Origin of the sequence: Streptomyces sp. NBC_00236 (genome assembly GCF_036195045.1) — a bacterium.
Classification (GTDB): Bacteria; Actinomycetota; Actinomycetes; order Streptomycetales; family Streptomycetaceae; genus Streptomyces.
Genome location: NZ_CP108100.1, coordinates 6054001 through 6110900, shown reverse-complemented (window position 1 = coordinate 6110900; position 56900 = coordinate 6054001). Strand labels below are relative to the sequence as shown.

Here is a 56900-nt window from a genome sequence, read left to right as displayed (position 1 = left end):
TCCTTCCTACCGTCACTGCCATGACGACGACACGCACGGCCCGCTCCTTCCAGCTGACCGCCCGCCCCACGGGATTCCCCACACCCGGCCTCTTCTCCCTGGCCGAGGCCCCGGCCCCTGCCCCCGGCCCGGGCGAGGCCCTGGTGGAGAACCTCTACCTCTCCGTGGACCCGTACCACCGCGAGGAGATGGACGGCGGCTGGGAGCTGAACACCCCGCTGGAGGGCCGCGCGATCGGCCGGGTCATCGACTCCCGCGACCCCGCTCTCGCCGAGGGCGACCTGGTCTTCCACCGGTACGGCTGGCGCACCCACGCCCTGGTCACGGCCGGCGTCCACGGCACCCGCAAGCTCCCCTCGTACGACGGGGTGCCGCTGACCGCCCATCTCTCGATCCTCGGCGGCACGGGCCTGACGGCCTATGTGTCGCTCACCCGCACGCTGGAGTTGAGGGCGGGCGAGGACCTGTTCGTCTCCGCCGCCGCGGGCGGCGTCGGCACGGCGGTGGGCCGGATCGCCCGGCTCCTCGGCGCCGGACGGATCGTCGGCAGCGCGGGCTCGGCCGCGAAGGTCGCCCGGCTGACCGGTGCACTCGGTTTCGACGCGGCCTTCGACTACCACGACGGGCCCGTCGGTGAACTCCTGGCGAAGGCCGCCCCGGACGGCATCGACGTGGCCGTCGACAACGTGGGCGGGGACCACCTGGAAGCCGCGATCTCGGCGCTCCGCGACCACGGCCGGATCGCCTGGGTCGGCGCCATCGCCCAGTACCACTCCGCGGGCCGGCCGCCCGCGGCCCCGCGCAACCTCTTCGACGTGGTGGAGAAGAGTCTGCGACTCGAAGGTGTCCTGGTCCGCAACCACACGGACGCACAGGGCGAGTTGGAGGACCTGCTCGTCCCGCATCTGCAGAGCGGTCTGATCACCCCCGACGTCACGGTCGTCGACGGCTTCGAGCGGACCGTCGACGGCTTCCTGGGAATGCTGCGGGGCGAGAACACCGGCAAGATGCTGATCCGCACCGGCGCGGAGAACCGGTCCGACGGCTGAGGACGCGGAACCTCACAACACGTCCCCGTCCCGCCAGTCGAAGACCAGTACCTCAGCGGCGGGCGCCCCGCTCGACGGAACCGCGGCGCCAGCGACCCCCCGGACGTACGTGCTGCCCTCCTCCTCCGCCAGCCGCTCCACCCCGTGCGGCCCCTGCACCGCGATCCGCCCCGGCCACACCGTCCAGCCGCGTCCGGCGTACAGGGCGGCTCCGGCGGCCGACGCGGACAGCGCCCCGAAGGCGTAGGCCCCGTCGACGACCTCCTCCAGTGCCGCCATGACCTGCCCGCCGAGCCCCTCCCGCCGCCGGTCGGCACGGACGGCGACGCCCTCCACGTAACCGACCCGGCGGGAGCGGCCCGCGTGGACCACCCGCCGCTGCACGACGCTGCCGTGCGCGAGCAGCCCGCTCGCATCGCGTACGCGGACGTGGATGCCGCCGAGTGTGTGGTCCCAGTCGTCCTCGCTGAACGTGCCCGCGAACGCGGTGTCCAGGAAGGCGTGGATCTCGTCGAGGGCGGCCGGGGCCAGCCGGCAGGTGTGCGCGGTGTGCAGGGTCGGATCGGTCATGCTCCCCAGCCTCCCAGGCACCTCCTCCACCAGGTACTCAGCCGCCATTTGAGTACCCGGGCCGTGTCGAAAGACTGTGCGGCGGACAAGAGTTGGCCCCATGAACGGCCTCTACGCTCTCAAGCCCTGGTACGCGGACCGGCTCTCCGGTCTCCGCGCCTCGTTGGTCCGCCGTGAGGTGTCGCCCGACACCCTCACCGCCGCCGGCGTCGTCGCCGCGGCCGGCGGCGCAGCCGCACTCGCCTGGCTGCCCACCGGAATCGCCGCGCTTCCGGTCGCCGTACTGCTCGCGGCCCGGCTCGCCTTCGCCAACCTGGACGGCGCACTGGCCCGCGACACGGGCCGCACGACGCGGCGCGGCGCGGTGCTCAACGAGCTCGGCGACCGCGTCGCGGACCTGGTCGTCCTGGCGGGCTTCCTGGCGCTCGCCCCGCTGTGGCTGGTGGCCGTCACCGCGCTCGCGGCGACGCTGCCCTCCTGGGTGTCACTGGCCGGGGCCGCGGCCGGGGCGCCCCGGCGCAACGGCGGACCGGTCGGCAAGACCGAGCGCTGTCTGCTGGTCGTGGTCGCCGCGGCGAGCGGCTGGAACGTACCGGTACTGATCGTGATCGCCGTCGGCTCGCTGCTCACGGCGGCGCTCCGGCTGGCCGGGCTGTGGAGGGAACTGGCATGAGCGCCGTACTGATCGCCGAGGAGGCCGCCGTGCGGGCGGTTCCACTGGTCGCGGGTGTGCTGGGGGCGGGCGGGGTCGCGGTCGCGGTCCTTCCTTCGAAGGTACGGATGCGAGCCGAACTGCGCAGGCGGTGGCGGACCTGGGCGCTGGTCGCGCCGGTGTTCCTGGGGGCGTACTTCCTGGGCGGCGGCGGTACGTACGCGCTCGCAGCGGGGCTCGGGGTGATCGCGGCGAGCGAGTTCGTCCGGATGGCGGGGCTGAAGCGCGGCGACCATGTGGTGCTGGCGGCCGCCGCAGTCGTCCTCCCGGCGGTGGCCTGGCTGGCTCCGGACCTTCTGGACCTGCGGATGGCGGCGCTGCTGCTGGTCGCGTCCGCGCTGCCGTCCGTGCTGGCCGGGGACGACCGCTCGGGCTTCACCCGCACCGCCAGGACCGCGTTCGGGCTGCTGTGGATCCCCGTCGCGCTGACCGGTCTGGTGACGCTCGGCGAGACGGCTGTGGCGGTGGGCCTCGCGGTGGCGCTGGGCGATGTCGGCGCCTGGTGCGGCGGCACGGCGCTGGGCCGGCGCGGCCCGCTCGCCCGGCCGCTGTCACCGCTCTCCCCCAACAAGACCTGGGCGGGCGTGCTCGGCGCGGCCGTCGCGACGGCCGGACTCCTGCTCGCGCTCGGCGAGTTCAGCCTCCCGCTGTGGGCGGCGGTGATCGGCGGCTGTGTGCTCGGCGATCTGATCGAGTCCATGGTCAAGCGCGAGTCGGGGGTCAAGGACGCGGGCAGCTGGCTGCCCGGCTTCGGCGGCCTGCTCGACCGGATCGACTCCCTGCTGGTGGCCCTTCTCCTGGCGACGGTGATGACGCGATGAGTACGCTCCTGAACATCCCTGCCCGAGCCGTGCTCCCGCGCCGCTCCCGTCTCGGCGCCGTGCTCCGGCGCGGACTGTGGTGGGGCGTGCTCAGCCTCACCGGCGGGGTCGAACGGCGTGGCCGGCTGCCGCGCGGCGGCTGTGTGGTGGTCGCCAACCACTCCTCGCACGCGGACACCGCGGCCCTCCTCGCGGCGCTCGACGCCCGGCACAGCCCGGCGATCGGGGCAGCGGCCGACTACTGGTTCGCCTCCCCCTGGCGCCGGCGGATCTGCCGCAGGCTGGCGTCCGGCTTCCCCGTGCGGCGGGGCGGCGGCGGTATGGAGGACCTGCTCACGATGGCCGGTGAACTGCGGGCGGGCCGCGCGGTCGTGCTGTTCCCCGAGGGCACCCGGGCGGAGGACGGCACGCTGGGGTCCTTCCACCGGGGCGCGCTGGTCCTGGCCGAGGAGGCGGGGGTGCCGGTGGTGCCGGTGGGGATCGCGGGCACGGACCGGCTGCTGCCGAAGCACGGGCGGCTGCGTTCGGCGCTGGTCCGGGTGACGATCGGTGAACCGCTGCCGTCCGCCGTGTCCCCGGAGGAGGCGCGCGACGCGGTGGTGGCGCTGCACGCGCGTACGGTCGCCGAGCCGCTCAGGGACTCCGCGACGCGGCGCCGGGTGGCGGCGGTCGTCACCTCGCGCTGGGGTGTGCCGCTGGCGTTCTGCTGGGCGTTCGCGGAGGCGCTGAGCTGGCCGCTGATGCCGGAGCTGCTGCTGGGCGCGGTGTGTGTGGCGGTGCCGCGCGCCGCCCTCAGGATGTCCCTGGGCGCACTGGCCGGCAGCCTGGCGGGCGGCCTGCTGGCACTGCACCTGGCGTCGGCGGGCGTTCACCTGCCCGCGCCGCTGACGACGGACCGGATGCGGGCGGAGGTCCGGCACGAACTGGCCCTGGAGGGCGCGTCCGCGGTGCGCCACCAGCCGTGGAACGGCATCCCGTTCAAGGTGTACGGCGCCGAAGCGGGCCGCGCCGACGTCCCCGCGCTCGACTGGCTCACCGCGTCGGCGGCGGCCCGCGGCTCACGCACCCTGACGGTGGGCCTCGCCTTCGCGGGCTTCGGCCTCCTCATGCGCCGCCACCGCCGCCAGTACGGCCGTTACCTGGCGCTGCTGGGCGGCGGGTTCGCGGCGGGGCTGTCGCTGATCGTGCACGGGTGGGGCTGAACCGGCGGCAGGGGAAATGGAAACCGCCTCCCGACCGGCAGGGGAACCGGGCGGGAGGCGGAGTACGTGGCGGGGCGCCGGGAGGGCGGCGCCCCGCAGGAAGGAGGGTGGCGGGTGTCCGAGGCCCACCCGCCACCTCTCAGCCCTGGTGGGGGTAGGTGTACTCGGTCGGCGGGACCAGCGTCTCCTTGATGGCCCGGGTCAGGGTCCAGCGCTGGAGGTTCTGCGGGGCGCCCGCCTTGTCGTTCGTACCCGAGGCACGGCCGCCGCCGAAGGGCTGCTGGCCGACGACGGCGCCGGTCGACTTGTCGTTGATGTAGAAGTTGCCCGCGGCGTACCGCAGCTTCTCCATCGTGTACGCGGCCGCGGCACGGTCGTTGGCGATGACGGAACCGGTCAGGGCGTAGTCGGAGACCGACTCCATCTGCTCCAGCATCTCGTCGAACTTGTCGTCCTCGTAGACGTGGACGGCGAGGATGGGGCCGAAGTACTCGGTCGTGAAGACCTCGTTCTCGGGGTCGCTGCACTCGATGACGGTCGGGCGGACGAAGTAGCCCACCGAGTCGTCGTACGTGCCGCCCGCGATGATCGTGCACGCCGGGTCGGCCGCGGCGCGGTCGATGGCGGCCTTGTTCTTCGCGAACGAGCGGTCGTCGATGACGGCACCCATGAAGTGCGACAGGTCGGTGACGTCGCCCATGGTGATGGAGTCGACCTCGGCCGCGAACTTCTCCTTGAAACCGGAGTTCCAGATGGAGGCCGGGACGTAGGCGCGCGAGGACGCCGAGCACTTCTGGCCCTGGTACTCGAAGGAGCCGCGGGTCAGCGCGGTCTTCAGGACCGCGTGGTCGGCCGACGGGTGGGCGACGACGAAGTCCTTGCCGCCGGTCTCGCCGACGAGCCGCGGGTAGGTGCGGTAGTTGGCGATGTTGTTGCCGACCGTCTTCCACAGGTGCTGGAAGGTGGGGGTCGAGCCGGTGAAGTGGATACCGGCCAGGTCGCGGTGGTTCAGGGCCACCTCGGAGACGGCGATGCCGTCGCCGGTCACCAGGTTGATGACGCCCTTGGGCAGACCGGCCTCCTCCAGGAGCTGCATCAGCAGCACGGCGGCGTGGGTCTGCGTCGGGGACGGCTTCCAGACCACCACGTTGCCCATGAGGGCGGGGGCGGTGGGCAGGTTGGCCGCGATGGCCGAGAAGTTGAACGGCGTGATCGCGTAGACGAAGCCCTCCAGCGGGCGGTGGTCCATGCGGTTCCACACGCCGGCGGAGTTCGCCGGAGGCTGCTCGGCCAGGATCTGGCGCGCGTAGTGCACGTTGAAGCGCCAGAAGTCGACGAGCTCACAGGGGCAGTCGATCTCGGCCTGCTGGGCGGTCTTGCCCTGGCCGAGCATCGTGGAGGCGGCCAGCGTCTCGCGCCAGGGGCCGGAGAGCAGCTCGGCGGCGCGCAGGATGATGGCGGCACGGTCGTCGAAGGCCATCGCGCGCCAGGCGGGGGCGGCGGCGAGGGCGGCGTCGATCGCGTCCTGCGCGTCCTGCTCGGTGGCGCCGGCGAAGGTGCCGATGACGGCCTTGTGGTTGTGGGGCTGGACGACGTCGAAGCGCTCGCCGCCACCCATCCGCTTCTCGCCGCCGATGGTCATCGGCAGGTCGATCGGGTTCTGGCTGAGCTCCTTGAGCTTCGCCTCCAGGCGGGCGCGCTCCGGGGAGCCCGGGGCGTAGGAGTGGACCGGCTCGTTGACCGGCGCGGGGACCTGGGTGACAGCGTCCATGGTTTCCGTGGCTCCTTGAGTAGAGAGGTGGAGGGGCTCAGCCCTTGGTGAGGATGGAGCGGCCGAAGAACAGCAGGTTGGCCGGCTTCTCCGCGAGGCGGCGCATGAAGTAGCCGTACCAGTCGGTGCCGTACGCGGTGTAGACACGCATGCGGTGGCCCTCGGCCGCGAGCCGGATGTGCTCGTCGCTGCGGATGCCGTACAGCATCTGGAACTCGTACTCGTCGAGCTTGCGGCCTGCCTTGCGGCCCAGCTCCTGGGCGATGGCGATCAGGCGGGGGTCGTGGGACCCGATCATCGGGTAGCCCTCGCCCTCCATCAGGGTCTTCAGGATGCGGACGTACGCCTTGTCGATCTCGGCCTTGTCCTGGTACGCGACCGAGGCGGGCTCCTTGTAGGCGCCCTTGACGATGCGCACCCGACTGCCTGCGGCGGCCAGGCGGCGGGCGTCGTCCTCGGTGCGGAAGAGGTAGGCCTGGATGACGCACCCGGTCTGCGGGTGGTCCTTCCGCAGCTCCTCGTGGATGGCGAACATCGAGTCGAGGGTGGTGTGGTCCTCTGCGTCCAGGGTGACCGTGGTGCCGATCGCGGCGGCGGCCTCGACGACCGGCCGGACGTTGGCGAGGGCCAGCTCGTGGCCTCCGTCCAGTGCCTGGCCGAACATGGAGAGCTTGACGGACATCTCCGCCTTCGTGCCCAGGCCGAGCTTCTCCAGGCGGCCGATGAGCTCCAGGTAGGCGTCGCGCGCGGCGGCGGCCTGCTCGGGGGTGGTGATGTCCTCGCCGACCACGTCGAGGGTGACTTCGAGGCCCTTGTCGGCGGCGTCCTCGATGATCGGGACGACCTGCTCGACCGTCTCACCGGCGATGAACCGGTCGACGACCTGCTTCGTGCCCGGCGCTGCCGAGATGAAACGACGCATCTTGTCGCTGCGTGACGCGGCGAGAATCACGGGACCCAGCACGGGGCACCTCCACGGAAAGTACGAACGAAGGCCGAACCGCCGGTAAGTGCCCGAAAGGGAACAGAAGCGGTACAGCACGGAGAACCACCGTGAAATCTAAGGATCCCTCCGATCCTGTGCCATCGACAGCTGTCACGCATCCGTGCCCTGGATCTCAGACATATGTCTGAAGGGGTGCGAGAATGGCCGGGTGAAGGGCGATTACCAGGAGCTGGTCGACGAGATCTCCGCGCTGCTCGGCGTCCCCGCGACGCTGGAGAACCGCGATTTCGGCCTGGTCGCCTTCGGGGCCCACGACAGCGACGACGACACGGCGATGGACCCGGTCCGTACCCGTTCGATCCTGACCCGCCGCTCGACCCCGGCGGTCCGTGCCTGGTTCGAGAACTTCGGCATCACCCGCGCCACCGGCCCCGTCCGCATCCCTGCCGCCCCGGAGGCCGGTGTCTACCGGGGCCGGATCTGTCTTCCCGTACGCCATCGGGGTGTCGTGCTCGGGTACGTATGGCTGCTGGACGCCGACCCCGGGCCGACCGATCGGCAGCTCGACGCGGCGATGGACGTGGCGGCCCGGATCGGTGCGCTGCTCTCCGACGAGGCGCGGGCGGGCACCGATCTGTCCCGGGAGTTCGGGGCGGTCCTCACGGCGGGGCGCGGCTGGCAGCGTGACATGGCGGTGGCCGCGCTCGCCGAGGCGCTCGGGCCGGACGCGGAGGGGCTGCACACCGTGGTGTGCGTGACCCCGTGGCCGGACGACCCGCCGTCGGTGGGGACGGTGCCGTCGGCTGCGGCCCTGTCCGGTGCCCCTTCACCGGGCGGTACGGGAGGCCCGGCCCTGGCCGCGCTGGTCCGGCTGCGGTCGCACGACGTCCTGGACCCGGCCCTCACCGCCGCCGCCCGGCTGCGCACCACGGCGGGGCCCGGTGCCACCGCGGGGATCGCGGTACCCCGCCGCGGCCTGGCGGAACTGGCGGACGCCTGGCACGAGGCATCGGCCGCGGCCCGGGCGGCCGCGGCGGAGAAGCGGTTCGGCCCGGTCGCCGAGTGGTCGGCCATCGGCCCGTACCGCGTGCTGACCGCGCTCGCCCCGGACACCCAGCCGGACCATGCGGTCCGCCCGCTGCTCACCCCGGCGCAACGGGACCTCGCGCGTACTGCCGAGGTGTTCCTCGACTGCGCGGGCCAGGCGTCCCGGACCGCGGCCGAACTGGGTATCCACCGGCAGACGCTGTACTACCGCCTCTCCCGGGTCCAGCAGCTCACCGGCCTGGATCTGAACGACGGCGAGGACCGGCTGCTGCTGCACATGGCGTTGAAGGCCGCCCGGCTCTGAGCCGGCCGGTCCCCGGGGCGGGCAGTGCTCAGTGGGGGGCGTCCGGAGCCGCGGCGTCGGCCCGCCCCTCCAGGACCGCCTTCAGGCCGTCCGTCAGGTCCTGGGCCGAGGGCGCCGAGTCGCGGTCCATCATCCACTGGACCATGACCCCGGCGAGCAGCGCCTGACAGAACAGGCCGGCCACCCGCGCCTTCTCGGGTTCGGTCTCCGGGTCGATGCCCAGCATGTTCTCCGCGAGCCCGTTCCGGCCCTCGCGCTGCGGACCGGCCAGGGCCTTCTGCAGTTCGGGGTCGGTGTCGATCCTGGAGATGACCTCCATCTGGAGCTGCCAGACCGACCGGGTCTGCTCGTAGCTGCCGATCACCCGCTCCCAGGTTTCGCGGAACTGGTCGAGCGGGGCCCGGGGATCGTCTTCGACGGCCCTCTCGGGTTCATCCGTCAGCACGTCGCCCCACTCCTCCGTCACCTTGATGAAGGCGAGGTTGAGCAGGGCCTCCTTGGAGCCGTAGTGATAGCCGATGGACGCCAGGTTCGTACCGGAGGCGGCCACGATGTCGCGTGCCGTCGTCCGGGCATACCCCTTCTCCAGCAGGCAGCGCTTCGCGCCTTCGAGCAGATCCTCACGATGTCCCATGACAGCAGCGTACCCGGCACACAGACGCGCGTGTAAGACACACGTCTAGATGCCGGGTACGGAGACTGCGGGACGGACTCAGTCGGTCAGGTTCACCGAACGGGCCGAGGCCGCGCCGATCTCGGCCGAGATCTCGGTCAGCACCGACGCCGGGACGTCGTCGTCCACGGTGAGGACGACCAGCGCCTCGCCGCCCACGTCGGCCCGGGAGACCTGCATGCCCGCGATGTTCAGCCCGGCCTCGCCGAGGATCTTGCCGACCGCGCCGACGACGCCGGGACGGTCCTGGTAGCGCAGCACGACCATGTGGTCGGCCAGCGCCAGGTCCACGTCGTGCTCGCCGATCGCGACGATCTTCTGGAGGTGCTTGGGACCGGCCAGCGTGCCGGACACCGCGACCTCCTGGCCGTCGGCCAGCGTGCCGCGGACCGTGACCACGTTGCGGTGGTCGGGCGACTCGGAGCTGGTGGTCAGACGGACCTCGACACCGCGCTCCTGCGCGAACAGCGGGGCGTTGACGTACGACACGGTCTCGTCGACGACGTCCTCGAAGACGCCCTTGAGCGCGGAGAGTTCGAGCACCTTCACGTCGTGCTGGGTGATCTCGCCGTACACCTCGACGTCGAGACGGGCCGCGACCTCGCCCGCGAGCGCGGTGAAGATCCGGCCGAGCTTCTCGGCGAGCGGCAGGCCGGGACGGACGTCCTCGGCGATGACGCCACCCTGGACGTTGACCGCGTCCGGCACGAGCTCACCGGCGAGCGCGAGGCGCACCGACTTGGCGACCGCGATACCGGCCTTCTCCTGGGCCTCGTCCGTGGAGGCGCCGAGGTGCGGGGTGCAGACGACCTGGTCGAACTGGAACAGCGGGGAGTCCGTGCAGGGCTCCTTGGTGTACACGTCGAGACCGGCGCCCGCGACGCGGCCCTCCTTGAGTGCGGAGGCGAGCGCCTCCTCGTCGACGATGCCGCCGCGCGCGGCGTTGACGATGCGCACCGAGGGCTTCACCTTGTGCAGCGCCTCGTCACCGATCAGGCCGAGCGTCTCCGGGGTCTTGGGGAGGTGCACGGTGATGAAGTCGGAGACCTCCAGCAGCTCGTCCAGCGAGAGGAGCTTGACGCCCATCTGCGCGGCACGCGCGGGCTGGACGTAGGGGTCGTACGCGACGATCTTCATGCCGAAGGCCGACATGCGCTGGGCGACCAGGACACCGATGCGGCCGAGGCCGACGACGCCGAGGGTCTTCTCGCTCAGCTCGACGCCGGTGTACTTGGAGCGCTTCCACTCGCCGTTCTTGAGCGCGGTGTTGGCCTGGGGGATGTTGCGCGCCGTGGCGACGAGCAGACCGCAGGCGAGCTCGGCGGCGGTGACGATGTTGGAGGTCGGTGCGTTCACGACCATCACGCCGGCCTTGGTGGCCGAGGAGACGTCGACGTTGTCCAGACCGACGCCCGCGCGGGCGACGACCCTCAGCTTCTTCGCGGCGGCGATGGCCTCGGCGTCGACCTTGGTGGCGGAGCGCACCAGGATGGCGTCGACATCGGCGATGGCGGGGAGGAGCTCGGCGCGGTCCGCGCCGTTGCAGTGCCGGATCTCGAAGTCCGGTCCCAGGGCGTCCACCGTGGCGGGCGACAGCTCTTCAGCGATGAGTACGACAGGTTTCGAGCTCACGTGAGTCCTCACAGATCCAGTGCGGACGGCCGTCCCGACGGCCGCAGGCGGTGGAGGGGCTTGCCGCGTGGAAGACGCACGACACTGTGGGCCTGACGCGTGTATGTGTGGAGAAGTGTAGTCATGCGCGACGACGCATTCTGCGCCCCGTTGGAAGGATCACCCACAAGAGGCTGGACGACTTGTACACACGTACGACGCCGCCTCTTCCAGCGGTGAAGCAGGAACAACGCCTGAGGGGCGGGTCCGGGACCCGCCCCTCAGGCATCGGTGTTACGCGTCGTCGTCGTTGACCCAGCTCATGAGCTTGCGGAGCTCACGGCCGGTGGTCTCCAGCAGGTGGTCGCTGTCGGCCTTCTTGTACTCGTTGTACTTGGGCAGACCGTTGTGGTACTCGGCCATCCAGGCGTTGGCGAAGGTGCCGTCCTGGATCTCGGTGAGGACCTTCTTCATCTCGGCCTTGGTGTCGGCCGTGATGATCCGCGGGCCGGTGACGTAGTCGCCCCACTCGGCGGTCTCCGAGATCGACCAGCGCATCTTCTCCAGGCCGCCCTCGTACATGAGGTCCACGATGAGCTTCAGCTCGTGGAGGCACTCGAAGTACGCGATCTCCGGCTGGTAGCCGGCCTCGGTCAGGGTCTCGAAACCGGCCTTGACCAGAGCGGCGGTGCCACCGCAGAGAACGGCCTGCTCACCGAACAGGTCGGTCTCGGTCTCCTCCGTGAAGGTCGTCTTGATGACGCCGGCCCGGGTGCCGCCGATGCCCTTGGCGTACGACAGGGCGAGCTCCAGGCCCTTGCCCGAGGCGTCCTGCTCGACGGCCACGATGCACGGAACGCCGCGGCCCTCCTCGTACTGACGGCGGACCAGGTGGCCCGGGCCCTTGGGGGCGACCATGCAGACGTCGACGCCGGCCGGCGGCTTGATGAAGCCGAAGCGGATGTTCAGACCGTGGCCGAAGAACAGCGCGTCGCCGTCCTTGAGGTTGTCCTTGACGGACTCCTCGTAGACCTGGGCCTGGATCGGGTCCGGAACCAGGATCATGATGACGTCGGCCTCGGCGGCGGCCTCGGCCGGGGTCACCACGCGCAGGCCCTGCTCCTCGGCCTTGGCCTTGGACTTGGAGCCCTCGTGCAGACCGACACGGACGTCGACACCCGAGTCGCGCAGCGACAGCGCGTGGGCGTGGCCCTGGCTGCCGTAGCCGAGAACCGCGACCTTGCGGCCCTGGATGATGGACAGGTCGGCATCGTCGTCGTAGAACATCTCGGCCACTGGGTCTTCTCCTTGGTGTGCAGGTGTTGCGTCCCACCGTACGGCGGGGTGCGTCAGTTACGTTTTCGGGTCTCGCCATGCGAGCGGCGCGGCGTGACCCGGAATGATTTATGCCGTGCGGTCGAGGGCGCGCAGTGACCGGTCGGTGATCGAGCGCGCGCCGCGCCCTATGGCGATGGTGCCGGACTGGACGAGCTCCTTGATGCCGTACTGCTCCAGCATCTTGAGCATCGCCTCCAGCTTGTCGGAGCCGCCGGTCGCCTCGATGGTGACGGCCTCCGGGGAGACGTCCACGGTCTTGGCGCGGAACAGCTGGACGATCTCGACGATCTGGGAGCGGGTCTCGCTGTCGGCGCGGACCTTCACCAGGACGAGCTCACGCTGGATCGCAGCGGCCGGCTCGAGTTCGACGATCTTCAGGACGTTGACCAGCTTGTTGAGCTGCTTGGTCACCTGCTCCAGGGGCAGGCCCTCGACATTCACCACAATGGTGATGCGGGAGATGTCGGGATGCTCGGTGGTACCGACCGCGAGCGAGTCGATGTTGAAACCGCGGCGGGAGAACAGGGCGGTGATCCGGGCGAGGACACCGGGCTTGTTCTCGACCAGGACGGAGAGCGTGTGCTTGGTGGACATGTGAGTCGGTCTCTCTCTGTCTCTCAGTCGTCTTCGTTGTCGCCGAAGTCGGGGCGGACACCGCGCGCTGCCATGACCTCGTCGTTGGAGGTGCCGGCGGCGACCATCGGCCACACCATGGCGTCCTCGTGGACGATGAAGTCGATGACGACCGGCCGGTCGTTGACCGCGTTGGCCTCGGCGATGACCTTGTCCAGGTCGGCCGGGTCCTCGCAGCGGATCGCGTAGCAGCCCATGGCCTCGGACAGCTTCACGAAGTCGGGCACCCGGGTGCCCTTGGCCGCGTTGCCGTCCGTGTCGGCACCGGAGTGCAGCACGGTGTTGGAGTACCGCTGGTTGTAGAACAGGGTCTGCCACTGGCGGACCATCCCGAGCGCGCCGTTGTTGATGATGGCGACCTTGATCGGGATGTTGTTGAGCGCGCAGGTGGTGAGTTCCTGGTTGGTCATCTGGAAGCAGCCGTCGCCGTCGATCGCCCAGACCGTGCGGTCGGGCATGCCCGCCTTGGCGCCCATCGCGGCGGGGACCGCGTAGCCCATCGTGCCCGCACCGCCGGAGTTCAGCCAGGTGGCGGGCTGCTCGTACTGGATGAAGTGCGAGGCCCACATCTGGTGCTGGCCGACGCCCGCGGCGAAGATCGTGTCCGGCGGGGCGAGTTCGCCGATGCGCTGGATGACCTGCTGCGGCGAGAGGCTGCCGTCCTCCGGCAGGTCGTACCCGACCGGGTAGGTCTCGCGCCAGCGGTTGAGGTCCTTCCACCAGGCGCTGTAGTCGCCCGTGTTGCCCTCGGTGTGCTCGGCCTGGACCGCCTGGACCAGGTCGGCGATGACCTCGCGGGCGTCACCGACGATCGGGACGTCGGCGGCACGGTTCTTGCCGATCTCCGCCGGGTCGATGTCCGCGTGGACGATCTTGGCGTACGGGGCGAAGCTGTCCAGCTTGCCGGTGACCCGGTCGTCGAACCGGGCGCCGAGGGCGACGATCAGGTCGGCCTTCTGCAGCGCGGTGACGGCGGTGACCGAACCGTGCATGCCGGGCATTCCCACGTGCAGCGGGTGGCTGTCGGGGAAGGAGCCGAGCGCCATCAGTGTGGTGGTGACGGGCGCTCCGGTGAGCTCGGCCAGGACCTTCAGCTCGGCTGTGGCGCCGGCCTTCATGACGCCCCCGCCGACGTACAGCACCGGGCGTGCGGCCTGCGCGATGAGCTTGGCGGCCTCACGGATCTGCTTGGCGTGCGGCTTGGTCACCGGGCGGTAGCCCGGCAGGTCCATGACCGGCGGCCAGCTGAAGGTGGTCTTCGACTGGAGGGCGTCCTTGGCGATGTCGACCAGGACCGGGCCCGGACGGCCGGTGGAGGCGATGTGGAAGGCCTCCGCGATCGTGTGCGCGATGTCCTCGGCGCGGGTGACCAGGAAGTTGTGCTTGGTGATCGGCATCGTGATGCCGCAGATGTCGGCTTCCTGGAAGGCGTCCGTACCGATGGCACCGGAGGCCACCTGGCCGGTGATGGCGACCATGGGCACGGAGTCCATGGCCGCGTCGGCGATGGGGGTGACCAGGTTGGTGGCGCCCGGGCCCGAGGTGACCATGCAGACGCCGACCTTGCCGGTGGCCTGCGCGTAACCGGTGGCCGCGTGACCCGCGCCCTGCTCGTGGCGGACCAGGATGTGGCGGACCCGGGTGGAGTCCATCAGCGGGTCGTACGCCGGGAGGATGCAACCGCCAGGGAGGCCGAATACGGTGTCGGCCCCGACTTCCTCGAGAGAACGGATGAGGGACTGCGCGCCCGTGACGTGCTCAACGGTGGCGGACGACGATCCGCCGTTACGGGCCCGCGGCTGGGGATGGTGGGCCCCGGTGGCCTGCTCGGTCATCGGCATTCTCTTCTCGAAGCTGAGGGTTTTTGCGAGTGTTTTGCGATGGTTTGCGTGGTGCCGGTGCAACAAAAAACCCCTCGTGCCGTGAGGCAAGCGAGGGGAGCGCGTCGGTGCGGTCTGCAGAGTGTCATCGAGGAACTCTGCTTCAGCCGACGCGCTTTCCAAGTACGAGAATTCGGGTGCGCATGGCATTGACCCTCTCTCCGACGCACTCGACGTGTCAAGTGGGTGGGACGGGCGTCTCAGCATGTGAGCCGGACAGGAGGGGGATGGAGCCGCCCGCGAGAACCGGCTGAACGGCCGGACTGCCGGGCACCGGGAACTCGCCGCGGACCAGGGCGCGGCGCAGCCGGTACTCGTCCAGCGGCCCGGAGAAGGCCATTCCCTGGCCGTGCGTACAGCCCATGGCGCGCAGGGCGAGGACCTGTTCGGGGACGTCGACACCGTCGGCCACGGACTGCATGCCGAGGTCGCAGGCGATCCGCAGCAGCCCGCTGGTGATCTTGTGCAGCCGGGCGGACTCGACGACACCCTCCACCAGCCCGCGGTCCAGTTTCAGTACGTCGATGGGGAGCCGGCGCAGGGCGTTGATCGCGGCGTAGCCGCTGCCGAAGCCGTCGAGCGCGATGCGTACGCCGAGACGCCGGAGGGCTACCAGGCGCTGCTCCAGTTCGTCGAAGGGGACCCGGGGGTCACTGTCGGCGACCTCGATCATCAGGGCCCCGGACGGCAGCCCGTACCGCGTCAGCAGCGCCTCGACGGAGCCGAACGGCGTGCCCTTGTCGAGCAGCCTGCGGGCGGAGAGCCGGACGGCGACGGAGACCTGGTGGCCGGCCCTGGAACGGTCGGCGGCCTGCTCGACGGCCTCTTCGAGGAGCCAGCGGCCGAGTTCCGCGGTGCGGTCGCTGTCCTCGGCGACACGGAGGAACTCGGCGGGCGTGAAGAGGATGCCCTGGGCGGAGCGCCAGCGGGCCTGGGCGGCGACGGCGGCGACGGTGCCGCTGGCCAGATGGACCACGGGCTGGTGCAGCAGCGCGAACTCGCCGTCCCGCAGGGCGGTGCGCAGCCGGGCCGCCAGCTCGGAACGGCGCACCACCTCGGCCTGCATCTGCGGGGCGTACAGCTCGACGCGGTCCTTGCCGCCCGCCTTGGCTCGGTACATGGCCAGGTCGGCGTTGCGCATGAGGTCGTTGGGGGTGATGCCGGGCTCGGCGAAGGCGACGCCGATGGACGCGGTGACCCGCACCTCGCCGGCGCCGATGCGGTAGGGCTGGGAGAGCGTGAGGCGCAGCCGGTCGGCGATCTCGTGGACCTGGTACTCACGGGCCGTCTGGTCGCGTCCGCCGTCGCCGACGATGAGGGCGGCGAACTCGTCCCCGCCGAGGCGGGCGGCGGTGTCCCCCGCGCGCACGGATTCCTGGAGGCGGCGGGCGGCCTGGATCAGGAGCTCGTCGCCCGCCTGGTGGCCGAACCGGTCGTTGGCCGCCTTGAAGCCGTCCAGGTCGATGAAGAGCACGGCGGTTCCCGCGTCGCCCGCGCGCCGGCCGCTGAGGGCCCGGCTGACCCGGTCGGTGAAGAGCGCGCGGTTGGGCAGGTCGGTGAGTGGGTCGTGCTCCGCGTTGTGCTGTAACTGGGCCTGCAGGCGGACCCGTTCGGTCACGTCGCGGCTGTTGAGGATCAGGCCGCCCTGGTGACGGTTGACGGTGGACTCGACGTTCAGCCATTCGCCGCTGCCGGAGCGGAAGCGGCACTCGATGCGGGTGGTGGGTTCCTCACCCGGCGGGGCGGCGAGGAACTTCCGCACTTCGTGGACCACCCGGCCGAGGTCGTCGGGATGGATGATCGAGGAGAGCTCGGCGCCGACGAGGTCGTCCGCCTCGCGCCCGTAGACACCGGCGGCGGCGGGGCTGACGTAGCGGAGTATGCCGGTCGGGGCGGCGATCATGATGACGTCGCTGGAGCCCTGCACCAGGGAGCGGAAGTGGTTCTCCTTCTGGGCCAGTTCCTGGGTGAGGGCGATGTTGTCGACGAGCATGATGCCCTGCCGCACGACCAGCGCGAGCACCACCGTGCACCCGGTGAAGACCACGACACGGTCCACCCGGCGGCCCTCGATGACGTTGTAGAGAATGCCCAGCGTGCAGACGGCTGCGGCCAGATACGGCGTGAGCGCGGCCAGCGAACCGGAGATGGGGCGGCTGGTGGTACGGGGCACGGGCCGGTCGGCGTCGTCGTCGGCGTCGCCGCGGGCGACGCCCCAGGGGGCGTACGCGAGGAGCAGCGAACCGGCGAACCAGCCGGCGTCGAGCAACTGGCCGGACTGGTAGGTCTGGCGCAGCAGGGGCGAGGTGAACAGCGCGTCGCACAGGACGGTGAGGGCCAGGGCGGCGATGGCCGTGTTCACCGCGGCACGGTTGACGCTGGAGCGCCGGAAGTGCAGGGCGAGCACCATCGAGACCAGCACGATGTCGAGCAGCGGGTAGGCCAGTGAGAGAGCCGCGCGTGCCACGCTTGCGCCCTCCACGTCCGCCACGTGCGCGGTGTGGGCGAGGGCGAGGCTCCAGGAGAGCGTGAGGAGCGATCCGCCGATCAGCCAGGAGTCGAGAACCAGACAGACCCAGCCGGCCCGGGTGACGGGGCGTTTGGCGAGGACGAGCAGCCCCACGATGGCGGGCGGCGCGAAGCACAGGAAGAAGAGGTCGGCCAGGGAGGGGCTGGGCACCTCGACCTCGCGCACGCACTCGTACCAGCCCCAGACCGCGTTGCCCGCCGCGGCCATCAGGGAGGAGAGCGAGAACAGCAGCCAGGCCGGCCGGAACCTGTTGTCGGCCGAGCGCGCGAACAGGAAGCAGGAGACGGCGGCGATCAGGGCGGCCGCACTCAGGCCGAAGTCCCCCATGAACAGGGCGAGTCGCTCCGATCCCCAGCCCACGGCCGCACCCACCGCGTATCCGGCGCAGACGAGTCCGATGAGGAGCCGCGGGATGATCGCGGGCGCCCGGGCGACGGCAGGCCGACGGGCCAGGAAGGCCGCGCGGGCGCTCGCCGGCGCGGTCACCGGGGTGCCCCCGATGTCGCCGGACGGCCGCGGCGCCGGCGCACCGGACGCACGTGCGGCAGCCGCCGGCCGCTCTGTCGTGTGGGATCGCTCACCCATCGGCCGTACATCGCCCTCGCCCCCCTCGCGTGTGGCTTCCTCCCCGGCGCCGTCCCTTCCACGGCGCAGCCCCCCTTTCGGGACGATACACCAGAGTCGTCACGCAGGGACATAGTTCCTCTACTCTCCGTGACGACCTGCGGTGTTGTCGGTACACAGGGGTACGGAACGTGCCCGTAGCGTGTTCAGCCGGTGGTGCGCACGACGTTGTGCACCGGCTCCCCCGCGGCGAAACGGCTGAGCTGTCCGGCCAGCAGGCGCTTGGCGCGCGGCAGGAACGCCGAGGTGCTGCCGCCCACATGCGGAGTGATGAGGACGTTCGGAGCATGCCAGAGGGGATGGCCGGAAGGGAGCGGTTCCGGGTCCGTGACATCGAGGGCCGCGCGCAGCCGGCCGGACTCGAGTTCGGACAACAGGGCCTTGGTGTCGACGACACCGCCGCGGGCCACGTTCACGAGCAGCGCCCCGTCCGGCATCGCGGCGAGGAAGTCCGCGCCGACCAGCCCTTGCGTGGAGGGGTTCAGCGGGGTGGACAGGATGACGACATCGGCCTCGGGCAACAGTGCGGGCAGGTCGTCGAGTGTGTGTACGGGGCCGCGTGCGGTTGTCCGTGCGGAGCGTGCGACGCGCGCCACCCGCGCACACTCGAAGGGCGCGAGCCGGTCCTCGATGGCGGAACCGATCGATCCGTAGCCGACGATCAGCACGGACTTGTCGGCGAGGGCGGGGTAGAAGCCGGACCGCCACTCCTCCTTGTCCTGGCCGTGCACGAATCCGGGGAACCCGCGCAGCGAGGCCAGGATCAGCGCGAGGGTCAGCTCGGCGGTGGACGCCTCGTGGACCCCCTTGGCGTTGCAGAGCCGTACGCCCGCGGGCAGCAGCCCGAGGCCCGGCTCCACGTGGTCGATGCCCGCGGAGAGCGTCTGTACGACCTGGACGCCGCTCATGCCGTCGAGCGGGCGGACCGCGACCGTCGGTCCCTTCATGTAGGGGACGACGTAGAAGGCACAGTGGGCGGGGTCGGCGGGGAAGTCCTGTCCGCCGTCCCAGAAACGGTAGTTGAGGCCCTCGGGGAGTCCCTCGATCTCGTCGGCCCGGAAGGGCAGCCATACGTCGGGGGCAGGGGCGGATCGCGTGGTGGAAGTCATGGTCAGGAGGCTATGCGAAGCCGGGTGGGGCGCAGAGGTTGCGACCTGGTGCACGATAGAGAGCGGATCAGAGAGCGGCGTCATGCGGCTTCGAATCCAAGGCGGAGGAGGGAGGCGACGCGGAGCGTCGTTGACTGACGACAACGCCGGAGGCGGAGTCGCAGGGCGTCGGGAGCCCGCTCGCTATCGTGCACCAGGTCGTTAGTTTGGGGGTGCGGTGCGAGGGAGGGTTCGGGGAGTTGGAGCGCAGAAGTCTCGGTGCGGCGGCGCTCGCCGTGGGTGCCGTCGGTCTCGGCTGTATGCCGATGAGCTGGGCGTACAGCGCCTCGCGGCAGCGTGGTGACGAGGCGTTGCGCGCGGTGCACGCGGCGCTCGACGCGGGTGTCGACCTGCTCGACACGGCCGACATGTACGGGCCGTTCACCAATGAGCTGCTGCTGGGGCGGGCGTTGAAGGGACGCCGTGAGCAGGCCTTCCTTTCCACCAAGTGCGGTCTGCTGGTGGGTGATCAGCACATCGTGGCCAACGGCCGTCCGGGCTATGTGCGGCGGGCCTGTGATGCCTCGTTGCGGCGGCTGCAGACGGATGTGATCGATCTGTACCAACTCCACCGGGCCGACCCCGAGGTGCCCGTCGAGGAGACCTGGGGCGCGATGGCGGAGCTCGTGAACGCGGGCAAGGTCCGGGCGCTCGGGCTGTGTGCGGTCGGGGCCAGGGCCGCTCGCCGACGGGGAGCGCGGACACACGACGAAACGATCCGGCAGCTGGAGCGGGTCCAGCAGGTCTTTCCGGTGAGCGCGGTGCAGGCGGAGCTCTCCGTGTGGTCCCCGCAGGCGCTGGAGGCGCTGGTGCCGTGGTGTGCGGCGCGCGGGGTCGGGGTGCTGGCCGCGATGCCGCTGGGCAGCGGCTATCTGACGGGCACGCTCACTCCGGGGCAGGGTTTCGAGCCGGAGGACCTGCGGGCCAGGCATCCGCGGTTCACCGCCGAGATGATGGCCGCGAACCAGCCGGTGGTCGTGGGGCTGCGGAGGATCGCGGAGCGGTACGGGGCGACACCGGCACAGGTGGCGCTGGCCTGGGTGCTGCGGCAGGGACCCCAGATCGTGCCCGTGCCGGGGACCAAGCAGGAGCGGTGGGCCGTCGAGAACGCGGCGGCGGCCGGGCTGACGCTGACGGATCAGGACCTCGACGAGATCGACCTGCTTCCGGCCGCACGGGAGTCGTGGGACTGAGCACCCGTACACGGCATCGGCGTGTGAAGTTTGATCGCCGAGCGAGAAAGTGCACGGGCTTCGGGAACCCTGGGAGCGGCCGCGGTGTAAGAACAGGGGACAGGCGGTCGTCGAAGGGGTCGGTGCTGTGCGCGGTGCGAGGTTCGGATCTGTGCGGGAACCGGTGGGGCGTCGCGCGACGCCCCGCGGGAATGGCCGGGGTGCGCGGCGGGGAGCGGTGGCCGTGCTGGCGGCCGGCGCCCTGATGCTCACCGCGGGGTGCTCCTCGCAGGAGGGTGCCGAGAGCACGGCGGGCCAGGGTGCGAGTTCACCGGCCGGCTCCCCCGCGGCCCCGTCAGGCCGGGCGGCCTCGCCGTCCACGTCGCCGTCGGCCTCGCGTCCCGCGGCCGGTCTGCCGCCCGCGAAGGGCTCGGTGAAGGTGGTGTCGACCCTCACGGAGGGTCTGGAATCGCCGTGGGGCCTGGCGGAACTGCCGGACGGCGATCTGCTGGTGGGCTCGCGCGACAGGGGGACGATCACCCGCATCGACGCGAAGAACGGCAGGAAGACGCTGTTGGGCACCGTGCCGGGGGTGGCGGCGGCGGGCGAGGGCGGGCTGCTCGGCCTCGCGGTCTCCCCCGACTACGGCACGGACCACCTGGTGTACGCGTACTTCACCACGGCGTCGGACAACCGCATCGCCCGCATGCTCTACGACGAGGACGGGACGACCCCCGGTCAGCTGCTGGGCGCCCCCGACACGATTCTGCGGGGCATCCCGAAGGGCGCCATCCACAACGGCGGCCGGATCGCCTTCGGTCCGGACCGCATGCTGTACGCGGGCACGGGCGAGACGGGGGACGACGGCCGCGCGCAGGACAAGGAGTCGCTCGCCGGCAAGATCCTGCGGATGACCCCGGACGGTGAGCCGCTGCACGGCAATCCGCAGGCCGACTCCGTGGTGTATTCGTACGGTCACCGCAATGTGCAGGGGCTGGCCTGGGACGAGCACAAGCAGCTGTGGGCGGCCGAGTTCGGCCAGGACACCTGGGACGAACTGAACCGGATCGTGCCGGGCGGGAACTACGGCTGGCCGGAGGCCGAGGGCAAGGCGGGCGAGGCCGGATTCCTCGATCCCGTGGCACAGTGGAAGACGTCGGAGGCGTCCCCGAGCGGCATTGCCTTCGTCAAGGGCTCGATCTGGATGGCCGGTCTGCGGGGTGAGCGGCTCTGGCGGATCCCGCTGTCCGGTACGGCGGACAAGGAACCTCTTGCGGCGCCCCAGTCGTTCCTGGAGGGGAAGTACGGCCGTCTGCGCACCGTGCTCGCCGCGGGCGGCAACAAGCTCTGGCTCGTGACGAGCGAGACGGACTCACGTGGCACCCCGAAGCCGGGAGACGACAAGATCCTGGTGGTCGAGGTGCGGTAGGGCCTTTCGACGAGAGGTCCCGGCGGCCACAGTCGGCGGAAGGGTGCGCGGCCCGTGTTCAACTTCTTCGAGGAACTCTTCGCACCCGGACGCAAGCACACTGCCGAGGAACAGAAGCGGCTGGAGCTGACCCGGGTGGATCTCGGCGTCGGCGACCCCGCGCGCGGCCCCATCGACCTGACCTCCGGCAAGGTCGTGGTCCACCGCCGTGCCGAGAACGGCGACGGGGACCCCGGGGAGCCGGAGGGGGACGGCGACGAGCCGGACGAGGGCGAGGCGGGCGTCCACTCCGGCCGGTGAGCAAGGCTTCCGTGCGTGAAACCGCCGTGCGTGGAGTCGTCATGCGTGAAGTCGTCGGACCGCCGGAAGCCTTGGTCGTGGGAGCCCTCGGGGGCCGACCGTTTTCGGCGCGTGCGACAGCGTCCCCGACATGGCCGGCGGTGAGTACGTCTGCCGAAGCCGGAAGCTCGCCCCGTACGCAGTCCTTCCGGCACCGCTGGTCGGCTCCTTGACCGGACTCCTGGCCGGGCTCTATCCCTCGCTGCGGGCGGCGCGCGTCGAGCCACTGGAGGCGCTGCGGCAGTGACACGGCGCGGGGCCCGGAAGCGGGACGGCCTTCAGGCGTCCTTCGGCATCCGGTACAGCCGCAGCCGGTGAGCGAGTGCGGCCGCTTCGCCGCGGCCCGTGACGCCGAGCTTGGCGAGGATGTTGGAGACGTGCACGCTCGCGGTCTTGGGTGAGATGTAGAGCTCCTCGGCGATTTTGCGGTTGGTGTGGCCGGCGGCCACGAGCCGGTGCACCTCCTGCTCGCGCGGGGTCAGTCCGAAGGACTCCACGGCGGCCGCCGCCGCGGCCCTGAGCTGTTCCTCCGGGTGATCCTGGCCGCCCGGCTCGTCACCGTCCGGGACGGTGACGGCCAGCGGGATGTCGTCGCCCGAGCCGGGACGGGCATCCGGACCAGGACCGGTGAGAGCGATGCGGGCGCGGCCCGCCAGCAGCTCGATGGTCTCGGTCAGCGGGCGCGCCCCGAGCCGTAGGGCGGTGCCGTGGGCGTCGCGCAGCACCGCGGCGGCCGCGGTGCGGTCGCCGGAGGCGATGAGGAGGGCTTCCGCCCAGCGATGGCGGATCTGCGCCAGTTCGTACGGACGGTGCAGAGGGGCGAAGGCCTCGGCGGCGCGGGACCAGTGGTCAGGGGTGTCCAGGCCTTCGGCCCGGGCCAGTTCGGCGTCGATCAGCACACCGTGGGCCGCCCACACGGGGACGAGCGCCGGCAGTCGCTTGAGGTGGCTGCGGACGAGCGCGAGGATGCCCGGCCGGCCCGGTTCCGTGGCGGGCAGGCCCCGGGCATCGGCCTCGGCCGCGGCGACGACGTGCAGCAGCGGAAAGGCGTACCGCTGGGTGCCGGGCGGGAAACCCTGCTCCGCCTGGGCCTCGAAGGCCGCCCGCGCCTCCGGCAGTCTCCCCTGCTGCACGGCGATGGTGATGGCGTGCCGGACGCCGTTGATGAGGTGCTGCGGCTGAGGATCGCTGGATCCGAAGCTCCTTGTGGCCAGCGCCAGTTGCTGCTCGGCATCGACGAGGTCGCCCCGCGCCAGGGCCACTTCGGTGCGCCGCGCGGCGACGAGGCCCTGGGCCTTCCGGGACAGTGCCGTGCGGGAGGCGGCCTCGGTGGTGGCCAGGGCCTCGTCCCAGCGGCCGAGGGAGAACAGCGACATCGCCTGGTTGGTGCGTGCCCAGGCCTCCATGTCCGCGACACCGTGGCTGTGGCAGACCTTGACGCCGTGCTCTGCCGCGGTCACCGCCTCCAGCGACCGGCCCATGGCTTCGAGGGTGGAGGGGAGGTTGATGGCCGCCCGGCCCATGACGCCGACGAGGCACAGCTCCTCGGCCCGGTCACGGACGGCGTAGAGCTCGGCGATGCCCTCGTCGACGGCCCCGGCGTCGGCGCTCAGCCAGGCGCGGGTCAGCCGTGCGTGCAGCTCGATGGACTCGTCGCCGACCAGCCGGGCGTACTCCACGGCACGGTCGGCTGCCGCGAGGGTCCCGGCCCCCGGCTGGTGCAAGGCGCCCCAGCCGGCCACGTTCGTCAGGACGTCCGCGTGCACGGCCGACGGGGGCAGGCCGCGGACGAGCTCCTCCGCCGTGGCCAGTTCGTCCCAGCCGTCGCCCCGGGTGAGGTCCTGGACCAGGCGGGAGCGCTGGACCCAGAACCAGGCGGCGCGCAGGGCGTCGTCCTCGCTCTCCAGGATGCGCAGGGCCTTCTTGCAGAGGGCCAGCGACCGTTCGCGCTCCCCGCCGAAGCGGGCGGCGACGGTGGCTTCGGCCAGCAGGTCGAGATGGGTCAGCGGGGCGGAACCGTCGCGGCTGCCGCAGGCCGGATAGACCTCGGCGTAGTCGATGGGCCGCAGGGTGCCGCGTATCGCGTCGGGGGCTTCGTCCCACAGCTCCATCGCCCTTTCCAGCAGTCGCAGTTGCTCGGCGTAGGCGTTACGGCGGCGGGCTTCGACCGAAGCCTTCAGTACGGCCGGCAGGGCCTTGGCCGGGTCGTGCGCCCCGTACCAGTAGCTGGCCAGGCGCGTGGCGCGCTCGCCGTCGCGGACCAGGGTGGGGTCGGCCTCCAGGGCCTGGGCGTAGCGCCGGTTCAGCCGGGAGCGTTCGCCGGGGAGGAGGTCGTCGCTGACGGCTTCGCGGACCAGGGAGTGCCGGAATCGGTAACCGTTGCCCTCCGGGGTGGTGAGCAGCAGATTGGCGCCGACGGCTCCGCGGAGGGCCTCGATGAGCTCGTCCTCGGCGAGGCCGGCGACGGCGGCCAGCAGTTCGTACTCGACCGCCGAGCCGCCTTCGGCGACGATGCGGGCGATCCTCTGGGCGCCGTCGGACAGGGCCTCGACACGGACGAGGAGGAGGTCGCGCAGGGAGCCGGGCAGCCCGGCGGCCCCGTCACCGCACTCCATGCTGCAGGCGAGCTCCTCGACGAAGAAGGCGTTTCCGTCGGAACGCTCGAATATCTCGTCCACCAGGGCGGGTTCGGGTGAGCCCGCGAGGATGCCGGTGAGCTGGCGGCGGACCTCGGCCCGGTTGAACCGGGCGAGTTCGATGCGGCGCACGGTGCGCAGCCTGTCCAGTTCGGCCAGCAGGGGGCGCAGCGGGTGGCGGCGGTGGATGTCGTCGGCGCGGTAGGTGCCGATCACGACGAGGCGGCCGCTGCGCAGCGTACGGAAGAGGTAGGAGAGGAGATGTCTGGTGGAGGAGTCGGCCCAGTGCAGGTCCTCCAGGACGAGCACGACGGTGCGGTCCGCGGAGATGCGCTCCAGCAGCCTGGCGGTGAGCTCGAAGAGGCGGGCGGTGCCGTGTTCGTCGGCCGCCTCCCGGCCGGCTTCGCCGAGCTCCGGAAGGAGCCGGGCCAGTTCGCCCTCCTGGCCCGCGCAGGCCGCGGCCATCTCCTCGGGCAGGATGCGGTTCAGGGCGCGCAGGGCGGTGGAGAACGGGGCGTACGGCAGGCCGTCGGCCCCGATCTCGACGCAGCCGCCGACCGCGACGACGGCCCCGCGGCGGACCGCCACCGCGAGGAACTCCTCGACCAGACGGGTCTTGCCGACGCCCGCCTCGCCGCCGACGAGGAGCGCCTGCGGCTCACCGCCACCGCCGGACGGGGCGTTGCCGGCGGCGGTGGCGCGGGCGAGTGCGTCGGTGAGCGCGGCGAGTTCACCTGTGCGGCCGACGAACACGGGACTGACTGACCTGGTCTCCACGTCGCCGAGCATCGCACATGCGTCCGACAGTGCGGAGCCGGAAAAACGGACCGTCACGGCAGTCGGCCCTTATGCGGCGTGCGCGAACCGCTCCCGGTCCGTGCCCGCACTCACCTTCCTCTCGCGTTCCTGGCGGGCGGAACCGCGGGTCGCCTTACGGGCGCGGCGGGCCTCCCGGACGAGCCGCTCGGCGGCGGCACGGCGGACGAGTTCGGCTGCCCTGATCTTGTGGAGTTCCAGCTCGTACATGTGATTCCTCCTGGGGACGGGCCCGTTGGGCCTCGGTGGCGGCAGTGCTTCTGCCGTGCCACCACTGTCGTCCCCCAGGGGGTGGTGCCGCATCGGGCGAGTTCCGCATCTGCGGCGGCCGGGGGCCTTAGGGAGGGGCTTACGCCACCGCACGGGCCCGCCAGGAGTACTCGCCGATGCCTTAGGCCGCGCCGCGCGGCGGCGTACGGGCTCCGGTGGGACAGCCCTCAGCCCGCGGTGGCCGGTGCCGTCGGCAGGGCGACGATGAGGTCGAAGTACATGCACACGGCGATCAGTACGCCCAGCACGCCAAGGGCGATCCCTCCCTTGGCGACCGCGCGGATCCAGCCCGGCTGCGGGTGTGCAGACGGGGCACCGAACGCCGGCCGGACCAGGACGTAGACGCCGACGAACAGTGCGAGCAGGCCGAAGAGACCGTTGACCAGCGCGGTGGCGTGCCACGCGTCACCGTAGATCTCGGAGATCTGCTGGGCGGCCGTGGCGCCGGACGAGGTCTTGAACTGCCCGATCAGCGTCTCGCGCTCGGCGGCGACCCGGCCGCTCCAGGCGCCGCTGAGGGAGACGATGCCGAGCCCGACGGAGACGACCGCCGCCGCGGCGGTGCCGAGGCCCGAGGACTCCTTGAGCGCCTCGTCGTCGTCCAGGTCCAGGTCCAGGCCGAGGTCGTCGTCGTGACGTTCCTGGTCGAGGTCCTGCTCCGCGTCGACGCCGGACTCGGAGGCTTCCTTGTCGAGCCGCGTCGTCGATTCCTCGGCCGGGGCGGCATCGGTGACGGCCTTCTCCGTGGTGTTCCCGGCGGTCTTCGCGACGCCCTTTCCTGCGGTCGTCCTCTCGGCGGTGTTCGCCTCGCCGTCGCCCTCGGCGACGGGGTCGGTGGGAGTGGTGGGGGTCGTGGGGGTCGTGGAGTTCATCTGCCGCACGCTAGGCGCAGCAGATGAGAACCCTCTTAACGGCCTGTTCGCGCCGGGCCTCGGCTCGGACGCCGCACCGGTCAGTGGACGCGCTGTGCGGCCGCCGCGACCTCGTCGCTCCCGGACTCGCTCGCGCACGCCGCCGGGATCCTCGCTCGCGGGGTTCCGCAGTCGGGCGGTTCGATGCTGATGCGCGGCAGCCGCCGGTCCAGCCAGCCGGGCAGCCACCAGTTCGCCCCGCCCAGCAGATGCATGAGGGCGGGGACCAGCAGCGTCCGCAGGACGAAGGCGTCCAGGGCCACGGCGGCGGCGAGCGCGATGCCGAACATCGCGATGACCCGGTCGCCGCTGAGCACGAAGGCGAGAAACACCGAGATCATGATCACGGCGGCCGAGTTGATCACCCGGCTGGTCTCGGCCAGGCCGACCCTGACCGCCCGCCGGTTGTCGCCGGTCTCCAGCCATTCCTCGTACATCCGGCCGACCAGGAAGACCTGGTAGTCCATGGAGAGGCCGAAGAGCACGGACACCATGATCACCGGCAGGAACGGCTCGATGGGCCCCGCGCTGCCCAGGCCCAGCAGCTCGCTCCCCCAGCCCCACTGGAAGATCGCGACGACGACACCGAACGAGGAGGCCACCGCCGCCACGTTCATCGCCGCGGCCTTCAGTGGGATGCCGACCGACCTGAAGGCCATCAGCAGGAGCAGACAGCCGAGTCCCACGACGACACCGATGAAGAGCGGGAGCTTGCCGACGATGATCTGCGCGAAGTCGTCGTAGCTGGCCGTCACCCCGCCCACATGGGTCCGGAGCGAGGTGTTCTCGGACGCCTTCGGCAGGACGTCCGTCCGCAGCCGCTCGACGAGCTCGCTGGTCTGCCGGGACTGCGGTTCCGTGTCCGGGACGACGGTGACGTACGCGGTGTCGCCGCTGGAGTTGTACGTCACCGGGTAGGCCCAGGCCACCCCGTCGGTGGCGCGCAGCGTCGCGGGCAGGGCGTCCATCGCGAGCCGGTCGTCGGCACCGTCCAGATACGCGGCGACGGTCAGCGGGCCGTTGACGCCGGGGCCGAAGCCGTCGGCGAGCAGGTCGTACGCCTGCCGGGTGGTGGAGGACCGCGCGTTGTTGCCCTGGTCGGAGCTGCCCAGGTGGAGCGAGAAGGTGGGGAGCGCGAGGACCAGCATCACGACGGCCGCGAGAGCCCCGAGCAGTTTGGGGTGCCGCTCCACGAAGGCGGACCAGCGGGCCGCGAAGCCGGTGGCCGGCTCCGGCTGCGGGCCGTGCTCGGCCAGCCGCCGGCGCTCGCGCCGGTTCAGCGCCCGCATGCCGATGAGGGACAGCAGAGCGGGCAGCAGGGTCACGGAGGCGATCACGGTCAGGACGACGGTGAGCGAGGCGGCGATGGCGACGCCGTTGAGGAAGCTCAGCCGCAGGATCAGCATCCCGAGGAGCGCGATGCAGACGGTGGCCCCGGCGAAGACGACGGCCCGCCCGGTCGTCGCGACCGCGTGCTGCGCCGCCTCGGGCACGGACATGCCGCGCCGCAGCCCTCTGCGGTGACGGGTGACGATGAAGAGCGCGTAGTCGATCCCGACGCCGAGTCCGATGAGCATGCCCAGCATGGGGGCGAAGTCGGCGACGGTCATCACGTGTCCGAGGAGCACGATGCCCGCGTACGCCGTGCCGACCGAGACGAGGGCGGTGGCGATGGGCAGCATGCTCGCGGCGAGCGAACCGAAGGCGAGGAAGAGCACGACGGCGGCGACGACCACCCCGACGGCCTCGCTGAGGTGGGCTCCCGGTGCTTCGGTGAGGGCTATGGCCGAGCCGCCCAGCTCCACCTGGAGGTGTTCGCCCGCGGCGGCCTTCGCGGTGTCGACGACGGCCCTGGCCTGCGCGGCCGGTACGTCGTCCGCCTGCCGGTCGAAGGTGACGGTGGCGTAGGCGGTGTGCCCGTCGGCGCTGATCTGCCCGGACCCCGGGTCCGCGTACGGCCCGGTGACGGCGCCGACGCCGGGCAGCCGTTCGACGGCGTGCAGGGTGGCGGTCATCTTCTGGGTGACGTCGGCGGCCCGCACGGTGGAGTCGTCGGTGTGCCAGACGATGGTGTCGGTGTCACCGCCGAGATCCGCGAAGCCGTCCTTGAGCAGCTCGGCCGCCCGCCCGGACTCGGTGCCCGGGGCCTCGTAGTCGTTGGAGTAGGCGGAACCCGCGAACCCCGCTGCGGCCGCCGTGCCGCCGAGGGCGAGCAGCCAGATGAGTACGGCGAGGAGGCGGTGCGTGACGCACCAGCGGGCGATGGCAGCCAAGGGACGTACTCCCTGCGGGTTCGTGGTCTCCACAGGGGTTCGGCAGAACCGTCCGTGTGAGAACGCATGACCTTGAGAACCGTCACTCTGGCAGCCAACTATGATCGTTTGTCCGTTTCGTGGCCTTACTCACAGGGATCAGGTCCACATATGAGCGACATGAGCACCGCCGTACGGCGGAGGCGCACACGTGGCGCGGCAGCGGTCGCCCGGCCCGCGCTCCCCGGCCGGAAGCGGCCGCACACGGGAAGCGGGCTCCGGCCCGCGTTGACCGTGGCCGCACAGGCGTGGCCATCTCATGAACCGTCAGCCGGCTCGAACCGGGCACACCCGGGACGCTGTCGCCGAAGGTGGAGAACGCGCTCCGGCCGCGCGTCCAGGTGGACGGGACCCGCGACGGGGCCGCGGTCGTGCCCGGCTTCCCGACGCTCAGGACGCGGCGGTAGCGCGGCATGCGCGAAGGGGCGGTGCCCCCGGTGGAAACCGGGGGCACCGCCCCTTCGCAGTCGTGCGGGAAGGGCTCAGCCCTCGACGCCGAGCTTCTCCAGGATCAGCTCGCGCACGCGCGCCGCGTCCGCCTGGCCACGGGTGGCCTTCATGACGGCGCCGACGAGCGCACCGGCGGCCGCGACCTTGCCGCCGCGGATCTTGTCCGCGATGGCGGCGTTGCCCGCGATGGCCTCGTCCACGGCCGTGGACAGCGCGCCCTCGTCGGAGACGACCTTCAGGCCGCGCTTCTCGACGACGGTGTCCGGGTCGCCCTCGCCCGCGAGGACACCCTCCAGGACCTGCCGGGCCAGCTTGTCGTTGAGATCGCCGGAGGCGACGAGCTCGGCGACCCGGGCGACCTGCGCCGGGGTGACACCCAGCTCGTCGAGGGCGCGTCCGGTCTCGTTGGCGTTACGGGCGAGCTCGCCCATCCACCACTTGCGGGCCTGGTCCGCCGGGGCGCCCACCTCGGTCGTGGCGACGATCAGGTCGACCGCGCCGGCGTTGAGGATGGACTGCATGTCGTGCTCGGAGACGCCCCACTCCTCCTTGAGCCGGGCGCGGCGCAGCCGCGGCAGCTCGGGAAGCCCCTTGCGGAGCTCCTCGACCCACTCCCGGGCCGGGGCGACCGGCACCAGGTCGGGCTCGGGGAAGTAGCGGTAGTCCTCGGCGTTGTCCTTGATGCGGCCGGCCGTGGTGGAGCCGTCCTCCTCGTGGAAGTGCCGGGTCTCCTGCACGATCGTGCCACCCGAGTTCAGCACCGCGGCGTGGCGCTGGATCTCGAAGCGGGCGGCGCGCTCGACGGAACGCAGCGAGTTCACGTTCTTCGTCTCGGAGCGGGTACCGAACGCCTCGCGGCCGTGCGGGCGCAGCGACAGGTTCACGTCGCAGCGCATCTGGCCCATCTCCATGCGGGCCTCCGAGACGCCGAGCGCCTTGATGAGCTCGCGGAGCTCGGCGACGTACGCCTTGGCGACCTCGGGGGCGCGTGCGCCCGCTCCCTCGATCGGCTTGGTGACGATCTCGATGAGCGGAATGCCCGCGCGGTTGTAGTCGAGCAGGGAGTGGGACGCGCCGTGGATGCGGCCGGTGGCACCGCCGACGTGCGTCGACTTGCCGGTGTCCTCCTCCATGTGGGCGCGCTCGATCTGCACCCGGAAGATCTCCCCGTCCTCCAGTTGGACGTCCAGATAGCCGTCGAAGGCGATCGGCTCGTCGTACTGGGAGGTCTGGAAGTTCTTCGGCATGTCCGGATAGAAGTAGTTCTTCCGGGCGAAGCGGCACCACTCGGCGATCTCGCAGTTCAGCGCGAGACCGATCTTGATGGCGGACTCGACGCCGATCTCGTTCACGACCGGCAGCGCGCCGGGCAGCCCGAGGCAGACCGGGCAGGTCTGCGAGTTGGCGTCCTGCTTGAGCTCGGTGGAGCAGCCGCAGAACATCTTGGTCTTGGTGCCGAGCTCGACATGGACTTCGAGGCCCATGACGGGGTCGTACGTCGCGAGGGCGTCCTCGTACGACTCCAGGTCAATGACAGTCACTGAAACTTTCCCTCTCAGCCCAGCAGGACGTCGTCGTCGCCGAGACGCTTGAGCTCGCGGTAAAGGATGGCGAGGCCGGTCACGATCGCGGCGGCGGACACGGCGGCGTCGATCAGCCGCAGTGTGTCGTTGTCCTGGCGGGCCATCTTCACCTGCTTGAACACGCTGAGCGCGCCGAAGGCGGTAGTGCCCATGGACACGTACGCGCCGGTCTTGGACTTCTTGAAGTTCTTGGCCTTCTTAGCCATTGCGCTCATAGCGACGGAGCCTCCTCAAGCAGCGGGTGTCCCCACTTTTCCACGAATGCGGCCTCGACGGCGGCTCCGACCTTGTACAGCCGGTCGTCCTTCATGGCGGGGGCGATGATCTGCAGCCCGACCGGGAGACCGTCCTCCGGCGCCAGGCCGCAGGGCAGCGACATGGCGGCGTTGCCGGCCAGGTTGGTCGGAATGGTGCACAGGTCCGCGAGGTACATCGCCATCGGGTCGTCGGCGCGCTCGCCGATCGGGAAGGCGGTGGTGGGCGTCGTCGGCGAGACGATGACGTCCACCTGCTCGAAGGCCTTCTCGAAGTCCCGCGTGATCAGCGTGCGGACCTTCTGCGCCGAGCCGTAGTACGCGTCGTAGTAGCCGGAGCTCAGTGCGTACGTACCGAGGATGATGCGGCGCTTGACCTCGTCGCCGAAACCGGCCTCGCGGGTGAGCGCGGTGACGTCCTCGGCGGACTTCGTGCCGTCGTCGCCGACCCGCAGGCCGTAGCGCATGGCGTCGAAGCGGGCGAGGTTCGAGGAGCACTCGGACGGCGCGATGAGGTAGTACGCCGAAAGGCCGAGGTCGAAGGACGGGCAGTCCAGCTCGACGACGGTCGCGCCGAGCGACTTCAGCAGCTCGACCGACTCGTTGAAGCGCTGGACGACACCGGCCTGGTAGCCCTCGCCGGAGAACTGCTTCACGACACCGACGCGCATGCCCTGTACGGAGCCGTTGCGCGCGGCCTCGACGACCGGCGGGACCGGGGCGTCGATGGACGTCGAGTCCAGCGGGTCGTGCCCGGCGATGGCCTCGTGCAGCAGGGCCGCGTCCAGGACCGTGCGGGCGCAGGGCCCGCCCTGGTCGAGGGAGGACGAGAAGGCCACCATGCCGTAGCGGGAGACGCCGCCGTACGTGGGCTTGACGCCGACCGTGCCGGTGACGGCGGCGGGCTGGCGGATGGAACCGCCGGTGTCCGTGCCGATGGCGAGCGGGGCCTCGAACGACGCGAGGGCCGCCGAGGAGCCGCCTCCGGAGCCGCCCGGGATGCGGGTGAGGTCCCACGGGTTGCCGGTCGGGCCGTAGGCGCTGTTCTCGGTGGAGGACCCCATGGCGAACTCGTCCATGTTGGTCTTGCCGAGGATCACGACGTCGGCGGCCTTCAGCCGCTTGGTGACGGTCGCGTCGTACGGCGGGACCCAGCCTTCGAGGATCTTCGAACCGACGGTGGTCGGCATGTCCTCGGTGGTGAAGATGTCCTTCAGCGCGAGCGGGACGCCGGCCAGCGGGCCCAGCTTCTCGCCGGCCGCCTTCTTGGCGTCGACGGCACGGGCCTGCGCGAGCGCGCCCTCGCGGTCGATGTGCAGGAAGGCGTGGACCTTCTCGTCGACCGCTTCGATCCGGGCCAGGTGGGCCTCGGTGACCTCGACGGCCGTGAGCTCGCCCGAGGCGATCTTCGCGGCGATCTCGGCGGCGGTGAGCTTGATGATGGTGCTGATGTCCGTCATGACTTTTAGTCCTCCCCCAGGATCTGCGGCACCTTGAAACGCTGCTGCTCCTGGGCCGGGGCGCCGGAGAGCGCCTGCGCGGGGGTGAGCGACGGACGGACCTCGTCCGCCCGCATGACGTTGGTCAGCGGCAGCGGGTGGGAGGTCGGCGGTACGTCTTGGTCGGCGACCTCGGAGACGCGGGCGACCGCGCCGATGATGTCGTCGAGCTGACCGGCGAAGTGATCGAGCTCTTCGCCCTTCAGCTCCAGACGCGCCAGCCGGGCGAGGTGGGCGACCTCCTCGCGCGTGATGCCAGGCATGCAGCGATCCTCAGGGGTTGGTGTGTGGTTTTGGCTGGGTCGGTGGCACATTTCCACCGTCCGTCCGAAGGACGGGCCGCGCGGCGCCCGGTGCGTGCGATCGCAAGGCGCCGGAGCGCCCTCGTGGCGGAGCCACGTGGGCGTTTCGGCAACGCGGCGAGCGTGCGTGCCAGGCGTCGCGCGGCAGGTGGAAATGTGCCACCGACCCCCAATCCTATGGGGTCGGCCGTACCGGGTACGGCCACCCGGGGAACACTCGCTCGGTGAAGCGGCCGCAGGGCGGAATCGCCCTCGGCCCGGCGCTCCGTGCCGAGGCCACCGCTCGGCCCTGCGCTCCACGCCGAGGCCACCACCGGGCGCACTCCAAGCCCGTCCGGCGATGGAGGACAAAACGGTCACCGGGCGCCTTCGGTCATCTCACCGCAGCCCGCGCCCCGCACCCCCGCCACCCCGTCCTACGTCGTCGCGGGCCGCGAGTCGACCGCCCGCCCGGACGGGCGCTGCTCCAGCTCGGGCGTCGCCTTGACGGCCGCACCCGTGCCCGCCGCGGCGGCCGCCGCGGCCGCTGCCGCCAGTTCCGCCGGCCGGCGCCATCCGTGCTCGCCGCGCGCCCGCAGCCACGCCGTCGTCTCCTGCGGCGGCATCGCGGCCGCCACCAGCCACCCCTGGACCGCGTCGCAGCCCAGGTCCCGCAGCCGCTCCCACGTCTCGTCGTCCTCGACACCCTCGGCGACGACCACCAGACCGAGCGAGTGCGCCAGGTCGATCGTGCAGCGGACGATCTCCGCGTCCTCGTGATCGATGGCGAGCCGGGCCACGAACGACCGGTCGATCTTGAGCTCGCTGACCGGCAGCCTGCGCAGGTGCACCAGCGAGGAATAGCCCGTGCCGAAGTCGTCCAGGGACATCTTGACGCCGTGCCCGGTCAGGCCCGCGAGGGTGTCCGCGGCCCGCTGCGGGTCCTCCAGCAGCACGTGTTCCGTTATCTCCAGCTGCAGGGCGCCGGCCGGGACGCCGTGCCGGGCCAGCCGGGCCGCGACGCCGCCCGCGAACCCCGGAGTGTGCACATCGCGCGGGGACACGTTGACCGCGACCGGGACGAACAGGCCCTGCGCCCGCCACCGGGCGACCTGGGCCAGCGCCGTCTCCAGGACGTACTCCGTGAGGTGCGGCATCAGCCCGGACGACTCCGCTATGGCGATGAACTCGTCCGGGGGGACTCTCCCCCGCTCCGGATGCACCCAGCGGACCAGCGCCTCCAGACCGGCCACCTGACCGTCGAAGCGGACCTTCGGCTGGTAGTGCAGCTCCACCTCGCCCGCGTCCAGCGCACGCCGCAGGTCGCCGAGGAGGCCGAGCCGGTCCGGGGTGTTGCTGTCGCGCTTCGACTCGTACACCTCCACGCCCGTCCGGTCGCGCTTGGCCTGGTACATCGCCACGTCCGCCCGCCGGAGCAGACCCTCCGCGTCCAGTGCGTGATCGGGGTAGACGGCTACTCCGGCGCTGGCCTCCAGCACCAGCGTGAGTCCGTCGAGGTCCAGCGGGGAGGAGAGCTCGGCCACCAGATGACGGGCGACGCGTTGGGTGCTGGTGGTGGAGTCCGCGGTCGGCAGGAGCACGGCGAACTCGTCGCCGCCGAGCCTGGCCGCCTCCGCACCCTTCGGCAGGGCCAGCCGCAGCCGGTCCGCTATCTGCAGCAGCAGCCGGTCCCCGGCGAGGTGTCCGAGCGTGTCGTTGACCGCCCGGAAGCGGTCGAGGTCGATCAGGACAAGACCGACGCGGCCGCCGAGGTTCTCGGCCTCCTCCAGCGCCGTCCAGGTCCGCTCCAGCAGCCACTGCCGGTTCGGCAGCCCGGTCAGCGGGTCCCGCAGCTGCTCCTCCGCCCTGGCGCGGGCGATCCACAGCGTCGAGTCCAGGGCGATCAGCGGAACGGCGAAGAGCGGCAGCAGGACGGGCATCGCCATCGCGACGACGCAGATCAGCGGCGCGATGCCGAGGAGTGCGACGGCGATGAGCCCCTGCCGCAGCAGCGCGGTGCGAGCCACCGTCGGCAGTCCGCCGCCCTGCGGAGACCGGGCGTACCACAGCAGGACCCGGGTGACGAGCAGATACGTGGAGGCTGCCAGCAGGACCTCCGGGACGGCGTCGATACCCCAGTCGAGTGGCTGCCAGGGCGACTCGACGGTCTGCACCTCGCCGAACGCCGCCAGGACCAGGGCCGCGGCGCCCACGCCCAGGATGTCCACCGCCCCGTGCAGCAGCCCCTGCCACCAGCGGTGCCGGCGGGCCACGCCGACGAGCACGACCACGACCAGGCTGACCAGGCCCGCGGGCACCCAGCCGTAGAGGAGCAGCACGGCGAGGGTGAGGGCGGCTCCGGAGCCCGTGCCGCCCCACCAGCGGTCGCGGCCGAGCGCGACCAGATGACCGACGACGATCCCGGTGAGAACGGCGAGCGACCAGCCGGCCCTCCCGTTCGGGAAGAGTGCGTGTCCGCTGCTCACGGTCCGGTAGAAACCGGTCGCCAGCTGCACCGTGGCGAGGGCCACGACGACGGCACCCACTTTGGGCGTGAGGCCGGCGAAACCTTGCAGCCGCGACACCGGTGCGGCGTTCTCGGTCGGTTTCATTCCGTCCCTCTCACAGCCGGCGGTGCCGATGTCACCTGATGGTTCCGTCCCGTGCCACCGCGCCCCGTCCCATGCGGTGACCGGGTACCGCAGGCGCCTCTCCCAACAGTAGGCCGCCGAGGGGGTCCACGGGCAGCGGTCTACCGCTCTTGCCCGAATGCGAACCGACCACCCGTCAGCATCTGCTATGCGCCGATCGGGTGAATCCGACGGTGTGTCACCTCCCCCTCACCCTCCGGCACACTTCCCGTCCGCTCCCCTCCGGATCCTTCCCTCCGGCTCTTCGCCTACTGCTCCTCGACCGGAACGGCGGCCTCGCGCGCCGCCTCGGGTCCCTGGTCGAGCAGCACGGCGAAGCCGTCCTCGTCCAGCACGGGCACTTTGAGCTGCATCGCCTTGTCGTACTTCGATCCGGGGTTGTCGCCCACGACGACGAAGGAGGTCTTCTTCGAGACGGAACCGGTGACCTTCGCCCCACGGCTCTGCAGGGCGTCCTTCGCACCGTCCCTGGTGTGCCCGGTGAGGGTGCCGGTCACGACGACGGTGAGTCCTTCGAGCGGCCTCGGCCCCTCCTCCTCACCGGCGCCCTCGTCCTCCATCCGGACCCCGGCCTCCCGCCACTTGCGCAGGATCTCGCGGTGCCAGTCCTCGGCGAACCACTGTTTGACGGAGGCGGCGATGATCGGCCCGACGCCGTCGGCGTCGGACAGCTCCTGCTCGGTGGCCTCCTCGATGCGGTCGATCGACCGGAACTGGCGGGCCAGCTCCTGGGCGGCGACCGGCCCGACATGGCGGATGGAGAGCCCGGTGAGGATCCGGGCCAGCGGGGCCTCCTTCGCCGCGGCGATGGCGTCCAGCATGGCGACGGCGTTCTTCTTCGGCTCGCCCTGCTGGTTGGCGAAGACCGTCGCGATCTTCTCCTCGCCGGTCTTCGGGTCCCGCTTGGGCAGCCCGCTGTCCATGTCGAGCACATAGGCGCGGATGGGCAGCAGCTGCTCGACGGTCAGACCGAAGAGGTCGCCCTCGTCCCGCAGCGGCGGGTCGGCGGGCTCCAGCGGCTGGGTCAGGGCTGCGGCGGCAACGTATCCGAAGTGGTCGATGTCCAGGCACTTGCGGCCCGCCAGATAGGCGACCCGCTCCCGCAGCTGCGCGGGGCAGGAGCGGGCGTTGGGGCAGCGGACGTCGATGTCGGCCTCCTTCATCGGCCGTAGCTCCGTCCCGCACTCGGGGCAGTGCGTGGGCATGACGAAGGCCTGCTCGGTGCCGTCCCGGAGGTCGACGACGGGGCCGAGGATCTCCGGGATCACGTCGCCGGCCTTGCGGAGCACGACGGTGTCGCCGATCAGGACGCCCTTCGCACGCACCACGTTCTGGTTGTGCAGGGTCGCGAACTCGACCTCGGAGCCCGCCACCTCGACCGGTTCGACCTGGGCGTACGGGGTGACGCGGCCGGTGCGGCCGACTCCGACGCGGATGTTGACGAGCTTGGTGTTGACCTCCTCCGGCGCGTACTTCCAGGCGATCGCCCAGCGCGGGGCTCGGGAGGTGGAGCCGAGGCGGCCCTGGAGCGGGATCTCGTCGAGCTTGACGACGACTCCGTCGATCTCGTGTTCCACGGAGTGGCGGTGCTCGCCGAAGTACGCGATGAACTCCCGCACCCCGGCGAGGGAGTCCACCACCTTGTTGTACTTGGCGGTGGGCAGGCCCCATTCGTGGAGCAGCTCGTAGGCGTGCGAGAGGCGGTCGATGTCGAAGCCCTCGCGGGCACCGATGCCGTGGACCACCATGTGCAGCGGCCGGGTGGCGGTGACCTTGGGGTCCTTCTGGCGCAGTGAACCGGCCGCCGCGTTGCGCGGGTTGGCGAAGGGTTTGTCGTCGGCCTCGACCAGCCGGGCGTTCAGCTCCTCGAATCCCTCCATGGGGAAGAAGACCTCGCCTCGGATCTCGACGAGCTCCGGGATCCGGTCGCCCTTGAGCCGGTGCGGGATCTCCGCGATGGTGCGGACGTTGGGCGTGATGTCCTCGCCGGTGCGGCCGTCGCCCCGGGTCGTGGCCCGGGTCAGCAGCCCGTGCTCGTAGGTGAGGTTGACCGCGAGGCCGTCGATCTTGAGCTCGCACAGGAAGTGGTAGCCGGTCGCGCCCACGTCCCGCGCGATCCGCTCGCCCCAGGCGGCCAGCTCCTCGTCGTCGAAGGCGTTGTCCAGGGACAGCATCCGCTCGCGGTGCGCGACGGAGGTGAATTCCGTCCGGTACGGCCCCGCGACCTTCTGGGTCGGCGAGTCGGGTGTGCGCAGCGGCGGGTGCTCGTCCTCCAGTGCCTCCAGCTCACGCATCAGCCGGTCGAACTCCGCGTCGCTGACGACCGGCTGGTCGTTCACGTAGTAGCGGAAGCGGTGCTCCTCGACCTGCTCGGCGAGGAGAGCGTGCCGCTCCCGTGCCTGGGCCGGCACCGCCGTCTCCTGTTCGCCCGGCAGTGATGTCTGCTGTTCGCCGGCCATCGTCCCGTCCTCCCGTTACCCAGTACCCCGTTACTCAGGGTTGTCTGCGAGCGATTTCGCGGCCCGGGCGCAGTGGGCGAGCGCGGCACGGGCGTACGCGGGCGAGGCACCCGCGAGACCGCACGACGGGGTGATCGCCACGGACTCGGTGAGAGTCCCCGGATTCAGCCCCAGCCTGCGCCACAGCGTCCTGACACCCATGACGCTACCGCCCGGGTCCGACAATCCGCCCGAGGCCGGGTCGGTGCCCGGCACCACCCCGAGGAACAGCTGGGTGCCGCCCTCGACCGCTTCCCCGATCGCCTCCTCCTCACGCTCGGTGAGCAGGGAGAAGTCGAAGGAGATTCCGTCGGTCCCGGCCCGGCGCAGCAGGGCGAACGGCACGTCGGGGGCGCAGGTGTGCACGACCGTGGCGGCGTCGCCGGCCACGGCGAGCACGTCGCGCAGGGTGTCCTCGACGACCTGGCGGTCCACGGCCCGGTAGGTGCGGTAGCCGCTGGCCGTCCGGATCCGCCCGAGCAGGACCCCGGTCAGCGACGGTTCGTCGAGCTGGAGGATCACGCGCGCACCGGGCATCCGGCGCCGCACCTCGGCGAGGTGGTCGCGCAGCCCCTCCGCGAGCGAGCCCGCCAGGTCGCGGCAGGCGCCGGGGTCACCGAGGACGGCCTCGCCGCTCCGCCGCTCCAGCGCGGCGGCGAGCGTCCACGGCCCGACGGCCTGCACCTTGAGCGGGCCCTCGTACCCCTGGGTGAACTCCTCCAGTGCGTCGAGGTCCTCGCCGAGCCAGGACCGGGCCCGGCGGGTGTCGCGCCCCGGCCGGTCGCTGATGCGCCAGCCGCTGGGCTCGACGTGTCCGTACATCTCGACGAGCAGCCCGATGGACCGCCCGATCATGTCCGCGCCGGGGCCGCGCGCAGGGAGTTCCGCCAGATACGGCACGCCCTGGCCGTCCCCGAAGGAGCCGGTGACGGTCTTCGCCGCCTCCCGTGCGTCGCCTCCGGGCATCGAACCGATTCCGGTGGCCGGGCACCCGCTGAACTTGCTCTTCTCGCTCACGCGGGAAGCCTACGGCGGTTCGCGGCCCCGGCCGTCAGCGGCCGATCCCCACGCGGGCCGTCAGCGGCCAGGGCGCGCGGTGAGCCCGCGGGCCGTCAGCGGCCGGGGCGCACCGTGAGGTCGTTGACCTCGGCGTCGCGGGGCAGGTCGAGCGCCATCAGGATCGTGGTGGCGACGGACTCGGGGGCGATCCAGCGCGAGGCGTCGTACTCCTTGCCCTCCTGCTGGTGGACCTTGGCCTGCATGGGGCTGGCCGTACGGCCCGGGTAGACGGACGTCACCCGCACCCCGTTCTCGTGCTCCTCGTGGCGCAGCGAGTCGGCGAGCGCCTTCAGTCCGTGCTTGCTGGCGGCGTACGCGCTCCACTCGGGGCTCGCGGAGAGCCCGGCGCCGGAGTTGACGAAGAGGACGTGGCCCTGGGCGACCCGCAGCTGGGGCAGCAGGAGGCGGGTCAGTTCGGCCGGGGCGATCAGGTTGGCGTTGAGCTGGAAGTGCCAGGCCTTGGGGGTGAGCTCGCCGACGCGGCCGAGTTCGACGACGCCCGCGATATGCAGCAGCGAGTCGAGCCGTTCCGGCATCGGCTGCTGGCCGAAGGCCCAGGAGAGCCGGTCCGGGTTGGACAGGTCGCCGACGAGCGTGCGGGCGCCGGGGTGGAGCGCGGCCAGTTCCTTGGCGCGGCCCGCGTCCCGGGCCAGCAGGACGAGCTCGTCGCCGCGCTCCGTGAGACGGCGGGCGACGGCTGCGCCGATGCCGGAACCGGCACCGGTGATGAGGTGAGTGGACATACGCCCATCGTCGCACCCGGCGCCCCACCGCCCGCACGTCACTGCAGGCCGGCCCACTCCTCCAGGTAGGCCAGGGCGCCGACCCCGTCCTTCGCGAAGAACACCAGGTCGGTCAGCGGGAGGGGAAGGAAGCCCTCGTCCTCCATGCGCTGGAACTGCTGGCGGAGCCCGTCGTAGAACCCCGCCGTGTTGAGCAGCACGACCGGCTTGGTGGTCTTGCCGTGCTTCTTGAGCTCCAGGATCTCGGTGGCCTCGTCGAGCGTGCCGGTGCCGCCGACCATGATCACGACCGCGTCGGACTTCTCCAGGAGCAGCGCCTTGCGCTCGGCGAGGTCCCGGGCGATCACCATCTCGTCCGCGTTGGTCCGCGCCTTCGCGGCCAGGAAGTCCACGGACACCCCGACCAGCTTCCCGCCCGTCTCCTGCACGCCGTCCGCGACGACCTTCATCAGCCCGCTCTCCGAACCGCCCCAGACCAGGGTGTGCCCGCCGCGGCCGATCAGCTCGGCGAACTCACGGGCGGGCACGGTGTAGCGGTCGTCGAGGTCGGCGGCGGAGAGGAAAACGCAGATCTTCATGAGTGTCACGTTAGAGGCCGGCACCGACGGTGCCGCATCCGGGGAAGAAACCCACGCCCCGCGGGGCTGAACACCACATGACTGCCACCCGAGGACATCGCATCACCGTCGAGCCCGGCACCGAGCATGTGCGCGTGGTCCGGGACGGAGTGCTGCTCGCCGAGAGCCGGCGCCCGCTCGTGCTGCGCGAGACGGGCTGTCCGGTCCGCTACTACCTGCCGCCCGAGGACGTCCGTACCGAGCTGCTCACTGCGTCGGAGACCCGGACCCACTGCCCGTTCAAGGGAGATGCCTCCTACTGGTCCCGTCCGGAGGCGGCCGACCTCGTCTGGGCCTACCCGGATCCGAAGACCGAAGTGGCCGCGATCAAGGACCACTTCTGCTTCTACGACACCGAGACGGTCACCGCCTGACCGTCGGCACAGCGTCAACACCCCTTCTGAGCTGCGGAGAAGAGAAAGTTCAGAGAGTTTTCGCGGAGAACGATGAGTTTCCGCCCGCCCCGCAGTCCACCTCCACATGGACAAGACTCTCTCCCGCGACGGCACCCTGATCGCGTACGGGCGCCGGGGCCAAGGACCGCCGCTGATTCTGGTGAGCGGCGCGCTGGGCACCGCGGCGACCGAGGCTCCGCTGGCCCGGCTCCTCGCGCCGCGCTTCGAGGTCGTCACGTACGACCGGCGCGGCCGGGGCGCCAGCGGCGACGGGTCGCCCTATGCCGTGAAGCGCGAGATCGAGGATCTGGCGGCGCTCGCGGAGGCGGTGGGCGGACGGCCCTCGGTGTTCGGAGTCGGGGCCGGCGGCGCGCTGGCCCTGGAGGCGCTGGCGGCCGGGCTCCCGGCTGCCGGACTCGCGGTGTACGAGCCGCCCTACACCCCGGGCGCCGCAGGCCTCCTCTTCAAGGCCGGCTGCACGGCCCGGCTGCACCGGCTGCTGTCCGCCGGCGACCGGGGAGGGGCGGTGGAGCTGTTCCTGACCGTGACGGGGGTCACGGCCGACGTGATCGCCAGGATGCGGCGGGCGCCGCTGTGGCGGACCCTGGAATCCGTGGCACACACGCTCGCCTACGACGACGCGGTGCTGGGCGACGGCGCGGTCCCGGTCGAGCGGTTCGCCTCGGTGCCGGCGCGGACCCTGGTGATCTGCGGCGGCTTCAGCCCGGCCACCGCGAGGGCGTCGACCCGCTTGCTGGCGGACGCCCTGCCCCGGGGCCGGCACCGCACCCTGACGGGACAGATGCGGGAGCTGGCACCGCAGGCGGTCGCTCCGGTGCTGGCGGAGTTCTTCACGCGGGACGTGTACGCGCGCCAGGCGTCCTGAGTACGCACGGGCGGGCCGGGGGGCCGAGCACCCCGCGCGGTCACGCCCGTACAGGGGTCGGGCGTTGCCGCGCGGGGCACCGTTGCTGCATCCGGTGCCGGCCGTCCGGGATCATGAAGCATGCTCCCCGAAGGCTGGCACCTCACCCAGGACGTTGACGACTTCCTCGCCCGAGCCGGAGACTTCCTGCGCTCGCGCCCCGCCCTGCACAACACGCCCCTGACGGACGTCGAGAGGCTGCGGGCACGAAGGGCCGCCGGCCACGACGCCGAAGCCGCCGTGTTCGGCCGGCTGGAGTCGGGAGGCGGCGTCGTCGCGATCCTCTACCTCACCCCGCGCGGCCGCCTGGGTCTCACGCCCCTGTCCCCCGAGCGGACCGACGCGCTCGCCGCCCGTCTGGCGGGCCTCGGCCTCTCCCCTGCCCACGTCATCGCGGACCACGACACCGCCGGCGCTTTCGCCGAGTCGTGGCGGCGGTACACGGGGGCGGTGCCCCTGCCCTTCTGGCGCACGCATCTCTACCGTCTCGGCACGCTCACTCCCCCGCTGCCGCGGCCGGAGGGCCAGGGGCGCACGGTGGGCGGCGGGGACCGCGAGCAAGTCGTGCGCTGGTGCCGTGAGTTCTGTGTCGATGTCGGAGAGCAGGCCTCCATCGATCTGATCGACGCCGGGGCCTGGGACGACTCGCGTTTCGGCGACCGGCACTTCACGTTCTGGGAGACCCCGGCCGGCGCCCCCGTCTCGATGGCGGCCGCGACCTCGCTCGTCGGCGGCATGGTCCGCGTGGACCCCGTCTACACCCCGGCCCGCCTCCGCGGCCACGGCTACGCGGGAGCCGTGACGGCCGAGGCGAGCAGGGCGGCCCTGGCCGCGGGCGCCACGGACGTCGTCCTGTTCACGGACCCGGACAACCCCACCAGCAACGCCCTCTACCAGCGCATCGGGTACGTCCATGTCGCCGACTTCGCCGGGCACCGGTTCTCCTACGGCGCGCCGCGGGCCGGGTAGGGCGCTCAGTCGGAAGCGGCCGCCGCCGTCTCCCGCCGCACCGTCGTCGCGATCGTCGCCGACCCGACCACGCGCGTCCCGTCGTACAGCACGACCGCCTGGCCGGGGGCCACACCCCGTACCGGCTCGGTGAAGGCGACGCTGAGCGTCCCGTCCACCAGCTCGGCCGTCACCTCGGTCTCGCCGCCGTGGGCGCGGAGCTGGGCGGTGTACGTGCCGGGGCCGGACGGCGGGGTTCCGCACCAGCGGGGCCTGATCGCGGTGAGAGCGGTCACGTCGAGGGCCTCGACCGGGCCGACGGTCACCGTGTTGTTCACCGGGGAGATGTCCAAGACGTAGCGCGGCTTGCCGTCGGCGGCCGGGTGGCCGATGCGCAGGCCCTTGCGCTGACCGATGGTGAAGCCGAAGGCGCCCTCGTGGGTGCCGAGCTTCGCACCGGACTCGTCGAGGATGTCGCCCTCCGCCTTGCCGCCGAGGCGGTCCGCCAGGAAGCCCTGGGTGTCGCCGTCGGCGATGAAGCAGATGTCGTGGCTGTCGGGCTTCTTGGCGACCGCGAGGCCCCGGCGCTCGGCCTCGGCGCGGATCTCGTCCTTGGTGGTGAGGGTGTCGCCGAGCGGGAACATCGCGTGGGCGAGCTGGCGCTCGTCGAGGACGCCGAGGACGTAGCTCTGGTCCTTGGCCATGTCGGAGGCGCGGTGCAGCTCACGGCTGCCGTCCTCGCCGAGGACGACGGTGGCGTAGTGACCGGTGCACACGGCGTCGAAGCCGAGCGCCAGGGCCTTGTCGAGCAGGGCCGCGAACTTGATCTTCTCGTTGCAGCGCAGGCAGGGGTTGGGGGTGCGCCCCGCCTCGTACTCGGCGACGAAGTCCTCCACGACGTCTTCGCGGAAGCGTTCCGCGAGGTCCCAGACGTAGAAGGGGATGCCGATGACGTCCGCGGCACGGCGGGCGTCACGGGAGTCCTCGATCGTGCAACAGCCTCGGGCCCCGGTCCGGAAGGACTGCGGGTTGGCCGAGAGCGCGAGGTGCACGCCGGTCACGTCGTGGCCCGCCTCGGCGGCGCGGGCGGCCGCGACGGCGGAGTCGACACCGCCCGACATGGCGGCGAGCACACGGAGGGGGCGCTGGGAAGTCTGAGTCATAGCTCCACCAGGGTACGGGTCCCCGGGAACCGAAAGCTCGCGGATAAGCGTTGTCGATCACATGGGGACCAAGGGGACGGCGGGCGCCAAGGGCCCCGCAGGATCGGGAACCGGCAGCGGCATCAGCCGGCGCGCGGTGCTGATCGGCGGTGTCGTCACGGCGGCGGGTACGGCGGTGCTGGCACGGGACCGGCTCAAGAGGGCCTGGTGGCGGCTGCCCGGAGTGGAGAAGCCGCGCAAGCCGGGCGAGGTGGACTACGCACGGGCCACATGGACAGCCGCCTCCGAGGAGAACTGGCGGCGGGCGGACCGGCCGGACGACTACGACATCGACCGCGTGGTCATCCACGTCACACAGGGCAGCTTCACCAGCGCGGTCCGGGCCTTCCAGGACCCGTCGCACGGAGCCGCGGCGCACTACGTGGTGCGCAAGGACGGTCATGTGACGCAGATGATCCGCGAGCTGGACGTGGCGTTCCACGCAGGTAACCGCTCCTACAACGAGCACAGCGTGGGCATCGAGCACGAAGGCTTCGTGGACCGCCCGCAGGGCTTCACCGCCGCGATGTACGGGGCGTCGGCCCGGCTCACCGCGGCGATATGCGCGAGGTACGACATCCCGGTGGACCGCGAGCACGTCATCGGGCACGTGGAGGTGCCGGGGACCGACCACACGGACCCGGGGAAGCACTGGGACTGGGACCGGTACATGAAGCTGGTCCGGGCCGCGAAACCGTGAGGGCGGGCCCGGTGTCGGTGACCGTCAGCTGAGCCCCGCCGTCCTCGCCCGTTCCACCGCCGGGCCGATCGCCCGTGCCACGTCCTCGACGTCCTGCTTGGTCGAGGTGTGGCCCAGCGAGAAGCGCAGGGTGCCGCGGGCCAGGTCCGGATCGGTGCCGGTGGCCAGCAGGACGTGACTGGGCTGGGCGATCCCGGCCGTGCACGCGGAGCCGGTGGAGCATTCGATGCCCTGGGCGTCCAGGAGCAGGAGGAGCGAGTCGCCCTCGCAGCCGGGGAAGGTGAAGTGCGCGTTGGCCGGCAGCCGCCCGCCGGGGGCCGGGTCGCCGCCGAGGACGGCGTCGGGGACCTGGGCCAGGACGGCATCGACGAGTTCGTCGCGGAGCCCGCCGATGTCCCGGGCGAAGTCCTCGCGCCCGTCGGCGGCGATCCTGCCCGCGACGGCGAACGCGGCGACGCCGGGGACGTCCAGGGTGCCGGAGCGCACATGGCGTTCCTGCCCGCCGCCGTGCAGCACGGGTACGGGGGTGTACTCACGGCCGAGCAGCAGCGCGCCGACGCCGAACGGGCCGCCGATCTTGTGCGCGCTCACGGTCATCGCGGCCAGCCCTGAGCGGGCGAAGTCGACTTCGAGCTGCCCGAAGGCCTGCACCGCGTCGGCATGCATGGGGACGTCGAACTCGCGGGCCACCGCGGCCAGTTCACGTACCGGCATGACGGTGCCGATCTCGTTGTTCGCCCACATCACGGTGATCATCGCGACGTCGTCGGGGTTGCGGTCCAGCGCCTCGCGCAGCGTGTCGGGGTGCACGCGGCCGTAGCGGTCGACGGGGAGGTACTCGACGGTCGCGCCCTCGTGCTCGGCGAGCCAGTCGACGGCGTCCAGCACCGCGTGGTGCTCGACGGGGCTGGCCAGGACCCGGGTGCGGCGGGGGTCGGCGTCGCGGCGGGCCCAGTACAGGCCCTTCACCGCGAGGTTGTCGGACTCGGTGCCGCCGGAGGTGAGGACCACCTCGCTGGGGCGTGCGCCGAGGGCGTCGGCGAGGGTCTCTCTGGACTCCTCGACGGTACGGCGGGCCCGGCGCCCGGCGGCGTGGAGTGAGGACGCGTTGCCGGTGACGGCGAGCTGCGCGGTCATCGCCGCGATCGCCTCCGGCAGCATCGGCGTGGTCGCGGCGTGGTCGAGGTAAGCCATGGTGGGCTCGATTCTACGAGCCCGCGACGGGGCGTACGGCGGGCGCATGGGGTCCCGGTGCCCGCGCACCCCGGAAGCGGTGTCCCGGCCGCCCCGTTCCGGAGCCCGATCCGGTGCGGGGAGAGGTCGCGGTCCGCGTCCTGTCAGCCGCCGAAGTCCCAGGCGACGACGCCGTTTCCGGTGACGAGGAAGGCCAGGATCACCAGGTCGGCGATGCCGAGCACCAGCCCGAGCAGGGCGCGGCCGCGGCGGGCGGTGGAGCGGGCCAGCGCGACGAGCGCCATGACGATGGCGGCCGGGCCGAGCAGGATGTTCATCACCAGCAGGCCGACGAGGCCGAGCACGAACGAGGCGACGGCGAGACCGTCCGCGTCACGGGTGGGGCGCCGCGGTGGTGCGGGCGGGGTGGCGCCGGGGCCGTCGGGCCCGGCCGGCTCCGCCGTTCCGGTCGCGGTGGCGGCTTCGGAGCGACGGGCGAACGCGGTGAGTGTCATCGTGCGGACTCCTTGGGATCTGCTGCGCTGATGTGGACGACCTGATGGCACGGGGCCGGTCACTGGGAGCGGCGGCGCGCACCCGCCCGTTCGCGAACGGCGAAGACCAGGAGCCAGCAGCCGATCAGGGCACCGAGCGCCAGGGACAGTGGAAGCGGAATCTGGACCACTGCTCCCAGCACGATCCCCAGCAGGAGCAGGGCGGCGACAAGAACGATCATGGTCAGCCTTTCCATGATTGAGAGTACGACTGTGCACTGACTTGCCAGTCTAGACCCGCACCCCCCTTCCCCGTCCCGGAGAACAGTTGTTTACTGAATGGCATGAGTCACACCGCCGGCATCCGCCAGACCCAGAAGCTGAAGACCAGGCAGGCACTCCTGGACGCGGCCCTCGGGCTGCTGGAGCACCAGAGCCTGAGCAGCCTGGGCCTGCGCGAGGTGACACGGGCCGTGGGTGTCACGCCCACGGCCTTCTACCGGCACTTCGACGACATCGCCGCGCTCGGGGTGGCCCTGGTCGAACAGACCCTGGGCAGCCTGCACGGAATGATCGGGGCGATCCTGGCCGAGACCGGCGACAGCGAGGTCCGGCTGGACCGCAGCGTCGAACTGATCACCCGTCATGTCCGGCAGCAGCCCGCCCACTTCCGCTTCATCGCCCGTGAGCAGCACGGCGGCGTCGGCCCGGTCCGCGAGGCCATAGCCGCCCAGCTGCGGCGGTTCGCGCAGGAGGTGGCGACGGCGCTCGCGGACGAGCCCGAATCGCGGGGCTGGAGCGAGGAGGACCTGCTGATGCTGGGCGGCCTCTACGTGGACCACATGGTGATCACCGCCTCGGCCATGCTGGACACCGGCCCGGACGGGGACGAGCAGGTGGCCCACGTCGCCCGGCGCCGGCTGCGGCTGGTCACGCTCGGCCGCCTGCACTGGCTGGACGGGGCCTGAAGGGGCGGAGCTCCTAGGCTGTGGCGCATGAGCGATGAGACATGGGTCCTGGACCGTACGTTCCACAGCTCCGCCGGGGATGTCCGCTGGGCCGTCCTGGGCCCGGCCGGGGCGCCGCCCGTCGTGCTGGTGCACGGCACGCCCTTCTCCTCGTACGTCTGGCGCGGCGTGGCCCGGGCGCTGGCCCAGGAGCACCAGGTCTTCGTCTGGGACCTGCCCGGGTACGGGGAATCCGCGCAGTTCGAGGGCCAGGACGTGTCGCTGGCCTCCCAGGCACGGGTGCTCACCGAGCTCCTCGACCACTGGCAACTGACCGAACCAGCCGTAGCAGCGCATGACTTCGGCGGCTGCGTCACCCTGCGCGCCCACCTGCTGCACGGTGCCCGCTACCGCCGCCTGGCCCTGGTCGACCCGGTGGCGCTCGCCCCCTGGGGCTCGCCCGCCTACCGGCTGCTGGGCGGACACCCGGAGGTCTTCGAGCAGTTGCCGCCCGCCCTGCACCGGGCGCTGGTGCGGGAGTACGTGAGCTCCGCCAGTGGCCCCGGTCTGTCCCCGGCGGTGCTGGACCGGCTCGTCGCACCTTGGTGCACCGAGGCGGGACAGCCCGCCTTCTACCGGCAGATCAGCCAGAACGACCAGCGGTTCACCGACGAGATCCAGCACCGGTACGGGGAGATCGATCTGCCGGTGCTGATCTGCTGGGGCGCCGATGACACCTGGATCCCGGTCGCCCGTGGCCATGAACTGGCCGCGCTCGTCCCCGGCAGCGAACTGCGGAGCATCGACGGGGCCGGGCATCTCGTACAGGAGGACGCACCGGCGGAGCTGACCGCAGCACTCAGCCGCTTCCTGCGGACGCCCCCGGCTCCGGATCCCCGTACAGCGCCATGACCGCGGCCGCGTGCGCGGCCATCACCGCGCGGGCCTCCGGCGGGGACAGCACCTCGACGTTCAGGCCGAACGAGAGCAGGGAGCGCGCCCACTCCACCGACTCCACGGCGAGTTCGGCCCGCACCCACTCGCCCCCGTCCTCGGGCGTCGGCTCCCGCGTGAGCACGCCCGCGTTCAGCCGCAGGAAGAGGTCGAGCCGGGAACGGTGCACCCGCACCCGCAGGGTCACCTCCCCCTGCCGCTCCTCGACCTGCCGGCGCAGTTCCTCCCAGACGTGCGCCAGTTCCACGCCGGACCTGCGGACCACCGCGTCCTCGGTCAGGGCGGCCTCCCGTACCCGGTCGGCGCGGAAGAGCCGGGGTTCTCCTTCACGGTCGGCCACCAGGTACCAGACGCCCGCTTTCACCACCAGGCCGTACGGGTCGACGGTGTAGGTGCGGGCGGTCCGCGTACCGCTGTGCCGGTAACGCAGCCGCAGCCGCCGGTCGGCGAACACGGCGTCGTGCAGGTCGCCGATGTCGACGGCGGCGCGCCGGCCGCCCATCCAGCGCACCGGGTCGACGAGGATCCGGCGGCTGGTCAGCTCGGCGGCGGGCCGGTACGGGGCGGGCAGCGCCGCCATCACCTTGCGCAGGGCGGAGCCGATCGCCTCGTCGAGGCCCAGCGCGGCGTGGGCGCCGTCCGCGGCCAGGACGAACAGGGCGCGCGACTCGTCCGCGGTCAGCCCGGTGACGTCGGTACGGAAGCCCGGCAGCAGGGCGATGCCGCCGTGACGGCCTCGTTCGGAGTAGACGGGCACACCGGACGCGGAGAGCGCCTCGACGTCCCGGTAGATGGTGCGTACGGAGACGTCGAGGCGCTCGGCCAGCTCGGTGGCGGGCACCAGACGGCGGGTCTGGAGCAGCAGCAGGATGGAGAGCAGCCGGTCGGATTTCACCGGACCAGCATCCTCCGCCCCGGCCGGATGCGGGAATGTCAGCTGCGCGGTGCGCGGGCCAGCTGGCGGGACTGGGCGACCAGGCGGTCCGCGCTGTCCCAGACGTCCGCGTCCTCCTCCAGGAAGCCGCCCGCCAGGTTGCGGGTGGTGATGGAGACGCGCAGGGGGCCCGGGGCCGGGCGGCAGCGGATGTGGGTGGTGAGCTCGATGGTCGGGGTCCAGCCCTTGAGCCCGAGCTCGAAGGAGGTCGGCGGCAGCGCGTCCACGGTCAGAAGCAGCGAGAGCGCGTCGGCGTCGCGGCCGTCCGCGAGCCCGAACCAGCCGCGCATCTCGCCCTTGCCGGACGGCTGCCCGATGGCCCAGCCGATGGTCGCCGGATCGAGCTTGATGTCGAGCCGCTCGGTGATGGCGGAGCTGCCCGGGATCGGGGCGGGGCCGTCCGACGGCCCGAGGCAGTGCTCGCGGGGCGGGATGGCCGGAGGCTCGGCCGAGGTGCGGATGTCGTCGGTCAGGGCGTCCAGGTCGCCGTAGGTGGCGATGACCCGGATGCGCTCGACCTCGGTGCCGTCCTCGGCGTACTGGAAGAGAGAGGCCTGGCCGGTGGAGAGGGTGCGCCCGCTGCGGACGGTCTGGGTACGGATCACCGCGGGGCCGGGGACGGACGCGGTGAGGTAGTGCGCCGAGACCGAGAAGGGGTCCGCGTGCGGCAGGGCCTCACCGAGGGCGCGGCCGAGCATGGCCAGCAGATAGCCGCCGTTGACGGCGTGGATGATCGTCCAGCCCGCGGAGAGCTCGGCGTCGTAGACGCCTTCCTCGCGGAGGGTGACGGCGGTGTCCCGGTCGAACTCGCTGTCCCCGATGGATGCCTGGGCGGTCGGTGCCGCCTGCGTTGCTGCCTGTGCCATGCAAGCACCGTACATCGATCTCATTACTGAGCGGTAGCTTTTTCCTTCGGCTCATCGGACGAAGAGGAGGCCTCAGCCCTCGTCCGGCGTCGCCGAGCGCCGGTTGTAGGCGCGTGGGGCCCGCCAGTGGTAGCGCAGCGCCAGGATGCGCAGAGTGAACGCGGTGATCACCGCACAGCCGCTGGTGAAGGCGTTCAACGCCTCGAAACGGATGCACAGCACGATCATGGCCGCCCCGACGATGGCGGGCACGGCGTACAGATCGCGGTCCCAGCGCAGCAGCGACGGCACCTCGTTGGCCAGCACGTCGCGCAGCACACCCCCGCCGACCGCGGTGGTGAGGCCCAGCGCCGCGGACGCGGTCAGTCCGAGGCCGTAGTCGTAGGCCTTCACCGTCCCCGTGACACAGAAGAGCCCGAGGCCGGCCGCGTCGAAGACGTTCACGCCGACCTGGATCCGTTCGACCTGCGGATGCAGGAAGAAGACCAGGCCGGCGGCGAGCAGCGGAGTGGTGAAGTACCCGAGGTCCGTGAAGGCGGCGGGCGGCACCGCACCGATGATCACGTCACGGAACAGCCCCCCGCCCAGCGCGGTCGCCTCGGCGAGGACCGCGATGCCGAAGACATCGAAGTTCTTGCGTACGGCGAGCAGAGCGCCGGAGATCGCGAAGACGAAGATTCCGACGATGTCGAGCGCATGCTGGACGGAGGGCGTGAACAGTTCGTTGAGCACCGGGCAATTGTGCCGGTCCTACTCCTTGGGGCTGTCCTCGGAGGCTTCCGAGGGTGTCGCGGCGGAAGCCTTGCCGCCGGGTTCGCCATCGGCGTCCCCGTCGGGAGCAGCCCCGTCGGACTCCGCCGGCGCTTCCGGCGTTTCCGGCGCGGCCGCCTCTGCGGACGTCTCGGGCTCCGCGGCCTCCTCGGCCACCGTGCCCGCTTCGCCCGCCTCCGCCTCCGCGACCGGCGCCGTCGCGGCCGTCGACTTCACCGTGATGACGTCCGCGACGAGCGGAGCGTCCCCGGGTGCCAAGTCCTCGCCGTTCTCCGGGTGGTGGCAGGCCACCTGGTGTCCGGTCTTCAGCTGGAGCAGCGGCGGCTCGGTCGTCCCGCAGATCTTGGTGGCCTTCCAGCACCGGGTGTGGAACCGGCAGCCGGTCGGCGGCGAGATCGGCGACGGCACGTCGCCCTTGAGCAGGATGCGGTCGCTCTTGGCACCGCGCCGACGCGGATCCGGCACGGGCACCGCGGACATCAGCGCCTTCGTGTACGGGTGCATCGGCGCCTCGTACAGCGACTTGCGGTCCGCGAGCTCGACGATCTTGCCGAGGTACATGACCGCGATCCGGTCCGAGACGTGACGGATCACCGAGAGGTCGTGAGCGATGATCATGTACGTGAGCCCGAGCTCGTCCTGGAGGTCGTCCAGCAGGTTCACCACCTGCGCCTGGATCGACACGTCCAGCGCCGAGACCGGCTCGTCCGCGACGACCAGCTTCGGCTTCAGCGCGAGCGCCCGGGCGATGCCGATGCGCTGGCGCTGACCGCCGGAGAACTCGTGCGGGTAGCGGTTGTAGTGCTCGGGGTTGAGACCCACCAGCTCCAGCAGCCGCTGGACCTCCGCCTTCACGCCGCCCTCGGGCTTGACGCCCTGGAGCCGGAAGGGCGTGCCGACGATGCCGCCGACCGTGTGGCGCGGGTTCAGCGAGCCGTACGGGTCCTGGAAGATCATCTGGATGTCGCGGCGCATCGGCCGGAGCTTCCCCGCGGACATGTGGGTGATGTCGCGGCCCTGGAACTCGACCTTGCCGCCGGTCGGCTCCAGGAGCCGGGTCACCAGCCGGCCCATGGTCGACTTGCCGCAGCCCGACTCACCGACCACGCCCAGGGTCTCCCCGGGGCGCACGTCGAAGGTGAGCCCGTCCACGGCCTGGACCGCACCGACCTTGCGCTTCAGCACACCCTTGGTGATCGGGAAGTGCTTGACCAGGCCGTCGACCTTGAGGAGCGGCTCGGGACCGGACCCGTCCGACCCGGCCGCGGCGGGCGCGGGAGTCTTCTTGTTCAGCTCAGTCACAGCTTCGGCGCAATCTCTTCGGTCCAAATCCGTTCGCGCTGCTCGCGCGACATATGGCACGCGGAGTAGTGCCCGTCGCTGACCTGCTGCAGCTCCGGACGCTCAGTGCGGGTGATGTTGTCGGGCGGGACGTCGGCGTACGGGCAGCGCGGGTGGAAGGCGCAGCCCGACGGGACGTTGATGAGACTGGGCGGCGATCCCTTGACCGGGATGAGCCGATCGGTCTGCTCGCGGTCGATCCGCGGCATCGAACCGAGCAGACCCCAGGTGTAGGGGTGCTGGGGCTCGTAGAACACCTTCTCGGCGGTGCCGCGCTCGATGCACCGTCCCGCGTACATCACGAGCAGGCTGTCCGCGATCTCGGCGACCACACCGAGGTCGTGGGTGATCATGACGACCGCAGAGCCGAACTCCTTCTGCAGGTCGCGGATGAGGTCGAGGATCTGCGCCTGGACGGTGACGTCGAGGGCGGTCGTCGGCTCGTCGGCGATAAGCAGCTGCGGGTTGTTGACCAGGGCCATCGCGATCATCGCGCGCTGGCGCATACCGCCGGAGAACTGGTGCGGGTAGTCCTCGTACCGACGGTGCGGCTCGGGGATGCCGACGCGGTCGAGCATCTCGATGGCGCGCTTCTTAGCGGTCTTCTTGTCGACCTTGTTGTGGACCCGGTGGGCCTCCACGATCTGCGCGCCGATGCTGTAGTACGGGTGCAGGGCGGAGAGCGGGTCCTGGAAGATCATGGCCATCTTCTGGCCGCGCAGCTTCCGTACGCGCTCGGGGCCGGAGCCGATGAGCTCCTCGCCGTCGAGCCAGATCTCGCCGCCGATCCGGGCGCGCTCCGAGGTGTGCAGGCCCATGATCCCCAGTGAGGTCACGGACTTGCCGGAGCCGGACTCCCCGACGATGCCGAGGGTCTGGCCGGCCTCCAGGTCGAAGCTGACGCCGTCGACGGACTTGACCAGGCCGTCGTCGGTGTCGAAGTGGACGCTGAGGTTGCGTACGGAGAGGAACGCGTGGTCGTCGCCGGACCGCGGGGCCGGAACGGTGTCCGTCGCCGGGGTGTCCTTCTTGATTGCGTCGCTCATGAGAGCCTCACCCGGGGGTCGATCGCGGCGTACACGAGGTCCACCAGCAGGTTGCAGAGGACGATGAAGAAGGCGGCGACCAGGGTCACGCCCATCACCTTGGGAAGGTCGGCGGTGGTCACGCCCTGGATGGCGAAGGCGCCCAGGCCCTGGAAGGAGAAGACTCGTTCGGTGATGACCGCGCCGCCCAGCAGCAGCGCGAAGTCCATGCCGAAGATCGTGACCAGCGGGGTGAGCGCGGAGCGCAGCCCGTGTTTGACGACCACCTTGCGTTCCTTGAGGCCCTTGGCCCGCGCGGTTCTGATGTAGTCCTCGCCCATCGTCTCCAGCATCCCGGCCCGGGTGAGCCGGGCGTAGAGCGCGGAGTAGAGCAGGGCGAGGGTGCACCAGGGCAGGACCAGACTGCCCGCCCACGCGACCGGGTCGTCGGTGAAGGGGACGTACTCCCCGTTGCCGAAGAGCGCCAGGACCACGAGGCCGGTGAAGAACATCGGCAGCGAGACACCGGCGAGGGCGACGCCCATGGAGATGCGGTCGAAGAACGATCCGCGCTTCAGTGCGGAGACGACACCGATCGCGACACCGGACACCACCCAGATGACAGCGGCACCGATCGCCAGCGAGAACGTGACCGGGATGCGGTCGACGAGCTGCGGCCAGATCTCGGTGTGCGTCTTGAACGAGTACCCGAAGCAGGGCGCGTTGCAGGTGACCGGGTCGGGGCCGAACTGGTACTCGGCGCCGACGACGATGCCCTTGATGAAGTGCCAGTACTGGAGATACAGGGGCTGGTCCAGCCCCAGGTTCTTCTTGACCGCTGCGATGACGTCGGGGTCGGGGCTCTTGCCGACGTACTGGGCGGCCATGGAGTCGAGGGTCTGCCCGCCGAGGCGGGGCACCAGGAAGAAGATCGCGAACGTGACTGCGCTGACCACCAGCAGCAGCAACACCGCGGCGAATACGCGTCGGATGATGTACGCAGCCACAGCCGTGCGGCGCCGGGCGGGCGGACGGGTCACGCCCGCCGGCCCGGCGCCTTCACCTGCCTTTCAGGGGATGCTTTTGATGAACAGGTGTTACTTGGTGGACGTCATGAGCACGTAGTCGTACATGCCGAGGTACGCGTCGGTGACGGTCACGTTCGCCGCGGAGTCCGGGCGGTACAGCAGGTTCTTGCGGTAGAAGAGGGGAACGACCGAGGCGTTCTCCATGACCTTCTGGTCGACCTCGCCCCACGTCGCGTTGCGCGCCGCGGTGTCGACGGTGCCGATGCCCTTGACGAGGAGCTCGTTGATCCCCTTGTCGTTGAGCTCCATCAGGTTCGTGCCGCCGGACGGCTTGATGGCCGTACCGTTCACGATCTGGTCGAGGAAGCCGAAGCCGGTCGGCCAGTCGGCACCCCAGGCCATCATCATCATGCCCGCGTTGTTCTTGTGGACCCAGTTCGGGACACCCGCGAAGTCGGTGAAGTACTTGTCCGCCGGGAACTGCTTGATCTCGGCGGTGATACCGATCTTCTTCAGGCTGCCCTGGAGCTGCGTGGCGGCGGTGACCTCGTCAGGACGGTCGGAACGCGCCGTCAGCGTGGTCTTGAAGCCGTCCGGGTGACCGCACTTGGTCAGGTGCTCCTTGGCCTTCGCGGCGTCGCCCTTGCTGCCCTCGCTCGGGTACAGGTCGAACTTCTTGTAACCGGCGACGGTGGGGGGGATGACCGTGGAGGCCGGGTCGCCCTTGACCGAGCCGCCGATCGAGTCGACCATGCTCTGCTTGTCGACCGCGTACTGGACGGCCTTGCGGCACTCGGCGTTGTCGAACGGCTTCACGTTGACGTTCAGCGCCAGGTACTGCAGGGCGCCGGCGTACGGGTTGTCCGTCTTCGCCTTCTCCGACGCCTTGACGAGGACCTTGGGCTGGGTCTTGGACTGCAGACCCGTGCCCGCGATGTCCGCGGTGGTGACGTCGTTGAGCAGGTGGTCGTCGACCGTGGTGGGGTTGACGTTGAACTTGAGCTCGATCTTGTCCGGCAGCGCCTTGCGGATCGGGTCCGTCTTGGCGTCCCACTCCGGGTTGCGGACGAGCGTCGCGCCCTTGCTCTCGTCGTAGGCCGAGAACTTGTACGGACCCGAGGAGACCATCTTCTGCACGTAGCTGGCGCCCGTGTCGGCCTTCTGCTGGATCGGCGCCGTCTGCGAGAAGGCGGCGAGGTAGTCCATGTCGGCGAACGGCTTGTTCAGCTTGAAGACGATCGTCTGGTCGTCCGGGGTCTCGATGGACTTGAGGCCCTCGGGGGACTTGTCCTTGTACGGACCCTTGTACTTGTCGCCGCCCTCGAGGTAGGCCTTGAAGTACGTCGGGCCGTTGGACAGGGCCTCCGGCGCGAAGTTGGAGCGCTCGATGGCGTACTTGACGTCCTTCGAGGTGATCTCGGTGCCGTCCTCGAACTTCACGCCCTTGCGGAGCGTGTACGTCCAGGTCTTGGCGTCCGCGCTGGCCTTGCCGAGGCCGGTGGCCAGGTCGGGAACGACCTGCAGGCTCTCCTTGCCGGCGGCCGGCTTGAAGGTCACCAGCGAACGCGCGTACAGACGGGCGAAGTTCTGCACCCAGCCGTAGTACGTGTTACCGGGGTCCAGGGAGTCCGGGCCACTGGTGTGCTCGTACGTGACCGTCCCCCCCTTCTTGTCGCTCACGTTGACGATGCTCGACAGGCCGGCGTCCGCCTTGGCACTGCCGCCGCCACCGCCCTTGCCGCCGCTGTCCGAGTCGCTGCTGCACGCCGAGGCGCCGAGCGACACCGCTACGGCCACCGCTATGGCGGCTGCTGTCTTTCTGTTCTGCATGGTGAGGAAAGCCCCCTCGCTAGTCCAGTGCGGCATTGCCGCGATTACTTGCCACGAGGGTCGAGTGCGTCACGCAGCCCGTCCCCCAGCAGATTGAAGGCCAGCACGGTGATGAAGATCGCCATACCGGGGATGACCATGAACATCGGGTCCACCTCGTAGAGGTCGACCGCCTGGGTGAGCATGCCGCCCCAGGACGCCTGCGGCGGCGCGATACCCACGCCGAGGAACGACAGGGACGCCTCGAAGAGGATGTTCGTGGGGATCAGCAGCGTCGCGTACACGAGGATCGGCGCGATCAGGTTGGGCAGCAGCTCGCGGAAGAGGATGAACGGTCCGCGGGCGCCCAGCGACCTGGCCGCCTCGACGAACTCGCGCTCCCGGAGCGACAGGGTCTGTGCGCGGACGATGCGGCCGATGTACGGCCAGCTGAAGAAGCCGATCACGAAGATCAGGACCGCGATCCGCAGCGTGAGCCCTTCCATCCCGAAGGCGTTGCCCTGGAGGGAGGCGGAGATGGAGATCGCGAAGAGCAGCAGCGGGAAGGCGAGGAAGGTGTCCATCAGCCGGCTGATGACGCCGTCCACCCAGCCGCCGTAGAACCCCGCCACGACGCCCATGACGACACCGATGACGACGGACAGCAGCGTGGAGCCGACGGCGACCACGAGGGAGACCCAGGAGCCTTCGAGGATGCGCGCGAGGATGTCGCGGCCGGTCTGCGGCTCGACACCGAGCGGGTGGTCCAGGCTCATCCCGCCGAAGTCGCCCTTGGGCGCCAGCAGGACGGGGTCGACCAGGCTCTGGTTGAACGCGTTGGGGTCGAGCCCCAGGAGCGACTGGAGCGGCTTGGACAGGACGGCGGCGAGGATCAGCAGCACGACAACGATGCCACCGGCCATGGCCGCCTTGTCCCGCTTGAAGCGGGTCCAGGCGATGCGGCCGAGCGAGCGGCCTTCGATCTCCTTACGGCCTGCGCCTTCCAGCA

Annotated in this window: 50 protein-coding genes (1 of these 50 running past the window's edge); 15 read left to right on the top strand and 35 right to left on the bottom strand. The window is 71.2% G+C overall.

What is annotated here, in order from left to right; all coding sequences use genetic code 11:
- Window positions 1-20: 20 nt before the first annotated feature.
- Complete coding sequence (locus OG446_RS27440) at window positions 21-1049, top strand: NADP-dependent oxidoreductase (RefSeq protein ID WP_328896526.1); 1029 nt, start codon at window positions 21-23, stop codon at window positions 1047-1049.
- A gap of 12 nt (window positions 1050-1061) precedes the next feature.
- On the opposite strand, the gene OG446_RS27435 is transcribed toward OG446_RS27440, so the two are convergent.
- Entirely contained in the window at window positions 1062-1619 is a 558-nt protein-coding gene (locus OG446_RS27435) for a GNAT family N-acetyltransferase (protein WP_328896525.1), read from the bottom strand.
- Between the two features lie 100 nt (window positions 1620-1719).
- On the opposite strand from OG446_RS27435, the gene OG446_RS27430 reads away from it, so the two are divergent.
- The 3 genes from OG446_RS27430 to OG446_RS27420 are packed head-to-tail and all read left to right on the top strand — an operon-like array spanning window position 1720 to window position 4354.
- Entirely contained in the window at window positions 1720-2292 is a 573-nt protein-coding gene (locus OG446_RS27430; RefSeq protein ID WP_328896524.1) for a CDP-alcohol phosphatidyltransferase family protein, read from the top strand.
- Window positions 2289-3152 carry a phosphatidate cytidylyltransferase gene (locus tag OG446_RS27425; protein WP_328896523.1) on the top strand — a complete coding sequence of 288 codons (864 nt, stop codon included), beginning with the start codon at window positions 2289-2291 and terminating at the stop codon, window positions 3150-3152. Before OG446_RS27430 ends, OG446_RS27425 begins: the two co-directional genes overlap by 4 nt.
- Window positions 3149-4354: a lysophospholipid acyltransferase family protein gene (locus OG446_RS27420; RefSeq protein WP_328896522.1), complete on the top strand. Its 1206-nt coding sequence runs from the start codon at window positions 3149-3151 to the stop codon at window positions 4352-4354. Before OG446_RS27425 ends, OG446_RS27420 begins: the two co-directional genes overlap by 4 nt.
- A gap of 139 nt (window positions 4355-4493) precedes the next feature.
- Here the strand turns inward: OG446_RS27420 and pruA are convergent, their stop codons facing one another.
- A complete protein-coding gene (gene pruA, locus OG446_RS27415) occupies window positions 4494-6125 on the bottom strand; it encodes an L-glutamate gamma-semialdehyde dehydrogenase (protein WP_328896521.1) in 1632 nt (543 codons plus the stop codon).
- 37 nt (window positions 6126-6162) lie between these two features.
- Window positions 6163-7089 carry a proline dehydrogenase family protein gene (locus OG446_RS27410; RefSeq protein ID WP_328896520.1) on the bottom strand — a complete coding sequence of 309 codons (927 nt, stop codon included), beginning with the start codon at window positions 7087-7089 and terminating at the stop codon, window positions 6163-6165.
- Between the two features lie 190 nt (window positions 7090-7279).
- On the opposite strand from OG446_RS27410, the gene OG446_RS27405 reads away from it, so the two are divergent.
- Window positions 7280-8422, top strand: a complete 1143-nt coding sequence (locus tag OG446_RS27405; RefSeq protein ID WP_328896519.1) for a PucR family transcriptional regulator — start codon at window positions 7280-7282, stop codon at window positions 8420-8422.
- A gap of 28 nt (window positions 8423-8450) precedes the next feature.
- Here the strand turns inward: OG446_RS27405 and OG446_RS27400 are convergent, their stop codons facing one another.
- The 7 genes from OG446_RS27400 to OG446_RS27370 form a co-directional block, all read right to left on the bottom strand.
- Window positions 8451-9056: a TetR/AcrR family transcriptional regulator gene (locus OG446_RS27400; RefSeq protein WP_328896518.1), complete on the bottom strand. Its 606-nt coding sequence runs from the start codon at window positions 9054-9056 to the stop codon at window positions 8451-8453.
- A 78-nt stretch (window positions 9057-9134) separates the two neighbouring features.
- On the bottom strand, window positions 9135-10727 hold the full coding sequence (gene serA / locus OG446_RS27395) for a phosphoglycerate dehydrogenase (RefSeq protein ID WP_328896517.1): 1593 nt from the start codon (window positions 10725-10727) through the stop codon (window positions 9135-9137).
- Between the two features lie 273 nt (window positions 10728-11000).
- Window positions 11001-12002 (bottom strand): ketol-acid reductoisomerase, encoded by a 1002-nt coding sequence (ilvC, locus tag OG446_RS27390; RefSeq protein ID WP_328896516.1) that lies wholly within the window; start codon window positions 12000-12002, stop codon window positions 11001-11003.
- Between the two features lie 108 nt (window positions 12003-12110).
- Window positions 12111-12638 (bottom strand): acetolactate synthase small subunit, encoded by a 528-nt coding sequence (gene ilvN, locus OG446_RS27385; protein ID WP_328896515.1) that lies wholly within the window; start codon window positions 12636-12638, stop codon window positions 12111-12113.
- A gap of 23 nt (window positions 12639-12661) precedes the next feature.
- Complete coding sequence (locus OG446_RS27380) at window positions 12662-14518, bottom strand: acetolactate synthase large subunit (RefSeq protein ID WP_328896514.1); 1857 nt, start codon at window positions 14516-14518, stop codon at window positions 12662-12664.
- 217 nt (window positions 14519-14735) lie between these two features.
- Window positions 14736-17573, bottom strand: coding sequence for a putative bifunctional diguanylate cyclase/phosphodiesterase (locus OG446_RS27375; protein WP_443050237.1), 2838 nt, complete (start codon window positions 17571-17573; stop codon window positions 14736-14738).
- A 284-nt stretch (window positions 17574-17857) separates the two neighbouring features.
- A complete protein-coding gene (locus tag OG446_RS27370; RefSeq protein ID WP_328896513.1) occupies window positions 17858-18820 on the bottom strand; it encodes a 2-hydroxyacid dehydrogenase in 963 nt (320 codons plus the stop codon).
- A 275-nt stretch (window positions 18821-19095) separates the two neighbouring features.
- Here OG446_RS27370 and OG446_RS27365 point away from each other — a divergent pair, with 275 nt between their 5' ends.
- From OG446_RS27365 to OG446_RS27350, 4 genes are all read left to right on the top strand, one after another.
- A complete protein-coding gene (locus OG446_RS27365; protein WP_328898430.1) occupies window positions 19096-20052 on the top strand; it encodes an aldo/keto reductase in 957 nt (318 codons plus the stop codon).
- Between the two features lie 217 nt (window positions 20053-20269).
- On the top strand, window positions 20270-21460 hold the full coding sequence (locus OG446_RS27360; RefSeq protein WP_328896512.1) for a PQQ-dependent sugar dehydrogenase: 1191 nt from the start codon (window positions 20270-20272) through the stop codon (window positions 21458-21460).
- Window positions 21461-21514: 54 nt separating this feature from the next.
- Window positions 21515-21760, top strand: coding sequence for a DUF6191 domain-containing protein (locus tag OG446_RS27355; protein ID WP_328896511.1), 246 nt, complete (start codon window positions 21515-21517; stop codon window positions 21758-21760).
- Window positions 21761-21890: 130 nt separating this feature from the next.
- Window positions 21891-22046: a hypothetical protein gene (locus OG446_RS27350; RefSeq protein WP_328898542.1), complete on the top strand. Its 156-nt coding sequence runs from the start codon at window positions 21891-21893 to the stop codon at window positions 22044-22046.
- A gap of 31 nt (window positions 22047-22077) precedes the next feature.
- Here OG446_RS27350 and OG446_RS27345 read toward each other — a convergent pair whose 3' ends face one another.
- From OG446_RS27345 to OG446_RS27285, 13 genes are all read right to left on the bottom strand, one after another.
- Window positions 22078-25224, bottom strand: a complete 3147-nt coding sequence (locus OG446_RS27345; protein ID WP_328898429.1) for a helix-turn-helix transcriptional regulator — start codon at window positions 25222-25224, stop codon at window positions 22078-22080.
- Between the two features lie 57 nt (window positions 25225-25281).
- Complete coding sequence (locus tag OG446_RS27340; RefSeq protein ID WP_328896510.1) at window positions 25282-25461, bottom strand: hypothetical protein; 180 nt, start codon at window positions 25459-25461, stop codon at window positions 25282-25284.
- A gap of 227 nt (window positions 25462-25688) precedes the next feature.
- Window positions 25689-26393: a hypothetical protein gene (locus OG446_RS27335; protein ID WP_328896509.1), complete on the bottom strand. Its 705-nt coding sequence runs from the start codon at window positions 26391-26393 to the stop codon at window positions 25689-25691.
- Between the two features lie 80 nt (window positions 26394-26473).
- Window positions 26474-28705 carry an MMPL family transporter gene (locus OG446_RS27330; RefSeq protein WP_328896508.1) on the bottom strand — a complete coding sequence of 744 codons (2232 nt, stop codon included), beginning with the start codon at window positions 28703-28705 and terminating at the stop codon, window positions 26474-26476.
- Window positions 28706-29226: 521 nt separating this feature from the next.
- Window positions 29227-30735, bottom strand: a complete 1509-nt coding sequence (gene gatB, locus OG446_RS27325; RefSeq protein WP_326657728.1) for an Asp-tRNA(Asn)/Glu-tRNA(Gln) amidotransferase subunit GatB — start codon at window positions 30733-30735, stop codon at window positions 29227-29229.
- Between the two features lie 14 nt (window positions 30736-30749).
- On the bottom strand, window positions 30750-30992 hold the full coding sequence (locus OG446_RS27320) for a hypothetical protein (protein WP_148020961.1): 243 nt from the start codon (window positions 30990-30992) through the stop codon (window positions 30750-30752).
- On the bottom strand, window positions 30989-32491 hold the full coding sequence (gatA, locus tag OG446_RS27315; protein ID WP_328896507.1) for an Asp-tRNA(Asn)/Glu-tRNA(Gln) amidotransferase subunit GatA: 1503 nt from the start codon (window positions 32489-32491) through the stop codon (window positions 30989-30991). The genes OG446_RS27320 and gatA overlap by 4 nt, the downstream gene beginning before the upstream one ends.
- 5 nt (window positions 32492-32496) lie before the next feature.
- Window positions 32497-32793 carry an Asp-tRNA(Asn)/Glu-tRNA(Gln) amidotransferase subunit GatC gene (gene gatC / locus OG446_RS27310; protein ID WP_003966094.1) on the bottom strand — a complete coding sequence of 99 codons (297 nt, stop codon included), beginning with the start codon at window positions 32791-32793 and terminating at the stop codon, window positions 32497-32499.
- Window positions 32794-33248: 455 nt separating this feature from the next.
- A complete protein-coding gene (locus OG446_RS27305; protein ID WP_328896506.1) occupies window positions 33249-35423 on the bottom strand; it encodes a putative bifunctional diguanylate cyclase/phosphodiesterase in 2175 nt (724 codons plus the stop codon).
- Between the two features lie 287 nt (window positions 35424-35710).
- A complete protein-coding gene (ligA, locus tag OG446_RS27300) occupies window positions 35711-37921 on the bottom strand; it encodes an NAD-dependent DNA ligase LigA (RefSeq protein ID WP_328896505.1) in 2211 nt (736 codons plus the stop codon).
- 30 nt (window positions 37922-37951) lie between these two features.
- Window positions 37952-38977, bottom strand: a complete 1026-nt coding sequence (locus tag OG446_RS27295) for a methionine synthase (protein ID WP_328896504.1) — start codon at window positions 38975-38977, stop codon at window positions 37952-37954.
- Window positions 38978-39072: 95 nt separating this feature from the next.
- Window positions 39073-39762, bottom strand: coding sequence for an SDR family oxidoreductase (locus OG446_RS27290; RefSeq protein WP_328896503.1), 690 nt, complete (start codon window positions 39760-39762; stop codon window positions 39073-39075).
- A gap of 38 nt (window positions 39763-39800) precedes the next feature.
- A complete protein-coding gene (locus OG446_RS27285) occupies window positions 39801-40340 on the bottom strand; it encodes a TIGR00730 family Rossman fold protein (RefSeq protein ID WP_328896502.1) in 540 nt (179 codons plus the stop codon).
- 77 nt (window positions 40341-40417) lie between these two features.
- On the opposite strand from OG446_RS27285, the gene OG446_RS27280 reads away from it, so the two are divergent.
- From OG446_RS27280 to OG446_RS27270, 3 genes are all read left to right on the top strand, one after another.
- Entirely contained in the window at window positions 40418-40753 is a 336-nt protein-coding gene (locus OG446_RS27280; protein WP_328896501.1) for a DUF427 domain-containing protein, read from the top strand.
- Between the two features lie 106 nt (window positions 40754-40859).
- Window positions 40860-41660, top strand: a complete 801-nt coding sequence (locus tag OG446_RS27275; RefSeq protein WP_328896500.1) for an alpha/beta fold hydrolase — start codon at window positions 40860-40862, stop codon at window positions 41658-41660.
- 120 nt (window positions 41661-41780) lie between these two features.
- Window positions 41781-42668, top strand: coding sequence for a GNAT family N-acetyltransferase (locus OG446_RS27270; protein WP_328896499.1), 888 nt, complete (start codon window positions 41781-41783; stop codon window positions 42666-42668).
- A gap of 5 nt (window positions 42669-42673) precedes the next feature.
- On the opposite strand, the gene mnmA is transcribed toward OG446_RS27270, so the two are convergent.
- Window positions 42674-43810 (bottom strand): tRNA 2-thiouridine(34) synthase MnmA, encoded by a 1137-nt coding sequence (gene mnmA / locus OG446_RS27265; protein WP_328896498.1) that lies wholly within the window; start codon window positions 43808-43810, stop codon window positions 42674-42676.
- 61 nt (window positions 43811-43871) lie between these two features.
- Between mnmA and OG446_RS27260 the strand changes: the two genes are divergently transcribed.
- Window positions 43872-44549 carry an N-acetylmuramoyl-L-alanine amidase gene (locus OG446_RS27260; protein WP_328896497.1) on the top strand — a complete coding sequence of 226 codons (678 nt, stop codon included), beginning with the start codon at window positions 43872-43874 and terminating at the stop codon, window positions 44547-44549.
- A gap of 24 nt (window positions 44550-44573) precedes the next feature.
- Here OG446_RS27260 and OG446_RS27255 read toward each other — a convergent pair whose 3' ends face one another.
- The 3 genes from OG446_RS27255 to OG446_RS27245 form a co-directional block, all read right to left on the bottom strand.
- On the bottom strand, window positions 44574-45743 hold the full coding sequence (locus OG446_RS27255; RefSeq protein WP_328896496.1) for a cysteine desulfurase family protein: 1170 nt from the start codon (window positions 45741-45743) through the stop codon (window positions 44574-44576).
- A 143-nt stretch (window positions 45744-45886) separates the two neighbouring features.
- Entirely contained in the window at window positions 45887-46237 is a 351-nt protein-coding gene (locus tag OG446_RS27250; RefSeq protein ID WP_328896495.1) for a DUF4190 domain-containing protein, read from the bottom strand.
- Window positions 46238-46296: 59 nt separating this feature from the next.
- Complete coding sequence (locus tag OG446_RS27245; RefSeq protein WP_328898541.1) at window positions 46297-46473, bottom strand: hypothetical protein; 177 nt, start codon at window positions 46471-46473, stop codon at window positions 46297-46299.
- 87 nt (window positions 46474-46560) lie between these two features.
- Here OG446_RS27245 and OG446_RS27240 point away from each other — a divergent pair, with 87 nt between their 5' ends.
- Window positions 46561-47184 carry a TetR family transcriptional regulator gene (locus OG446_RS27240; protein ID WP_328896494.1) on the top strand — a complete coding sequence of 208 codons (624 nt, stop codon included), beginning with the start codon at window positions 46561-46563 and terminating at the stop codon, window positions 47182-47184.
- A gap of 27 nt (window positions 47185-47211) precedes the next feature.
- On the top strand, window positions 47212-48075 hold the full coding sequence (locus tag OG446_RS27235) for an alpha/beta fold hydrolase (RefSeq protein ID WP_328896493.1): 864 nt from the start codon (window positions 47212-47214) through the stop codon (window positions 48073-48075).
- On the opposite strand, the gene OG446_RS27230 is transcribed toward OG446_RS27235, so the two are convergent.
- The 8 genes from OG446_RS27230 to OG446_RS27195 all read right to left on the bottom strand — a co-directional run.
- Complete coding sequence (locus OG446_RS27230; RefSeq protein ID WP_328896492.1) at window positions 48023-49012, bottom strand: helix-turn-helix transcriptional regulator; 990 nt, start codon at window positions 49010-49012, stop codon at window positions 48023-48025. The two genes, OG446_RS27235 and OG446_RS27230, sit on opposite strands and share 53 nt — an antisense overlap.
- A 38-nt stretch (window positions 49013-49050) precedes the next feature.
- Entirely contained in the window at window positions 49051-49917 is an 867-nt protein-coding gene (locus OG446_RS27225) for a thioesterase family protein (protein ID WP_219571122.1), read from the bottom strand.
- A gap of 72 nt (window positions 49918-49989) precedes the next feature.
- Window positions 49990-50649 (bottom strand): trimeric intracellular cation channel family protein, encoded by a 660-nt coding sequence (locus OG446_RS27220; RefSeq protein WP_328896491.1) that lies wholly within the window; start codon window positions 50647-50649, stop codon window positions 49990-49992.
- Window positions 50650-50667: 18 nt separating this feature from the next.
- The gene (locus tag OG446_RS27215; RefSeq protein WP_328896490.1) at window positions 50668-51990 is read right to left on the bottom strand and encodes an ABC transporter ATP-binding protein; all 1323 of its coding nucleotides are present in this window, start codon (window positions 51988-51990) and stop codon (window positions 50668-50670) included.
- The gene (locus tag OG446_RS27210) at window positions 51987-53075 is read right to left on the bottom strand and encodes an ABC transporter ATP-binding protein (RefSeq protein ID WP_328896489.1); all 1089 of its coding nucleotides are present in this window, start codon (window positions 53073-53075) and stop codon (window positions 51987-51989) included. The genes OG446_RS27215 and OG446_RS27210 overlap by 4 nt, the downstream gene beginning before the upstream one ends.
- A complete protein-coding gene (locus OG446_RS27205) occupies window positions 53072-54061 on the bottom strand; it encodes an ABC transporter permease (RefSeq protein ID WP_328898428.1) in 990 nt (329 codons plus the stop codon). Before OG446_RS27205 ends, OG446_RS27210 begins: the two co-directional genes overlap by 4 nt.
- 90 nt (window positions 54062-54151) lie before the next feature.
- Window positions 54152-55912 carry an ABC transporter substrate-binding protein gene (locus tag OG446_RS27200; RefSeq protein WP_328896488.1) on the bottom strand — a complete coding sequence of 587 codons (1761 nt, stop codon included), beginning with the start codon at window positions 55910-55912 and terminating at the stop codon, window positions 54152-54154.
- Between the two features lie 44 nt (window positions 55913-55956).
- A protein-coding gene (locus OG446_RS27195) for an ABC transporter permease (protein ID WP_328896487.1) crosses the window boundary here: on the bottom strand, window positions 55957-56900 show its 3' portion. It continues 49 nt past the right edge of the window; 944 of the gene's 993 nt are visible here — the last part of the coding sequence; its start codon lies off the right edge, out of view; it ends in the stop codon at window positions 55957-55959.

What these genes read in the sequence shown, in the direction of transcription:
- OG446_RS27440 (WP_328896526.1), top strand. Translation starts at nt 21, where the DNA reads ATGACGACGACACGCACGGCCCGCTCCTTCCAGCTGACCGCCCGCCCC.
- OG446_RS27435 (WP_328896525.1), bottom strand. Translation starts at nt 1,619, where the DNA reads ATGACCGATCCGACCCTGCACACCGCGCACACCTGCCGGCTGGCCCCG.
- OG446_RS27430 (WP_328896524.1), top strand. Translation starts at nt 1,720, where the DNA reads ATGAACGGCCTCTACGCTCTCAAGCCCTGGTACGCGGACCGGCTCTCC.
- OG446_RS27425 (WP_328896523.1), top strand. Translation starts at nt 2,289, where the DNA reads ATGAGCGCCGTACTGATCGCCGAGGAGGCCGCCGTGCGGGCGGTTCCA.
- OG446_RS27420 (WP_328896522.1), top strand. Translation starts at nt 3,149, where the DNA reads ATGAGTACGCTCCTGAACATCCCTGCCCGAGCCGTGCTCCCGCGCCGC.
- pruA (WP_328896521.1), bottom strand. Translation starts at nt 6,125, where the DNA reads ATGGACGCTGTCACCCAGGTCCCCGCGCCGGTCAACGAGCCGGTCCAC.
- OG446_RS27400 (WP_328896518.1), bottom strand. Translation starts at nt 9,056, where the DNA reads ATGGGACATCGTGAGGATCTGCTCGAAGGCGCGAAGCGCTGCCTGCTG.
- ilvN (WP_328896515.1), bottom strand. Translation starts at nt 12,638, where the DNA reads ATGTCCACCAAGCACACGCTCTCCGTCCTGGTCGAGAACAAGCCCGGT.
- OG446_RS27380 (WP_328896514.1), bottom strand. Translation starts at nt 14,518, where the DNA reads ATGCCGATGACCGAGCAGGCCACCGGGGCCCACCATCCCCAGCCGCGG.
- OG446_RS27370 (WP_328896513.1), bottom strand. Translation starts at nt 18,820, where the DNA reads ATGACTTCCACCACGCGATCCGCCCCTGCCCCCGACGTATGGCTGCCC.
- OG446_RS27350 (WP_328898542.1), top strand. Translation starts at nt 21,891, where the DNA reads ATGGCCGGCGGTGAGTACGTCTGCCGAAGCCGGAAGCTCGCCCCGTAC.
- OG446_RS27345 (WP_328898429.1), bottom strand. Translation starts at nt 25,224, where the DNA reads ATGCTCGGCGACGTGGAGACCAGGTCAGTCAGTCCCGTGTTCGTCGGC.
- OG446_RS27340 (WP_328896510.1), bottom strand. Translation starts at nt 25,461, where the DNA reads ATGTACGAGCTGGAACTCCACAAGATCAGGGCAGCCGAACTCGTCCGC.
- OG446_RS27335 (WP_328896509.1), bottom strand. Translation starts at nt 26,393, where the DNA reads ATGAACTCCACGACCCCCACGACCCCCACCACTCCCACCGACCCCGTC.
- OG446_RS27320 (WP_148020961.1), bottom strand. Translation starts at nt 30,992, where the DNA reads ATGAGCGCAATGGCTAAGAAGGCCAAGAACTTCAAGAAGTCCAAGACC.
- gatA (WP_328896507.1), bottom strand. Translation starts at nt 32,491, where the DNA reads ATGACGGACATCAGCACCATCATCAAGCTCACCGCCGCCGAGATCGCC.
- gatC (WP_003966094.1), bottom strand. Translation starts at nt 32,793, where the DNA reads ATGCCTGGCATCACGCGCGAGGAGGTCGCCCACCTCGCCCGGCTGGCG.
- OG446_RS27305 (WP_328896506.1), bottom strand. Translation starts at nt 35,423, where the DNA reads ATGAAACCGACCGAGAACGCCGCACCGGTGTCGCGGCTGCAAGGTTTC.
- ligA (WP_328896505.1), bottom strand. Translation starts at nt 37,921, where the DNA reads ATGGCCGGCGAACAGCAGACATCACTGCCGGGCGAACAGGAGACGGCG.
- OG446_RS27290 (WP_328896503.1), bottom strand. Translation starts at nt 39,762, where the DNA reads ATGTCCACTCACCTCATCACCGGTGCCGGTTCCGGCATCGGCGCAGCC.
- OG446_RS27285 (WP_328896502.1), bottom strand. Translation starts at nt 40,340, where the DNA reads ATGAAGATCTGCGTTTTCCTCTCCGCCGCCGACCTCGACGACCGCTAC.
- OG446_RS27280 (WP_328896501.1), top strand. Translation starts at nt 40,418, where the DNA reads ATGACTGCCACCCGAGGACATCGCATCACCGTCGAGCCCGGCACCGAG.
- OG446_RS27275 (WP_328896500.1), top strand. Translation starts at nt 40,860, where the DNA reads ATGGACAAGACTCTCTCCCGCGACGGCACCCTGATCGCGTACGGGCGC.
- OG446_RS27270 (WP_328896499.1), top strand. Translation starts at nt 41,781, where the DNA reads ATGCTCCCCGAAGGCTGGCACCTCACCCAGGACGTTGACGACTTCCTC.
- mnmA (WP_328896498.1), bottom strand. Translation starts at nt 43,810, where the DNA reads ATGACTCAGACTTCCCAGCGCCCCCTCCGTGTGCTCGCCGCCATGTCG.
- OG446_RS27260 (WP_328896497.1), top strand. Translation starts at nt 43,872, where the DNA reads ATGGGGACCAAGGGGACGGCGGGCGCCAAGGGCCCCGCAGGATCGGGA.
- OG446_RS27255 (WP_328896496.1), bottom strand. Translation starts at nt 45,743, where the DNA reads ATGGCTTACCTCGACCACGCCGCGACCACGCCGATGCTGCCGGAGGCG.
- OG446_RS27250 (WP_328896495.1), bottom strand. Translation starts at nt 46,237, where the DNA reads ATGACACTCACCGCGTTCGCCCGTCGCTCCGAAGCCGCCACCGCGACC.
- OG446_RS27245 (WP_328898541.1), bottom strand. Translation starts at nt 46,473, where the DNA reads ATGGAAAGGCTGACCATGATCGTTCTTGTCGCCGCCCTGCTCCTGCTG.
- OG446_RS27240 (WP_328896494.1), top strand. Translation starts at nt 46,561, where the DNA reads ATGAGTCACACCGCCGGCATCCGCCAGACCCAGAAGCTGAAGACCAGG.
- OG446_RS27235 (WP_328896493.1), top strand. Translation starts at nt 47,212, where the DNA reads ATGAGCGATGAGACATGGGTCCTGGACCGTACGTTCCACAGCTCCGCC.
- OG446_RS27225 (WP_219571122.1), bottom strand. Translation starts at nt 49,917, where the DNA reads ATGGCACAGGCAGCAACGCAGGCGGCACCGACCGCCCAGGCATCCATC.
- OG446_RS27210 (WP_328896489.1), bottom strand. Translation starts at nt 53,075, where the DNA reads ATGAGCGACGCAATCAAGAAGGACACCCCGGCGACGGACACCGTTCCG.
- OG446_RS27200 (WP_328896488.1), bottom strand. Translation starts at nt 55,912, where the DNA reads ATGCAGAACAGAAAGACAGCAGCCGCCATAGCGGTGGCCGTAGCGGTG.